Below are 47765 nucleotides of genomic sequence, written 5' to 3' on the forward strand. Positions count from 1 at the left end.
ATTGCGTCTGGTGCTGCTCAACGGCGTGAAGAACGCGGCGGGAGTCGCCCAAGCCAAACTACTTCAGTTGCCCAACGTCTATTGCGACATCGCCCAGTTAGAAACCAGCGAAGGCGTTTCGAAGCTGTTGGCGACGACCACGGCCGAGCATCTGTTGTTTGGGTCGTATTCGCCGATGTTCTATTTTGATTCGGCGCGGCTCAAGCTGACCGAGTCGGTTCTGACGCCGCAGCAAGATCAAGCGATTCGTTTTGGCACGGCCCGCTCGCTGCTTCCCGCCTAGCATCCTCTGCGATTGAGTTTCAACCGATGAAGATTTGGGATATGCATTGCCATCTGCCTTCGCCGCAACTGACCGGCGAGAGCTTGATGGAACAAGCGGAGCAGCTGCTCGAGATCGCCGGGCGAGTTGGGATCAGCAAGCTGTGCCTGTTTTTGGAAGTCGGCAAGCCGCTCGGGCCTTTCTCCGACGACGAAATCGTCCGCGTGCTAGAACGCTACTACGATCGCTTGTATGGGTTTGTCTGGTGCGATTTGCAGCAGACGGCCGAGAGCGTTGATCTGCTGCAAAAATGGGTGGGGGACGGCCCGATGGTCGGACTCAAGCTCGGCGGCTTTAGTGGAGTTTGCAGTCGCCGCGAATACGCACCAGTCTTTGAAAAAGCGATCGATCTGAAAGCGGTCATCTATCAGCACACTTGGCTGAAAGTCTCAGGCAACCTGCCGAACGAGTCGACCCCGCAGGACGTGGTTGATTTGGCGAAACGATATCCCGACTATCCCTTCATCTGCGGACATTCTGGCGGCGACTGGGAAGTCGGCATTCGCGCGGTGACCGCCGCTCCCAATGTGTCGATCGGCATCGGCGGCTTTTATCCGACCTCCGGCATCGTCGAGTCAGGCGTCCGCCAACTCGGGGCCGAGCGAGTCTTATATGGAAGCGATGCGCCGGGACGCAGCTTCTCTTCTCAGCTGGGCAAAGTGCTGGGCGCCGATCTGCCGGATGAACATAAGCAGATGATCCTGTACGACAATTTCGACCGGTTAATGCAGCCGATCTCGCGGAAGAAGGGTTGGATCGCCCCCTGATCCCCAACCTAGACGCACAAAGTGATTCGCCGCGCTACGGCTCGAAAAGCAGGGAGCCTGAGGATTGAGCTGTAAGGGCGACGCGGAGAAGATATTGCAGCTTCAAATCTCCCGTAATCCCGGTCGTTTGCGATGCAAAATATCTCGCTTTAGCCGATAATCTTGGTATGATTACTGGATAGCGTCATCCACCCACCAGGCGCTATCCCACCCCGCCCAATCGCTGCAACCCCAGCCACAGTCCTACCTTACGGCAATCCTACGCCATGGCGCGTTTTAAATTCGTCACAACCGATATGCGCAATTTCGGGCATTCTTTGCCGCGATTTGTGGTGATGTTTGTCGTCTTGCTGACGCTAGCGACCTCGGTATTTGCCGCGACTCCGGCTCCTCCGCAGACGCCGGCGGCGATTCGTCAATTTGTCGCGACCAACTGTTTGGACTGCCATCAGGGGGCGACTTCCGAAGCGGGTCTTGATCTTGAGCAGCTTTCCTTTGATTTGAGCGACGAAGCGGTTCAAGATCGCTGGGTTCGGATCTTTGACCGGGTCGAGTCAGACGAAATGCCGCCGACCGAATTTGGCGAGGCCGACGCCGACGAGAAGCAGAAGTTTCTCAGCGCAACGCGCACGCATCTCCGTCGTCAGCAACTTTCGCAACAGGAAACAGCAGGACGCGTCCAAGCGCGACGCCTGACCCGTCTGCAAGTCGAGCGTTCGCTGCATGATTTGCTGGGCATTGATATTCCGCTGACGGACTATTTGCCGGAAGAGTCTCGACCGAACGGATTTACGACGGTCGCCGACGGCCAGTCGATGTCGCACTTTCAATTGGCGGCCCATTTGCAAGCGGTCGACGCGGCGTTGGATGAAGCGTTTCGCCGTGCTCTCTCGCCCGAAGATGAATACGTACGCGACTTTGACGCCCAAGGAGTTTCACGCACCAATCCGAAGCGACGCTGCCGCGAGCCGGAGATGCGCAACGGCAAAGCGGTGATCTGGTCGTCTGGTTTGATCTACTACGGACGGATCCCGGCGACCACGGCTCGCAGTGACGGTTGGTATCGTTTTCAAGTCACCGTCTCTGGTTTGAAGCCTCCCAAGACCGGCGGCGTCTGGTCGACCGTACGAACGGGACTGTGCGTTTCGACCGCCCCTCTGCTGCAAGACGTGACCACCTTCGAAGCGATGGACGAGCCGAAGACGATCGAGTTTCAGACATGGCTGCCGAAAGGTCACATGCTGGAGATTCGCCCCGGCGACGACACGTTGAAGAAGGGACGCTTTGCCGGCGGTCAGGTCGGTGTGGGAGAAGGGGAGTCGCAAGATCTCGCGGGAATCGCCTTCGATCGGATCACGATGGAGCGGATTCATCTGAACGGCGACGACGATCATGTTCGCAGCTTAGTGCTGGGCGACTTGAAGACGACTCCCAACAAAGACAAGAAAAAGCCGTTCCAAGTGGTCAGCAAGTCGCCGCGAGAGGATGCCGCTCGTTTGCTGTTGGCCTTCGCGCAGCGTGCTTTCCGCCGCCCGATCTCGCCTGGGGAGATCGCTCCTTATGTCGAACGCGTGCAAGCGGCGCTTGATGACGGCGACGACTTTGTCGCGGCGCTGCGTATGGGCTATCGGGCGCTCCTTTGTTCGCCGCGATTCCTTTACTTTTCAGAATCGCCTGGCCCGTTGGATGATCATGCGATCGCGACGCGACTCAGCTATTTGCTGACCGGCAGCACGCCGGATGAACAGCTGCGCCGCTTAGCGGACGCCGGCAAATTGCATGAAAAGAAGAGACTGCAGACCGAAGCGGCTCGCCTGTTGAGCGGCGAGAAAGGTCGCCAGTTTATTCATGACTTTGCGGCCGAATGGCTCGATTTGGATCAGATTAATTTCACGACGCCGGATCGAAAGCTTTATCGTGATTTTGATCCCATCGTTCAGCAGGCGATGCTCAACGAGACCGAGACATTTCTCGAGACGATGCTGCAAGAGAACCTGGGCGTCGACAAATTGATTGACGCCGACTTTACCTTTCTCAACAGTCGCTTGGCTCGCTACTACCAAATTGGTGGAGTCGAAGGGGACGAGTTGCGCCGCGTCGCGCTGTCGCCGGAGAGTCATCGCGGCGGCCTGATCACGCAAGGCGCAATTTTGAAGGTGACCGCCAACGGTTCGAATACTTCTCCAGTCCTGCGAGGCGTTTGGATGTTGGAGCGGATCTTGGGGGATTCGGTTCCTCCCCCGCCCACCAACGTGCCGGCGGTCGAACCTGATATTCGCGGCGCAACGACGATCCGTGAGCAACTGGCCAAGCATCGCTCGCAAGGGGACTGCGCCAGCTGCCATGTGAAGATCGACCCGCCGGGATTCGCGTTAGAAAACTTTGACCCCGCAGGCCGGTGGCGAGATACGTATATCAAGATGTCGGGAACCAAGCGGAAAACGGGCGCCGTGATTGACGCCAGCTACGTGCTGCCCGACGGCGATGAGTTTAAAAATATCGACGGCTTTCAGGCGCTTACCATCCGTAAACCTCAGAAGCTGGCGGCTTGCGTCGCCGAAAAACTGTTGGTCTACGGGACGGGCGCACCGATCGCTTTCGCGGATCGCGACGCGGTGGAAGCGATTGTCGAGGAGACGGCGGCGGAAGATTACGGTTTGCGTTCGATCATCCAAGCGGTGGTCGCCAGCCCGTTGTTCTTAAGCAAATAACGTTCAATTTCAGCTAAGAGAAAGACGGTGACTTATGTCGAGTCAGGTTCACTTCAACTTCGGTAAAAAACTGAACCGTCGAACCGTTCTACGCAGCGCCGGAATCGTCATGTCGATGCCTTGGCTCAGCGCCATGAGTCAGGCCTTCGCCGGCAGCGACAAACCGGCGACGCCCAAGCGATTTGTTGCGATGACGCTAGGTCTGGGTCTGCACTCTGAGAATCTCTTTCCGGAAACGGCCGGGCGCGATTACGAAGCGCCGTTGTACCTGAAACAGTTAGAAGATATCCGCGACCGCTACACGGTCATCTCAGGCGTTTCGCATCCCGGCGTCTCGGGCGGACATCGCGCCGAAGCAAGTTTGCTCAGCGCCACGCCGATGGGGAGCGGCGCTCAGTCGCGGACGACGATTTCAGTTGACCAGTTGCTGGCCAAGCATCTGGGCAATCAGACGCGGTTCCCGTCGCTGGTGCTCAGCTCGTCAGGCAGCAACAGTCCTTCCTACACCGAGAATGGCTCGATGATTCCGGCCGAAAGTTCGCCGGCACGCCTGTTTATGCAATTGTTTGTGACCGATTCGCCAGCCGATCAGAAAAAACAAGTCCATCGTGCTCGACAGGGGCAGAGCATTATGGACCTGGTCGCCGAAGACGCTCGAGCGCTGCAACGCGAACTGGGCGCCGGCGACCGAGATCGGCTAGACGCCTACTTCACCAGCGTGCGTGAATTGGAAAAGCGGATGGTTGAAGCCGAAGAATGGGCCCATCGCCCGAAGCCGAAAGTCGACTTCACCAAGCCGATCGACATCTCGAACCCTAATGACTTCATTGGGCGACAACGCTTGATGAGCGACATGGTTCGTTTGGCCCTCTCGACCGATTCTACCCGCTTCGTCTCGTATCACTTGGGCGGTTCTGGCGGAGTCGTGCCGATCGAAGGAGTCGACGAAGGCTATCACTCGCTCAGCCATCATGGACGCGACGAAGAGAAACTGGCGCAATTGGCGTTGGTCGAAGCGGCGATTGTACGGGCCTGGGGCGACTTCCTGCGCGGCCTCGACAAGACCGAAGAAGATGGCGGCAGCTTGCTCGACAACACGTCGGTCTTGATGACCAGCAATCTGGGCAACGCGTCGAACCACGATAACCGCAACATGCCGGTCCTGTTCGCCGGCGGCGGATTCCGCCACGGTCAGCATCTCGCGTTCGATCGGAAGAACAACTACCCGCTGCCGAATCTCTATCTCTCGATGTTGCAGAAAACTGGGCTGGAAATCGACCAGTTCGCGACCAGCACCAGCACGATGACCGGGCTCGAAGGTTAGAGCCGTTTCCTAACTGGCGCAGCAGCAATAATTTGCTGCGCCCGCTGCGGATCGCCTGATCACTTTTGAGCGCGCGGCTTCTACCCATGCGCTCATTCTCTGGCTGAACGGCCATGCGCATTATCGAAAGAGAATTGCGCGTTTACGCATGTCCTACGCACTTCTTGCATGTTACTGTCAATCAGACGGTGAAAGTTGCGAAGCGGCGCTTCTCTAGTTCGCCGACTAAAAGTTTGCTTATCAGGCGCATTGATTCCATTCTCTTTTCCCAATGCAGCGAGATTTTTATGAATTCGATTCCTCAGCGTTTTCGCGGATTTACTTTGGTCGAGTTGCTAGTGGTGATCGCGATCATCGGCGTGCTGATCGCCTTGTTACTGCCGGCGGTTCAACAGGCGCGGGAAGCGGCGCGGCGGATGTCGTGCAGCAACAATCTAAAACAGGTCGGCCTGGCGGTTCATAACTATCATGACACGCACTTGAAGTTGCCAATCGGCGCCCAATACTACTGGCACTCGAACTTCCTCGTTCACTTGCTTCCCTTTCTCGAACAAGGCAACATTTATGACGGGCTAGTTTTCAACAATGCGTCCGCCATGCTGTTCGACTCGACCTCGATGTCTGGCTATCGGCAAGCGAACTACGAGGTCATGCAAGGCTTCAACGCTCCGGCCTATCAATGCCCGTCGAGTCCGTTGCCCGAATTCGCCGAGAACCCCGGCGGGCCAGTCGAGTGCGGCACGACCTCGTATATCGGCGTCGCGGGCGCACCAACCAGCAGCATTACTTCGACCGATCCGACCGGTCAGAGCCGATGCGTTTCTGCGTCGACCGGTTATTTGTGCAGCAATGGCGCATTGATACCGAATGAATCGCTGCGGTTGGCGCAGATTTCTGACGGCACGACCAACACGGTAATTATTGCCGAACAATCGAATTGGACCGTCAACTCTAGCGGCCAGAAAATTGATCAACGAAACAGCAGTCGCCGCGGCGCCTGGATTGGCGCCAATACAGTCGGCTATCCCGGCGATGCAGCCGGCACTTCTTGGAGTAGCGGCGCCATCTACAACGTTTCGACCATTCGTTACGGCGTCGGCTTTCGTACGCTCTCTTCCGGCACCGGAGGTAATCACCAGACCGGTGGCAATACGCCGATCCACTCCGCCCATCCCGGCGGCGCGATGGTGGTGCGCTGCGATGCAGGCGTCAGCTTTTTGCCTGAAACGATGGACTGGGAGGTCTTGCGCAACATCTGCATACGAGATGACGGCAATGTGTTGGTCCCCAGCCCGTTCTAGGCGTTAGCGTCCGTACCGCATCTTCCTTTCGCGTCTGATTATCCGGAGCATTGTCGAATGTCCGTTTCTCACTTGGCATCGCGTCACTCCCTGGCGATCGCTACCTATATCATAGTTCTTTGCGTCTCCGGCTGTGGTTCGTCCAACGAAGTACCGATCGCCGCAGTCAGCGGGAGAGTGACCCACGGGGACCAGCCGGTCGCCGAAGGAATTGTCTGCTTCATGTCGGCAAAAGGCTTCGGCGCGAGTGCGCCGCTGCAAGCCGACGGCTCGTATCAACTGCAAAGCCAACATGGCGCCGGAATTCCGCTGGGCGCCTATAAGGTGATTGTCCAGCCGCCTGAGATGGAGATTGTCGAGAGTGATCGCAGCGCGCCGCGGAAAAGCGATTCGTCGAATATCCCCCGCAAATATCAAGATTTTGCGACCAGCGGTCTTGAGATGGTCATCGGCGAAGGACGCCAAACATTCGATATTCAACTCACTCCCTAGCGTCACCTTCCTTCAACCGCTGAGAGATCCTGCTCGTGATGTATCGCACGCCGCTGTTCATGTTCGCCTTTCTGTTCGCTCACGCTCCCTGCTTGGTAGGTGCGGAAGAGCCGGCAGCGACGATTGAAGAGAACAACGTCACCCACAGCTTTCAAAAACTTGCTGATACGGTAGAACCCGATCTGGCGTGGGACGCCGAGACTCCGGCCGAGCATGCAGCCTGGCGCAAAAAGATGCACGCGACAATCGTCGATCTGTTAGGCAAGATGCCGCAGCGCGTGCCGCTGGAAGTCGAGTGGGCGGAAGAAGAGAAGTTCGAGAAGTTCACACGCTACAAGATTTACGTGCGCACCGAGCCAACCTACTGGGCGCCGGTTTACTACTTTGTTCCGCACGCGCGAAAAGAGAAAGTCCCGGCGATCATTTGTCTGCATGGGCATAGCGGGATTGATCCTTACATTCGTCTTAACGAAGACGAAAAGCAGAAAAAGAAAACCGACGAGTCCGCGCTCGACTACGCCGTTTATATGGCCGAGCATGGGTATGTCACTGCCGCGATGGTGGTGCGCGGTTGGAATGAGACGTGCGGCCGACGTGATGCTGGATACAAGTCGACGCACCTGCGCAGCTGCCACGAAATGAGCATGAACGCCTTCTTGATGGGGATGACCCCGCAAGGAATCCGTTGCTGGGACGCAATGCGGGTTGTCGACTTTTTGCAGAGTCGCGAAGAGGTCGACCCCGATAAGATCGGCGTCGGCGGTCTCTCGGGCGGCGGAACATTGACGATGTATCTGCCGATCCTGGATGAACGCATCAAACTGGCGATGATCGCCGGCGCTTTTTCGGAGTATCGCACGTCGATCTTCTCGATCCATCATTGCATTTGCAATTGCCTGCCCGGCGTGATGCGGCACGGAGAAATGGCGGACGTCGTCGCGCTATTCGCGCCGCGTCCGGTGCTGCTGATCAATGGGATCGATGATCCAATTTTCCCAATCGACGGAGCGCGCACCGGGCTCGGAAAACTGAAGCAGGTCTACGGCGTGCTCGGCGTCCCGCAAAACGTCGACGCCGACTTCTTCGACGGCGGGCACGCGTGGTCCAACAACAAGACGCTTAGCTTTTTGCATCAGCACTTTGGCGAGTAGCACGCGTGCGACTTTCCACCGCCTGTTAGTTCGTTGACTCTAACTCGAAATCGATCGTTTGCCGACCTGATTGAACATCTGCCGTGAGCGCGCCTGGTCTTCCATATTGCGCTGGAAAGAGATTCGGCCTTTGCTTATTTGGCGGCAAAGATTCGTCGTAAGCGTTGTAATCGATCAGTACGTCATTCGTGCCAAGCATGGCGCCTTCGCGTCGAAACGTGAACATCAGAAGGTAATGCCCGTCGGCGTCGGTACGTCCCGAAGCGGTCGTCCCCTCATTTTCAGTCGGCACAAAAGTGACGATCGCACCTTCGACCGGCTTTCCATCCAGCGTCACCGTTCCTTCCACGTAACCGAGCGGGATGTCATCGCCGCCGCAGCCCAACAGGGCGACAACGATCGTTAGCAAGCCAAGACGACAAATCGATGCGAGTGAGCGGGACATCAGATCGGGTTCCTTTTTCCGAGTAGCGAATGACGCTATCGTTCGCGAAATATTCATCGCGGCAAAGTTTCTGCGTGAACTCCGCCGCTGGTTGAATGAGGTAGTCCGTCGAAAAAAACATCTTCGCTTACCGGCGCGTCGTCTCGTCCTTGAGTTAAGTCACCCAATAGGCGGCCCGTTAGAACTCGTCGACCGGCTCACCATCGTCGATCGATGCGAGTCGTTGATAGATCCCCCAATCCGATGGAGGATCGGCCGCAGCCGATGCGGTGTGCTGGATATTTTCGCTAATAAAATGAGCGGAACCATCGACAAACAGAAAATGAGCTCCGCCAATGTGCAGGCTATGAAATCCGCTGAAAACGCGATCGGTCGGCGGACCATTCAGCTTTACTTTGTGATTGCGCAGATGCCGATGTGGGGGAAAATCGACATTGTCTTTATTGGGCGTATGACAATTGGCGGATCCCCCTTTGCCGACAGAGCCGAATAAGACCTGGTTGTTGGAGACGGCCCAGGTCACTTCGCCGATGCATGCTGTGTTCGACGTGCCATCGAGGACATCACGAAAACGACGACATTCATTGGCGGTAAACAGCCCACGTTGATCCGGGTTGGCGGCGAGCGAGTTGCCGGCGGCGCAGGGATTCTCTTTGGGCCCATTGCTTCCCAAGATGCCTGCATAGCTGCTGGTCGCGATCTGCTGGACATGGCCGTTATTCGACGCCGTGAACAATTCGGCATGCGACGGCTTCGTGTCGGAGGGACAATTAAAAGCGCTGAGCGAATTGCCGACGGCTGAAACGTTCTCTGGAACAGAATCGCCGCCGAAAGGTCCCGCCGTGAAATCAATCTGCTCAAACAGCGCGGACTGCTCCAACTGATGCAGAATCATCGCCTGCCAACTCCATCCCCCATCGCGGGTCGCCGAATTGGCGGAGGCCGAATCGACGTATCCCATCGGAAATTTACGGTGGACGTCATGATAGTTATGCAGCGCCAAGCCAAACTGCTTGAGGTTATTTCGACATTGACTGCGTCGAGCCGCTTCGCGCGCTTGTTGGACCGCAGGCAACAGCAATGCGATCAACACGCCGATGATCGCGATGACTACCAACAGTTCGACCAAGGTAAAGCCGCGTAAGCGATTGCGGAGAACGATCACGATAAATCCTCGCAAAAAAACCAAAGCAGAAATATCGTCAAACGGCTTGCGACGACAGATGGAATTGATAGCCATCAACGCTGGCGAATCAGCTCGTTGTTTTTCACGCTCGACAACAAGACAGAAAGCGTCCTGAATCGCCAACCGAACGACAACCTAAAGCGATTCAAACGGGTAGTCAATTCAGCATCTGGATATTTAATTCGTTCTTCATACTCCCGAGACAGTCGGCATTGCATGAAAAAAAGCCGCACCCAGGGAGTGCGACTTTTTGCGTTGCTTCAATCATGGCGCATATCGCAATCGACTGCGCCGCGCTTATCACGTTATCGGCGAGCCGCCGCGTGCTTCAGCGGCAGCCAGACGCCGTTTTCTTGGCTACTCGCGACGCATTGTTGAATGAAGTACATTCCTTCGACCCCGTCGTAGATGTTCGGATAGATCGTATCCTTCTTCTCGAACGGTTTGCCCAGCGCTCGGGCCGACATCGCGTCATAGGTGGCGCGATAAACGTTGGCGAAGGCTTCGAAGAACGCTTCGGGATGACCGCTCGGTAGGCGACAAGCGGCGGCGCCCATCTCATTCATGTACGGAGCGTTCGGGTCGCGGGTATAGATCTTGTGGGGCTCACCGTTGGCGCGAACCATCATTTCGTTCGGGTTTTCTTGCCGCCACTGCAGGGAGCCTTTCGTGCCGTCGATTTCGATCGCGACGTCGTTTTCGCGGCCATGGCTGATTTGCGAAGCGGTGACCGTTCCCAAGGCGCCATTTTCAAACTTGATGATCGCCGTGCCGTAGTCATCGAGGGCGCGGCCTTCGACAAAAGTCTTCAAATGACAGCTAATCTGCTCTGGCAGCAGACCGGTCATATAGCGTCCCAGGTTGTAAGCGTGCGTCGCGATGTCGCCAAAGCAACCGGCGGCGCCGCTTTTGGCGGGATCGGTTCGCCAGGCGGCCTGCTTCTGATCGCTATCTTCCAGCTTCGAGCGGAGCCAGCCTTGGATGTACTGGACGCGGATCGCATTGATCTCGCCCAGTTCGCCATCTTGAATCATCTGCCGCGCCTGACGAACCAGCGGATAGCCGGTGTAGTTGTGCGTGACCGCGAAGACCGAATTGGAGCCTTCGACCACTTTCAGCAACTCTTCGGCTTGGGCCAGGTCAAACGTCATCGGCTTGTCGCACATGACGTTGAAGCCGGCCTCGACGGCCGCTTTGGCGATTTCAAAATGGGTAAAGTTGGGGGTCGCGACCGAAACGAAGTCGATCCGCTGATCCTCAGGCAGCGCATTCTCTTTTTCGAGCATCTCCGCGACGCTTCCGTAAGCGCGAGCTTCAGGAATGTCGTAGTCAGGCGCTGAGGCTTTCGCTTTGGCTGGATTGGAGCTAAGTGCGCCGGCGACCAGCGCGGCTCGGTTATCAAGAACGGCGGCCGTCGCGTGGACGCGTCCAATGAATGAGCCAGAGCCGCCACCGACCAGGGCCATGCGCAGCTTGCGGTTGAGATCTCCGTTGGTAGCCATGCTCGATTTCCTTCAATTGCAAGTTGGGAGATATGTGGAAAGTAGGCGGCGACAAGCCTCGTAAACTGCGTGTTTTATCAGATCGCAGCGGTCCTGTCATTCCGGCAGCTGGGCAAGATTTCTGGGTGGCGTGAAAACGCGCGGTTTGGTACCGATAGGACAGCAATGATGCAAGCAGACAATTCGTTGCTATCTGGAGGCGCCGAAACCGGTTGGTAAAGATTTGCGTTTTCGCAATATATGACTGGCAATACGATTAACTTTGATTCCAAGCCCCGTCGAGAAGATAAACAAGGAAGAACGAGAAGATCGTGGTCCGCTGTCGCTGCTAGCATTGCTCGGGATCGAATGTCGACGAACAAATCCAACCAACACGATATTGTGTTGCCGATCCATTCCGAGAATTCGGGTTCTTGTGATCCGCAAAACCTCTGCGAGGCGGCCTGGCGAGAACGCTGGATGATCCTCATGCCGCTAGCGATACTCTTGGCGTTTACGATCGTCTGCTTCTGGCTGCCGATCGATATAATCTGCTCGCGTTTCTTCTATTTGAGCGCGTTCGACGGTTGGGCGGGGGATTACTGGTTTTCTGAAGATCTGTGCTATTCGGTCAGCCCGCTTCCCGGCGTCGTATTGGGAATTGGAGCAATCATCGTCTTGGTGATTGGTCGTTGGTCGCCGGAACTTGCCGCCCGCAAGCCGGTTGCTCGGTTCTTGTTATGCGTCGTGCTAGCAGGTCCGTTGCTCTTAGTAAACGCAATGATCAAGCCGGCGATTAGTCGTCCGCGTCCCCATCAATTGGCCGTATTCGGCGGTGAGCGTCCCGAAAACGTCCGCTATGTGGCTCCGTGGCAACTTTCGGCTATTGACGGCAAATCGTTTCCGAGCGGGCATGCGTCGATGGGCTTCCTCTGGATGGCGCCAGCATTTCTCTACTGGCGACGCAAGCGTTGGCCAGTCGCACTTTGGATGACTCTGGGAATTCTCTATGGGACGGCGATTGGATTTTTTCGCATCGCGGTCGGAGCACATTTTCTCAGTGATATTGTCTGGTCGTGCGGAATTGTCTATTTTTCCGGCCTTGCGATGTACCTTCTCCTCGGAGGCTGGCGAACAGGCGCGTTCGAAACCCAGCAGCCAAACAAGGTAAACGAGATCACGGCCGCATCGGAAGCGGCTGCTCAGGGCCTGCAACCGGAAGCACAAGCGGCGTAGCCCGCGCGAATATGAGGACGATTCAAACCTACGTCGTGTGGGAGGTCTTTAAGATCTTCTTTCTCTGCCTACTGGCCACCGTTCTGTTGATGGTGGTCGGGGGCGGCGTGAATGAAGGTCTGAAAAAAGGTCTGCCTCCTAGCATCATCCTGGGGATGATGCCGTACTTCGTACCGGAGATGCTTCGGTTCACGATTCCCGGTTGTTTGTTGTTCTCGATCTGCACCGTGTTTGGCCGGATGTCGGCCTCCAACGAGATCGTCGCGCTGAAGTCGGCCGGCATCAATCCGATCGAAATCATCTGGCCCGTGCTGGTTGCGACTTACGCACTGAGCTTCGTCACCTTTGGGCTGTATGACGTCTGCGCCGGCTGGTCGCGACCGAATATGCATCGGATCATCATTCAATCGCTCGACGATACCGCCTACAGCATGCTCCGCACGCAAAAGTCGTTCAGCATGCAAGGCTTTTCGGTACGCGTTAAAGGAGTCGATGATCGTCGTCTGATCGAACCGTTCATCACCGTGCAAACGCCCAACGGCGGTCCCGAGTTCACGCTGACCGCCGAAGAAGCCGAGCTGGAATCGAACCCCGAGACGGGCGCTCTCCAGGTCGTCTGCCGCAACAGCTTTATGGAGTATGGCGACGGCACCAACTTTTCGCAGGTCGAACCGTTCGTCCACCAAATCACGCAACTCGGGACGCTCGATCAAGATTTGAACAGCGCCTCGCCGGCCGCATTGACCTTGCGGCACATCCCCGCGCAGATCGCGCGTGAGGCGAAGCTGTTAGAAGACACCATCAACGCGCTGCACATCGGGGGCGATCCCGAGGCGATCGCCTATGCCGCCGAAGGTCATCAAAAACGACTCTGGCGATTGCAGGCCGAGCGACAACGGCGATTGTCGAACGGCCTCGGCTGTTTTTGCTTCGCTTGCGTCGGAATTCCGGTGGCGATGTGGCGGCGGACCAGTGACAACGTCACGACGTTCTTTCTCTGCTTTCTACCGATTTTAGGAGTTTACTATCCGCTGTTGGTGACCGGCGAAACGATGGCCCGCGATGGAGTGCTGGCCCCCTATTCCGTTTGGTTAGCCGATGTGGTGCTGCTAGGCATCGGCGGATTGTTACTGTGGAAATTAAACCGCAACTGAGCGATTTACTGATATGACCGCGACGAACATGGATGTTCCGGCGACCGACGAGAAGCCTTTTCCTTGGCGCAATGCGACCTGGATGCTGATCGCCGGACTGTTGGCGTTTCGAATTCTTTACACGGCGTTTGTGCCGCTGGATTTGGTCCACGACGAGGCCTATTACTGGGACTGGTCACGCCAATTAGACTGGGGCTACTACAGCAAGCCGCCGATGATCGCATGGATCATTGCGCTCTCGACCAGCATTTTCGGCAACACCGAATTGGCGGTTCGCTTGCCGGCCGCCGTACTCGGCACGTTGGGACTTGGATTCGTCTTTCTGCTGGCCGAGCGGATGTTCAACGCGAAATGCGGCTTTTTCGCCGTGCTGTTATCGGCGCTGACGCCGGGCAACGCCGCGCTCGGGTTGCTGATGACGATTGACGCTCCCTTCCTCTTCTTCTGGGTCGCGGCGCTCTATTTGTTCTGGCGCGCCTTGGAAGAAGACTCCAACACGTGGCTCTGGTTTCCGCTGACCGCGGTGGCGATCGGTCTCGGACTACTCTCGAAACAAACGACCTTCGGCTTCTTGGCGCTCGGCGGCTTGTTTATCTTGATCAGCCGCAAGGATCGAGGCCAGCTGGTGCGCCCCGGTTTATGGCTCTGCGCCATCACCGCGATCGCCTTTTTAACGCCGGTGATTATTTGGAACGCACAGCACGACTGGATTACCGCCCAGCATACGTCAGAACATTTCCAAACCGAGCCGTTTGGTCCCGTCAAACGAATCTCGCTGGCGCTCGAATTTGTCGGCGGGCTCTTCGGCATCGTGTCGCCGGTGACCTTCTTCCTGTTCGCATCGCTGTCGTTTACCGGTTTACTATCGATCCGTTCGCTCGATCGTCGCGTACAGTATCTGCTTTGCTTCAGCGCCTTGCCGCTGATGCTGATCGTCTTGCTGAGTTTGAAACAACGGATCGAACTGAATTGGCCGGCGCCGGTCTTTCCGGCGGGGATCATCTTGTGCGTCGGTTGGGCGTTGCAAAAAGCGGAGATTCCCTTTCCGCTCGCGGCCGGAGCGTTTCATTTGCGCCGAGCCGTCGTCGCCGGAGCGATCTTTACGATTGCGACGTACGCGTTGCCTTTCGCGCTGGGAGTATTTGGCCTGGTCGGCAGCAAGGTAGACCCGATCGTTCGCCTGCGCGGCTGGGAAGAGCTGGGACAGATCGTGGGCGCAGAAATCCAGAAGGCCGGCGTCGAGGATGACGCGCTGATCATCACGACCGGCGGGCGCGTCTCGACAGCCGAGCTAGCGTTTTACCTGCCGAATCAACCGCACGTCTACAGCTGGAAAGCGGACGATCAGGTTCTATCGCAATACGACGTATGGGGTGGTCCGACGCAAGTGACCGGCCGCACCGCAGTACTGGTGACTCCGGTCTACCAAACGGTTCCGCCAGAGCTAGCAGCCGCATTCTCTAGTGTCGTCAAGATCGGCCGCGTCACGGTCGCGATCAATGAAACTCGCAAGCACGAGTTTGATCTCTACCGAGCCGAAAACTTCGCCTACTGGCCTGGTCCGCAAAGTCCGACGATGGTCGCCAATCGCCCCAACGCTCCCTCGCGATAGCCTGAGTTTCCCAGACTCGTAAGTCGCTCTAGGCGCAACGACCAGCACTTCCTACTATTCGCCGTCGCCCCAACTATTGGGGAAACGATAGCACGTTGCGCTGCACGTGAAACGCAACGAGATGATCCTGTCAGGATTTCGACGCGAATTGGAGAAAAATCGGATGACGCTCTATCAACATCTCCACATGTTGGCTCGCTGCTGGCGCTACCGATTGCGTTCGGAAGCGGCCGATATCGCCCAACTTTCGCGACTCGACCTGAAAGGTTGCACCGCGATCGACATCGGCGCGAATCGCGGCATCTACTGCTACTGGCTCAGCAAGTTCGTCGGTCCCCAAGGGAAGGTGATCGGCTTTGAACTGCAGCCTGAATTGCACGACGCGCTGCAAGGTTTCAAACGACGCAGCTCGATGCGTAACGTGGAGATCGTCATGCAGGGGCTTTCCAATCAAAGCGGGCTCGTCCGCATTCAGCGCGACTATGCTGGATCGACCGGCGCCCGCATCGGCGAAACGACCACTGCCGCCGCTCCTACGGAGATTCCCGCCGGCTTCGGCCAGCTTGCTCGCCTGGACGACTATTGCCGCGAGCACAACGTGCACAACATCGGCGTCATTAAATGCGATGTCGAAGGGCATGAACGTCAGGTTTTTGAAGGCGCCGAAGAAACGCTCCGCAAACAGAAACCGATTCTGCTATTCGAAGCGTTCAATTCCGAAATCGAAAAGGGCGGCCTGTTCGAATACCTAGAGGGGCTCGGCTACTCCGGCTTCTTCTGGAGCCAAGGAATACGCTATGACGCCTGCGACTACGCTCGGGCGCCATTTCGCCGACCGACGTGCGTCCATCGCAATTATTTCTTCACGCCAACAGCCGAAGCGGCTCACCTGCGCCCCGCAGCCGTGCGGCACGCGCAATCCTATCCGGTGTCGGCGTAGAGATCACCACCAAGCGGGAAAACGTAACACTCGTGTCCTGTCATGCGACAAGTTTCGGCATTGGCGCGTGAAGACACTCGCATGACGCAGCGCTTACGAACAAGCGTTGCTCGGCTGCGACGTTATTTCTGGTCGTCTCCGGTTTCCAGCACCGCCATAAACGCCTTTTGCGGGATGTCGACCGAACCGATTGACTTCATCCGCTTCTTGCCTTCTTTTTGCTTCGCCCACAGCTTGCGTTTGCGAGAGATATCGCCGCCGTAGCATTTGGCGGTCACGTTTTTGCTGAGCGCTTTAACCGTTTCGCGAGCGATCACGCGCGTTCCGATCGCTGCCTGAATTGCGATCTCAAACATATGACGATCGATCTCACTTTTCAGCTTCTTCACGACGGCGCGACCACGACGATCAGCATCGGCCCGATTGCAGATGATCGACAAGGCGTCGACTCGCTTCCCGTTGACCAACATATCCAGGCGCACCAAGTCGGCCGGCACATAGTCACGGATTTCATAATCCATCGTGCCGTAGCCGCGTGTGGCGCTTTTCAATTTGTCATGCAGGTCATAGATCACTTCGGCCAGCGGCAGATCGTAAACCAGCATCGCTCGCGTCGGCGACAAGTACTCGGTCCGCACTTGTACGCCGCGACGCTCGGTGCAAAGTTGCATCACGGGGCCGATAAACTCGCTCGGCTGCAACAGGCTGACCCGCACGATCGGCTGCAGAAACTCTTCGATTTCGCCAGCGTCAGGGACATCTTGAGGTTTGTGAATCTCAACCTCTTGTCCCTTCTTGTTTATGATATGGTACGTCACGTTCGGAGCGGTCTGCACCAGATCGACGTCCGATTCTTGCTCAAGACGTTGCTGCACAATTTCCATATGCAACAAGCCGAGAAAGCCGCAGCGGAAACCAAATCCTAGCGCGTCGCTCGTTTCCGGCTCAAACACAAAACTCGGATCGTTAATCCGTAACTTGTTAAGCGCGTCACGCAGTTGCTCGAAGTCTTGTCCATCCGACGGATAGAGTCCGCAGAAAACCATCCGTTTCGGCTCTTGATAGCCCGGCAGCGGTTTCGCGGCGTCGGGTCCCGGGATACTGACCGTATCGCCGATGTTGACCAACTCGAGCGACTTGATATTGCAAATCAAATATCCGACCTGACCGGCGCACAGTTCGTCGGTTGCCCGCGGAGTCGGAATGAACTGGCCGACTTCGGTGACGTCATGGGTCGTTTCGCCGCGGAGAAAGCGAATCTTGTCTCCCTTTTTCACGGTGCCGTTCATCACGCGGACATAGGTGACCGCGCCGCGGAACTTGTCGTAGTGCGAGTCAAACACCATCGCCTGCAACACGTCTTCACGTGAGCCGACTGGCGCGGGAACCGTTTCGATAATCGCGGCCAACAGCTCTTCGACACCGGCGCCGGTCTTGCCGCTGATCGCTTGAACCTCGTCCGGATCGATCGCGAGCGTTTGCTCCATCTCTTCGATCACTGCGGCAGGGCGCGCGTGATTCAGGTCGATCTTGCTTAGGCAAGGGATGATCTTCAGATCGTGCTCCATCGCCAAGAAAGCGTTGGCGACTGTTTGAGCTTCGACGCCTTGGAACGCGTCGGCCAGCAACACGGCGCCTTCGCAACAGCTCAGAGATCGCGACACTTCGTACTGAAAATCGACGTGACCCGGCGTATCGATCAGGTTCAGTTCGTACTCGCGCCCTTTGTACTTGTAACGCATCGCGACCGCTTTGGCTTTGATCGTGATGCCTCGTTCGCGCTCTAGATCCATCCCATCGAGCAGTTGCTCTTTCATCTCGCGCAGCGTCACCGTGCCGGTTTTTTCCATCAGGCGGTCGGCGAGCGTGCTTTTGCCGTGGTCGATGTGGGCGATGATGCAGAAGTTGCGAATGTATTGTTGTTCGATCGAGGCCATGGATGATCCGTACGAAACTGAGTGCCGCAGCAGCCGAAATAGGCGAGCGGCGTCTGTCCTGATTGCGCCCGGCGAGAGCCGGCCGGCGCATAGCGACCCCCAGCGCTGTGGGGAGAACGATTCATTATACACGTCAGGCCGGATTGGCCGATAGGCGGACGTAAAACCCGCGTCAGCGACGCCCCCGACGGCTTAGGAGATTCAAATCCCCCGCAATCCGCCATAGTGGAGCCGCAACTGGAATGATGCGCTGCACCAACGACATGCGCTGGTTGTGACAGTACAGTAGTAGCGTTTCCAGGTCCCCCTTAGCCACATCCAGAGCAGGCGCAATGCTTCCAACCAGACGTCTTCTCGGTTCTCGAAGCATGATTTGCACATTGTCGGCAATCAGCTTCGTCTGTCCTTGCGCCGTGTCGGCGGCGGCAAGCGAGCCATCCGCCCCCCTGACCCCTGTCAGCATTCCCGGCATTCTTGTGCTGGCCGGGGTCGTCGCCATCGGTTTACTGGTGGGGCGGATTTCGCTGTTGGGGCTGACGATTGGCTCAGCGGCGGTCTTGTTTGTCGGGCTGGTCGCAGGGCACTTCCAAATGCAGGTCCCAGCCGGAACCGGTGAGATCGGCCTGGCGGCGTTCGTCTATTGCGTCGGCCTGGGCGCCGGGCCGACCTTCTTCCGATCGTTGGTTCAAGATGGGCGGACTTTGGCGCTGTTAGGCGCGGTGATCGTCACCAGCGGTGCAACCACCGCCTGGGTCGTGGGCAAAGTGCTGGGTTTGCCGGCCGAACTGGCGAGCGGGATCTTCGCTGGCGCGATGACCAGTACGCCAGCGCTGGGCGCACTAACGACCACACTGCCTAACAGTCCCGACGTCGCGGTCGGTTTTGGCGTCGGTTACCCGTTCGGCATTATCGCCGTGGTCGCATTTGTGCAGGTACTGCCGAAACTACTTGGCCGCGACTTGAAGTCAGCCGCCGCTGGTGATCCCGCCGCCGCGGCTTCGCAAATCGTGCGCAAATTGGTCGAAATTCGGAATCCAGCGATCGTGGGTAAACGCCCCGGCAGCGTCGCGATGATCGAAGCGACCAATTGTCAAACGCCGCGTGTGCGGGACGGAGACATCCTGCGTCCCACGCCGCATGACTTTCAATTTGAACTGGGACAGCAAGTCCTGCTGGTCGGTCCCGAGGGACGCCTGACGGTGGTGCTGGACATGCTGGGAGCCGAGGTCGAAGGCGCGGATCAACTGCTGCTCGACGCCGAACGCCAGCGCCGCCAAATTGTCGCGACTTCGCCCGAGGTCATTGGGCGTTCGCTGAAAGAACTGCGATTGCTCTCAAAGTACGGCGTGACGATCACGCGGATTCGTCGCCACGAAGTCGAATTCGTCCCTTCAGCGATGACCAAGATTGAGTTTGGCGATCAGCTGACCGCCGTCGGCACGCCGGAAAACTGGCCCGAAGTCGAACGCTTGGCGGGACATCGCCCAACGGCGCTCGACCAATCAAACATTTTGGCGCTGGCGGTCGGCTTGCTGCTGGGAATTGCTCTGGGCATGCTGCCGATTTCGATCGCCGGTCTCTCGATCCAGCTGGGCCTGGCCGGAGGTCCGCTCATGGTCGGACTGATCTTGGGGCACTTTGGGCGACTCGGCCCCTTGGTCGGCCATTTGCCGCGGTCGGCACGAATGCTGCTAATGGAAACGGGCCTGGTTCTCTTCTTAGCGAGCGCCGGCGTCGCGGCCGGCGGCGACTTTGTCGCCGTGCTGCAACAGCAAGGAGCGTGGCTCTGCGTGGGCGCTGCGACGGTCGCCATCGTTCCGCTGACGGTCGGCTTTCTCTTGGCCGAATACGTGATGAAACTACGACTGCTGAAATCGCTCGGCGCGATCTGCGGCGGCATGACATCGACGCCGGGTCTGGCCGCGATCACTTCGACCACCGACGCCGCGGAACCAGTCGTCGCGTATGTCGCCGCCTATCCGATTGCGCTGGGGCTGGTGACGATTTTGGCGCCGATGTTGGTCGAATTTTTAAGGTAGCGTCGACGCCACGTTGAGGCGAAACGTCAACCTTCCTTCCCCAGGCGAACAGCAAGCGGGGTCAGGTCCCAATTTGTTGCGAATTGACGCTTGGACCCGTTTGCTCTGCCGGCCTCCAATGCGCGCCGGGCGCAACCGCTTCTACAGTGCGAAACCATCGCTGGCGTGTTGACGTTTCTCAACGCGCGATGATTCTGCGAAACATTGTCGATTGGGTTGAGTTGCCTGCGATGCTATCACAAGCTGCAACGATTGCTTTGAAAGTAACGATAAAGCGCTCGGTCGAGAGTGTGAAAAACTTGAAAGAATTTCTAGTCTCGTAAAGCACGACGACGTATGATTTTCCAGCGATTAAGCGACCCGAGCTGCAAAATAATCCGTTTGATAACGGCGCCGAAATCTGGCAATCTCTAGTAACGAGTTGCCTGTACTCAGGCCGCCCGGCGACGGACTTGCCGCGGCTCGTCAAGCGAGAGGGACTTTGCCCAGAGAACCTCTGGTCGTTTTGATGACCCCCGGTTGAGGAACCGAAACCATGAATCACATGCTCTTAAAATTCGTCTTAGCGGCGCCATTGCTGGCGGCCGTCGCGTCGCCGACCTTCGCCCAAAGCTGTGCGCCTTGCGGCGGCCCGTCGTACAAAATCATTCAGCAGACGGTCTACGAAGATCAACCGGTCACGGTACGTCGTCTGCAGTACCAAAAAGTCGAGATCCCGAAAGAGGTCACGACCTATCGCCCTGTCTGGGAAACGGAGATGCGCGAACGACGTTATACCGTCGCCAAGCCGATCACCGAAACCAGCGAGCGTGAAGAACGCTACAAGGTGATGAAGGCGGTCTGGGAAGAAGAGATTCGCGACCAGAGCTACAACCAGGTTCGCTACGTCGAAGAGACCGAGATGCGTGAACGCCGCCAAACGGTGATGCGTCCGGTTTGCGAGACGCAATATTACGAACAACAAATTCGCGTCCAGCGCCCCGTGACCGAAACGGTGATGCAGACGCAGACCACCGTTCAGTACACGCCCAGCACGACGCTGCAAACGCAGTATGTCAACCAAGGTCAGTACGTCAATCAAACGGTCTATGAGCCGGGCCCGACTCGCAATCGTTTGCGATGGACCGGCGGGACCAACTATGTTGATCCCGTTACCGGTCGTGCGATGTACGATCGCCCCGGCTTGCACTGGGTTCCAGAGCAACGCCCCGGCACGTATCAGCAGGTGCAGACTTACGTCCCCAGCGTCGTCGCCCAGCAAGTTCCGGTGACGACCTACTTGCCGCAGCAAGTGACGCAGCAGATTCCAGTGCAGCGAATTCGCTATGACGAAGAGATCCAAGTCCAACGGATTCCGTATCAAACCACCCGTTATGAATCGGTCGAACAGGTTCAACAGTATCCGGTCACCGTTCGTAAGCCGGTCGTCGAGCGAATCGAAAACAAAGTGCCGGTGAAGGTTTGCCGCTGGGTCGAAGAAGAGCAGGTCCGCAAGGTCCCAATCACCACGACGCGGATGGTTTACGAAGAGAAAGTAGAGCAAACGCCGGTTCGCGTCCAGAAATGGGTCGCCGAGACCAGCACCGTTGTCGAGACCAAACTAGAGCCGGTCTGGACCGAGCAACAGATGGTCAAACGGACTCCTCGCGTCGTCACGATGCGAGTGCCGCTTGATTCGTACGGCAACGTGATCGTCGCTGCACCGGCGCCGACCATCACTTCGTACGCTCCGATCTCCCCTTCGACCATCACCCAAAAGGCGCCGACCGAAGCACAGAAACCGGCGACGGATGACGAAGAAGATTCTGAAAGCCCGATGGAAGACGTTGAGCGGGGGGGCCCAATGGCTCCGCTGGATGACGCCCAAAGACCGAGCCTGACGGACGAAGCGCCGAAGGATAGCGACCCGACCGGCACGCCTTCGCTCGACAAACCGCTCTAAACGCGGGGTAATCGCCGAACCCACGAGGCCGACCGCACTAGTTTGCGGTCGGCTTTTTTCATGCGCCGCAGCAGGTTCGCCGCACGACTGGCTTGACAGATATGGTTGTGAGAACAATTATTGTTCGTGCGATCAACTCTCTTCGGAAGCCACCGGCGTGCCCAAATCGATCCTCCAGCAGCAACTGAAAAAGTCAGCGCCGTTCGACTCCTTACCGCAGGAGACGTACCTCAACTTGCTGCGCACGCACAACATGATCGCGGCGGCGCCGAGCCAATTGCTGAAGCAACACGGTTTGTCCAGCGCCCAATACAACGTCCTCCGCATTCTAGAAGCGGCCGATGCGCCGGGGCTCCCTTGCCTGGAAATCGTGAGCCGCATGGTGACGCGCGTGCCGGACATTACGCGGCTGATCGACCGACTCAAAGACGCCGGCCTGGTGTCACGAACGCGGTCGCAAACCGACCGCCGCGTCATCCGGATCAAGCTGACCAAAAAGGGATATGCGCTGATCGAAGAGTTGTCAGAACCGCTGGTCGACATCCACCAACAAAACCTCGGGCACATGACCAAAACCGAGTTGGTCGAGTTGAATCGCTTATTGGTGAAAGCCCGCGAAGCCGCAGAAGCAACCGCGGCCGCGAAATGACCATGAATCATGCACTCTCGACTCGAACAAATCGCTCGTCACGCCATCGCACCGGCGGTGTTGATCGCGTTATTCTTGCTGGTGAGCTGCCTGATCGACCTGCTGACTTTCACCAATACGCATGCGATCTTTTTTTGGTTGCATAATACCGGTGAGTTTGGATCGGCGCCGCATTCGCATCGACTAGCGCTGCCGCTTTGGTGCTTTCCACTGGCGATTTTGGCGATTCTCGCCTTGCTCACATTTGTTAGCTATGGATTGCTTCGCCGTCGAGCGCCGCCGAAAAGTGACGCTTTCACCGAATCTTCTCGCACCGAGGAAAAGGAAGCTTTAAAATAAGGCAGCGCCAAACTCTTGATCTAAAATGACCTTCACGGAAGTAACCTGCGATGAAAACATGGCCGTTTACTTCAGCATTACTGCTGACGCTTCTGTTCAGCAATCTCGCAGCGGCGGAAGGCTGGGGCACGATCAAGGGAAAGTTTGTCGTGAAAGGAAAGATCTTTCCGGCCCAAGCGTTGGATGTTCCGCGCGCCGCGCCGCTTGCCGCCATTCCCAATCAAAAGCTAGTCGTCGGCCCGCAGGGAGAATTGCAGAACGCTTGCTTGTGGCTGACCGTCCCACGCGGCCAGAGCTATCCCCAGCCGCATCCCAGTTACGCCGCGACCGCGAATGACGAAATAGAAATCGAGCTGAAGGACTATCTCTTTCACCCCTATTTGACCTTCATTCGCACTTCGCAAAAAGCGAAATTCAACAACCTGGATCCGGTCGGCCATAACATCAAGATATCCGGGTTCGCCAATTCCCCCGGGCCCGGCATCGTCCCCAAAGGGGGCCAGTGGGTGCAGTCGTTTGTCCAGGAAGAGCGCATTCCGTATCCAGTTCATAGTACGATCTATCCCTGGATGGAAGCTGATCTGCTGATTCGGGAATCTCCCTATGCGGCGGTTTCGGACGAGAACGGCGCCTTCGAGATCGCCAATGTTCCCGCCGGAACTTGGACCTTTCAGTTTTGGCATACGAGCCTCGGATACATCCCAGAGATCAAGCTGCTTGGCCATGTGCAAAATCATCGCCGCGGCGAGTATGAGATCGAAGTCTTCGCGGACGAAGTCAACGATCTTGGACAGATCGAGATTTCTGCGCGACGTTTCAAATAGCGCATCCTGTCGAATTGACGCGCATTCTGATGACAAACCCCTATAATAGAACCGCGCGGCTCTCTTGATCCTTGCCGAAATCTCACGGAGGCTCTCTGCGATGAAAATGTGGTTGCTTACTTCCGCACTGCTGCTAACTCTCCTATTCAGCAATCTCGCGTCAGCCGAAGGTTGGGGCACGATCAAAGGCAAGTTTATCGTCGCCGGAGCGACACCGGCTCCGGCGGTGCTCTCGGTCGAAAAGGACAAAGCGGTTTGCGGCCTAAAGCCGATTCACGAAGAAAGCCTGATCGTAGGGCCAAAAGGAGGACTGAAAAACGCCTGCGTCTGGCTGACCGTCGCGCGAGGGAAACTCTATCCGACCGCTCATCCCATGTACGCCGCAACGGCCAACGACGAAATCGACGTCGACAATATCGCCTGCGTCTATGACCCGCATGTGACCTTCATTCGCACGACGCAAAAAGCGAAATTCAAGAACATGGACCCGATCCCGCACAACGTGAAGGTCGATGGTTTCGCCAACCCGCCCATGAACACGCTGATTCCGGCCAAGGGGCAGTTCGTGCAGGACTTTCCTGAAGAAGAGCGGACGCCGATCCCCGCTTCTTGTTCGATCCATCCCTGGATGTCGGCTTATCTGCTGATTCGTGAATCGCCTTACGCGGTTGTTTCCCAAGCGGACGGCAGCTTTGAACTTGCGAATGTGCCTGAGGGAAAATGGACCTTCCAATTCTGGCACACCGCCGGCGGATATATGTCAGAGATGCAAATGCAAGGCAAGCCTCAAAAAGACCGCCGTGGCCAGTACGAGATCGAAGTCGTCGACGGCCAAGTAACCGATCTGGGTGAGATCGTCGTCGCCGCGAAGAGTTTGAAATAGAGTTGGGCCGCATCACGGTCTCAGAGGAACCGGTCCGGGAAACGAACAAGCGACGACCAGTTCGCTACCGCCCGAAGGAGTCCGCCAACACGAATCGCCTCGCGACGTGCACGATGGCTGCGGTTGGCCTCGTGCGCATCGCATTCGGAAAACCGCTTCACTGACTGGGTAGCGAAGCTGTCTCGATATTGCTTCGCGCATCCCTGATTCTCTCCGCAAGCGACCAATTTGGCTTCTGACTGGTCCGCCGAACGTCGCCGGTTTCAGAGACGGCGAGGGATTCAGAACGCCGCTCCTCGGCTATCCCGCGCCTAGCGATTGCTGGCCTACCGGGGAATGCCGGCAAGACCCGCCACAAGTAGGGGCGTGCATCCCTTGCGTGGGTCGCCAAGAGAGCCATTGGAAGTAAGCACGGCGGGGCCGAGAGAGATTTATCGTCGAATTAGGTAAAACCTACGGAAATTCGGCTAATAACTTCTTGGCAAAACAGTAGAATCGCGGCTTCTCATCTCACAAACATCTAGGGGCCAGTTCACCCCACTAATGGCAAGCAAGGATGCCTACTAATACATACCGGCAAATCGAAATGTGACCGTTTGAGTAATCAGCGGACAACCCACAGGCCGATGCTGGAGATAATCACGACTCCTCTTCCCTTTTCTATTCTCTTCCTTATTCGAGGTATCCCCATGTCGTTTCCTGCTCTTGGGCGACCAGAACGCCGGACCGCATTTACGCTGGTTGAACTGCTCGTTGTCATCGCCATCATCGGGGTTTTGATTGCGCTGTTGCTGCCGGCGGTTCAGCAGGCCCGCGAAGCGGCCCGCCGGATGTCCTGTTCTAACAACCTGAAACAACTTGGACTGGCGCTGCACAACTATCACGACACCCATCGCAGCTTTCCGTACGGATCGCGCGGAGCGAGCAATCCCGTCAGCTGGCACGTCGCGATTTTGCCGTTTATCGAACAGGGCAACCTCTTTGATCAGATGGACATGACCGTCAACTTCGAATCCGGCGTCAATGCGCCGTTCCGCTCGACTCGGATGGACGCTTTTCTTTGCCCCAGCGGCGCCCAAGATAAGGCGGATGATAACTCCGCCCACTACACGACGCATTATTACGGCGTTATGGGCCCCACCGGAACCAATGCGACGACCAGCTCGGCATACCAGGAAAACACCAGCGGCGCTCACGGCGGCTTCTCGAAGGAGGGAATCTGGTCTCACGACGAAGTCCGCAAAATGCGAGATATGCTCGACGGCACGAGCAATACGTTCGCGTTTGGCGAGATCTCGTGGACCGAGCGCAACGGCAAAGCGACCCGCTATCGCCCCTGGTCGCGCGGCGGAAGAACGAACGAGTTCATGGCGCCATGCAAAAACATCGCGCAGCCGATCAACGCCGACTACACGGCGTTGTTCAACGACATGAGCTACGGCAGTAATCACCCCGGCGGTTGCTTGTTCTCGCTGGGCGACGCGTCGGTTCGCTTTGTCGCGGAAACGGTCAACTATGACACGCTGTTGTCGATGGGCAGCTGCGCCGGAGGCGAATCGACGACGCTCGACTAGTCGTCCGCGCATCGCGTTGCGTCCGCCGGCAATTCTCTACTTCCTAGATATCCTCTCTCGCTCGAGACTAATAATGATGACTCGTTTTTGCTTCGTCTGCACGTTGGGTGCGGCCGCGATCATGCTCGCCAGCGGTTGTAGTTCAGAGGAGCGTGAGGGATTCGTCGCCGCCGGAACGGTGACCCATCAAGGCGCCCCCGTTCCGCGCGGTTCGATCTTGTTGAGCCCTGACTCATCCAAGGGGCATCGCGGCCCGGCGATTTCAGCCGATATTGTCGCTGGAGCGTTCGATACGTCGCAAGCGAAACAGCGTCTTACCGAAGGCGCCTATCGCGTTCGTATCGACGGCTTTGATGGCGACGCAAAGCCCGACCAAGAACTTCCTTACGGCAAGCAGATCTTTGCCGAGTTCACGACGTCGATCAAAGTGACGAATGAAAATGCGAGCAGCATTTCGATCGAAGTGAATCGGTAGCCGGCGTCGGACGAAGTCGGCTGGGTCAGAGATTACTGGCGCACAGGGAACGCTCTCGCGGCGTTCCCTTTTTTTGCGTGCGTGTTGCTTCGGCAGGCCGAGAGGACCTGCCGAACCTTGCCGCCGGCTCTACAACAAGCGTGTAATCACTTCGCCGAGTGATTGAATCACCGCTTCCGGCGCGATATCGGCCGGCACGTCTTTCTCGCGGGCCAAAAAGAGCGCCTGGTATCCAGCGGCCACGGCGCCGTGGTAATCATTGCGGGGATCATCGCCGACCAACAAGATCTGGTGCGGCTGCAGCTGTAACACATTGGCGATCGAACCAAAATAGTGGGGGCTCGGCTTGGCCCAGCCCACTTCGGCGGAGACAAATAGCATCGCGTCCGACAGACAGGGCCAATGCCCTGCGATGGCGCGTAGTCGTCCGTCAAAGTTCGACGCCAATCCTACCTGATAGCGATCGCTCAGTTTCTCCAGCGTCGGCAACGCATCTTGGTAGACGCTCCAACTGCTCGCCTGGGCGAAGTGTTTCCAGAGGCGATCCAAGATCGCTTTGGTCTCGTTGGCTTCGGCGAAGACGTGTGCGACGATCTGTCGCCACCGTTCGCGCTCGAGCGTTTCGTCCGTACGCAAATCAGGCGAGACCGAGTAGAGGATCAGCGCCTCGCGAAATCGAGCGCGGATCGTCTCGATCGGTAAATCACAACCGTTCGCGACGCCGGCCGCTTGATAGACGGCGGCGACGCTGGGCTGTGGATAAATCAACGTTCCAACCACGTCAAACAAGACGCAGCGGATCAGATTTGGAGAACGAAGCACTTCAACCTTACCCCGTGATCAACGGCAAAAAGCGATTGATATCGAGGCCGATGACGCAGATCATCAGCAGCAACACGAAGGCGAAACCCGCGAAAGTGAGTCGCATCATCCACTTTTCATCGAGCGGTTTGCCCCGGATTCCTTCGTACAGCAGGAAGACCATGTGCCCGCCGTCGAGCACCGGAATCGGCATGAAGTTGATCACCGCCAGGTTGGCGCTGATCAGCGTCAAAAAGAGGAGCAGTCGTCCGATACCCTGCGACGATTCGCTGGTCGCGACCGCCAGGATGGTGCCGGGTCCGCCGAAGCCGGCCAACGGCACTTTGCCGGTCACCAACTTGCGGAGCATCATAAAGACCTGGCCCATGCCGCTGCCGGTCTCTTGAAAGCCAAGTCCCACCGCTTCGCCGATCGATTTGGCGACGTAGATCGGACTGGGGGTGACAAAGACGATGTAGCGATGTTCGACAAACTGATCCTGGGAGTCGACCGGGGTGATCAGCGCTGTTTGCGTATTGTTGGTCCCTTCGCGATTGAAGATCACTTCGACCGGCACGCCGGCAGGCAGGTATTGGAACGCAGCGTTAAACGCGTCCTGCCAATCGATTTCGTCTTCGATGATCTTCAGCGGCTTGTCATCTTTCGGCCAAGCGTAAGCCATTTCTCGTTGCGAGTCGGTCGGCTTCAACTTCAGGGTCCGAATTTCGTCACCGGCTTTGATTCCGGCGGCGGCGGCCGGGCTTTCAGGCAAGACTTCTGCAACGCGATTGGTTAGCGAGTACGAAACGCCCAGCATATCGATCGCCAGTTCGGTTCCGAATCCGCTCTGCGTGTTGTATTGCTCCGGCTGACGCATCGCCACCGAGAGGGTCTTCTCTTCGCCGTCGCGCAGGACCACCACGTCGACGGTTTGCCCGGCGTATTGGGCCGAGCGAGCCGCTAGCGTATAGCCATTGGCGGCCGGCACGTCGCCGATCGAGACCAGCTTGTCGCCGACCTTCAGGCCTTGCGCATCGGCCGGCGATCCGGTCTGCACATGCTGGATCGGCGTCATCTCCATCACCAGGCCGGTTTCGCGATACGGAGTCGGCGGCAGCTCGATTTCGTACGTCGATTTCTTTTCCGCATCACCAGCGCCTTCGGTCCGCTCAAAGTTCAGCTTTAACGTGTCGGCGGCGTGCGTCGCGAGAATGTTTTCCCACTGGATATAGTTCTCGATCGGCTTGCCATCGACGTCGACCAATAAATCGCCTGTCGCCAGCTTCGTCATCCACTCGGGATTTCCGGCCAACAACGCATAACCTTCCGGCGGCTTGGCGACCTTCAGCGAGTTCTCGGGCGAAATGCCGAGCAGCGGAAAGTCGGCGTCGGGGAACGGCTTTTTCGGGGTGACATCGAAGACGAGCGTCTCATCGCCGCGGCGAATCTCGATCGGCATCGGCTTCTCGTCGCCGTTCATGACAACGGCCAGCGTCAAGTCTTTGCGGAAACGCAGCGTGTCGCTCGGCTCAGCGCCAGGCGTCACCGCAACGATTTTGTCGCCAGGACGAATCCCTGCGATCCACGCCGGTCCGCCTGGCTGAGCGTAGGCGACATCGCACGGCGTATAGCTGACGCCGACCATGTAAGCGATCGCGGCGAAGATCACCGCCGAGATGACGTTAAACGTCACGCCAGCCGAAATGATCATCATTCGCTGCGGCACTGACTTGGCCAGATAGCTGCGGGGGTCGTGCTGATCGGCCTCGCCCCCTTCTTTCGAACGCGCGATTTCCTCTTCGGCGGCCGCCGGATTGTCATCCTGGCCGAGCATCTTGACATATCCGCCCAGCGGAATGGTGCCGATGCCGTATTCAGTTTCGCCCCACTGCTTTTTCCAAAGAGCGCTGAACTTCCAAGGTCCGATGCTGATCGGAGCGTCAAAACCGACGTAGAACTTTTCACACTTCACGCCGCACGCTTTGGCGGCCAAAAAGTGCCCCAGCTCGTGAATGAAAATCACGACTCCCAGACCGGCGACGCCCATGGCGAAAAAGCCAATGTTGGTCAAAATGCCCAGAAAATTAGTCTCGGCTAACAACACGTAATCCACGCGGAAACCTCCCTACGCGCCCATGCGTCGAGCGCGAGTAGTTGATCAATCGTTGGGGTAGGGTCAAAGTCGTGACTATCTAACGCTGCACGACATGCCCTGGATATATCGGTGAACGAGATCTCGCCGTCGAGAAAGCTCTGTACGGCCGCTTCGTTGGCGGCGTTCAAGACCGCTCCGGTCGTCCCCCCGCGCTCGGCCGCTTCTTTCCCTAATCGTAGGGCAGGAAAACGGTCCAAGTCGGGCGGTTCAAACTCCCAGCTGGACGCGACGGTGAAGTCTAGCCTTCGAGCCGGGCCAGGGAAGCGTTCCGGGAACGACATTGCATATTGTATCGGTAATTTCATGTCGGGGGGGCTCAATTGCGCCATGACCGACCCGTCAACATACTCGACCAGCGAATGGACCACCGATTGGGGGTGGACCACCACGTCTATCTTGTCTGCCGGCATATCAAACAACCAGCGGGCCTCAATGACCTCGAGCGCCTTATTCATCATGGTCGCTGAATCGACCGTAATCTTAGGGCCCATCTTCCAAGTTGGATGATTTAAAGCCTCGGCGGTGGTCACTTGTTCCAATTGCGCCTGACTGTGATGTCGAAACGGCCCCCCAGAAGCGGTCAAAATGATCCGGGCCACTTCGCTTTGCTGTCCAGCCTGCAACGCCTGAAAGATGGCGCTATGCTCGCTGTCGACCGGTAAGATTTGGGCGTTTCGCTCGGCGGCCAGCCGCATCGCCAATCCGCCAGCCAAAACCAGGGTCTCTTTGTTCGCTAATGCGACTCGTTTGCCCGCTTCGAGTGCGGCCCAGGTCCCTTCGAGACCGGCGCGTCCGACAATTGCGGCGACCACGATATCGACGTCGGCGTGCGAAACCAGCTCGGCGATCGCGTCAGGGCCGATTCGCAGTTCGGTCTCTTCCGGCAAATCAGACCAATCGCGGGCCGCCGCAGCCGTTGGATCGGTCGCGACGATATAGCGTGGGACAAACTGTCGCGCGGCGGCGGCCAATTCATCCAGTTTTTGATGCGCCGTTAAAAGATGACAGACGTATCGTCCCTCGGACGCCGCAATCACGTCGAGCGTGCTGCGTCCAATGCTGCCGGTGGCGCCCAGCAGAGCAACAGATTGAGGGGAGGCCGTCATGTCGACGATTCGATCGGAGGAATAGGGATATTTGGACGGATACCGGCAACAAAGACCGAGGCGCAATCGGCACTAGCCGTCCAAGTGGACCGACGCTGAAAATGCTTTTTGCATTCTACGACAACCCGAGGACCGCGCCATGGGCGACTAGCGACGCACTCATCTCTTGATGGGGCAAGTACTTGCGAATCACGCGAATTCTAGGAAGAATCGCCCATCGCAGCAAGCCGAGCCGATTTCGACCCGCGGGACAATTCATTGGCCTGGAACTTGGCGCTGTATAATAGCGGCTGAACCCAAAATCTTGACATTCGCCGGCCCCTCGGCGCTACTCTCACTTGGTTGCTCATGGATAATCACGACGAACCCCCTCGCCGTTCGGGCGATTCTCGCACTAACAATTTGACTCTGTACATCGTGGTGGCGATCGTCGTCACGTTTTTCATCGCGATCTACTTTATTCGCCCGTCGCGCGACGTGATCACGCCGGCCCAATTGGTCGATTTGATCGATGCGCACAAGTTGGACGCTTCGGGCAAGCCGGTGGGCAGTCTGGCGATCGAAAACTCGAAGGGGAAGAAGATCCTCTACTCGAATTTTCGGAACGCGACCGTCAGCAAGTCGACGGTCAGCGCCACCGTCGATCGCGAAGACCTGGACGCTGACAACAAAGACATTGCCGCCAGCAAGCAAAAAGGGGTGCCGATCGTCACCTATCTGCCTGGCGACGAACAAAGCCTGAACGAAATCACCGACGCGCTCAAGTCGCACGGCTTCAAAGATTATAGCGGCGACCAAGGGGACGGCTTCCTCGAGATCTATGGCGGCCTGCTGTTTATGACGGCGCTGATTGTGATTCTCTTCTACTTGATGATGCGTCGTCTCGGCGGCGCCGGCAGCGCCATCGCGTTTGGTCGCAGCCGCGGCAAAATGCATATGCAGGATGACTTGAACATCTCGTTTGAGGATGTCGCCGGCATCGAAGAAGCGGTCGAAGAAGTCAAAGAAATCGTCGACTTCCTCCGTTCGCCCGAAAAATACCAAGAGCTTGGCGGGCGCATTCCCAAAGGCGTGCTGCTGGTCGGACCTCCCGGAACCGGTAAAACGTTGCTCGCCAAAGCGATCGCCGGCGAAGCAGGCGTGACATTCTTCAGCTTGTCAGCTCTGACTTTGTCGAGATGTTTGTCGGCGTCGGCGCCGCGCGGGTTCGCGACATGTTCCAGCAAGCGGCAGCCAAAAATCCCTGCATTATCTTTATCGACGAACTCGACGCGCTCGGCAAAACCCGTGGCTCCGGCATGGTCGGCGGCCATGACGAACGGGAACAAACGCTCAATGCGCTGCTGGTCGAGATGGACGGGTTCGACTCCAACAGCGGCATCATCATCATCGCGGCGACCAATCGCCCTGAGATGTTAGACCCGGCGTTGCTTCGCCCAGGCCGCTTTGATCGTCAGGTATTGGTCGATCGGCCCGACGCCGCTGGCCGCGCGGATATCCTGAAGGTTCACGTCAAATCGGTGAAACTAGACGATTCGGTCGATGTGAAAAGAGTGGCTTCGATCACCGCTGGATTCGCCGGCGCCGACTTGGCTAATCTAGTCAACGAAGCGGCCCTGCTGGCGGCTCGCAAGGGAAAAGTCGCGGTCACGATGGACGAGTTTGACGAAGGGGTCGAACGCGTCACGGCCGGACTGGAAAAGAAGCAACGCGTGATGCAGGAAGAAGAGAAAAACCGTGTCGCCTATCACGAAAGTGGACACGCGCTGGTCGCCTATTGCCTGCCAAATACCGACCCGGTTCATAAGGTGTCGATTATTCCCCGCGGCTTGGCGGCCCTGGGTTACACGATGCAGCGTCCGACCGAAGACCGGTTCCTAATGACGCAAGGTGAACTCGAAAGCCGCATTCAAGTATTGCTAGCCGGCACCGTGGCCGAGGAAATGATCTACGACGAGATCTCCACCGGAGCCCAAAACGACCTCGAACGAGCGACCGAACTGGCGCGCGGCATGGTCACCGACTTCGGCATGAGCCGGCTTGGTCGGGTGAACTTCCGCCAGAGCGGACGTTCGGCCTTTATTCCGGAAGCTCCCGATGAGCGCAGCCGGACGCATAGCGAAGAGACGACCCGCGAGATCGATATCGAAATCAAGCGGATCCTGGACGAGATGCTGCAAAAGACGAGAACGATGCTGTCAGATCGACGAGATTCGTTGATCGCGGTGGCCGAGCGGCTGATCGAAGTCGAATCGGTCGACGGCGACGAACTGCGCCGCGTGATCGAAGAGCATTCGCACGGCCCGCGAATCGTGCCTGGCACGGACTCGCCTAAACGTGCTCGTCCGACCGGTGACGCGGAAAAGCAGGAAAAGCCGGACGACGGCGAAGGGCCGGCGGCCGAAGGCGCTCGCTAACTTTCGACGCGTTCAAAATTCGTTACACTAAACCAAGTCGCCGGTATTTATGCCGGCGGCTTTTTTTATCGCGTGGGAGGCGAAGATGCTACGAATTGTGATGATGGGAACCGGTCCATTCGCGGCGCCTACCTTTCGCCGACTCCTTGCTTCGCCGCACAACGTGCTCGCTCTGCTGACGCAGCCGCCGCGCGCGATGCGCGGCAATCGCCAGGCGCCGCTCAGTCCCATGCGGGCCGTCGCCGAAGAATTCGACTTGCCGATCCATTGGCCCGAAAGCGTCAACACGCCGGAATCGCACGAGATCTTACGCGCCTACGCCGCCGATCTGTTTGTCGTTTGCGACTACGGGCAAATCCTCTCGGCCGACACGCTGATGCTCGCCAAGCTAGGCGGGATCAACCTGCATGGATCGCTATTGCCCAAATATCGCGGCGCCGCGCCCGTCAATTGGGCGATGTACAACGGCGATGCGGAGACCGGCGTGACCGTTATCCACATGACGCCCAAATTGGACGGCGGACCAATTTTGGCGATCGCCAAAACGCCGATTGACGCCGATGAAGACGCGGTTGAGTTGGAAGAACGACTCTCGCTCATCGGCATCGAACCGGTCATCGATTCGATCGCGCTGCTCGAAAAACATGGGAACAATCCGCCGGGCCAGCTGCAAGATCCGGCGCTGGTCACCAAGGCCCGCCGCTTGCGCAAAGAAGATGGCGACCTGCCGTGGGCGCGCACTGCGGCCGAAATCTACAACCAGCATCGCGCATTTCAGCCCTGGCCAGGGACCTATACGCATTGGCTGCGCGACGGCGCCGAGCCGCTGCGGTTGATCGTCAAACGCATGACGCCGTTGGCCAGCGACGCGCGCGTCGCCCCCGGGCAAGTCGCGTCGACGGACGAAGGACGACTGGTCGTTGCAACCGCCGGTGGTCAAATCGCCCTGGACGAAATTCAACCGGCCGGCAAGCGCGTCATGCAGGCGGCCGAGTTTTTGAACGGCTATGGGCTTCGCGCGGGTGACCGGTTTGGCTCGTTTGAGCCGCTTCCGGGAACCGACAACATTCCCCCGGCTAGTCCCGGCAGTCGAGCGTAATCTTGCCGAACTGCGTCGAGCGCCGCATCTTCTCGATCGCTTCGTTGACCGCCGCCAGCGGCAGCGTCTCGTCGATAATCGGTTTGATTTTGTGCTCGTTGACAAACTGCAGCATCGCCGCAAAATCGTCCGGCGAACCCATCGTCGAGCCGATCAAATGCAGCTGCTTCCAAAAGACCTTGAACAGGTCCAGCTTGGGGGGCGGCCCGGCCGTCGCGCCATAGTTCACGATCCGCCCACCTGGCGCCGCCAGATCCAAGAGCCCGCGATAACCGGCTCCACCGGCGCTGTCGATGATTAGGTTGACCGGGCCGAACTGCGTGTTCGCTTCGCCCACCCAATCGGTTGCGTTGTAGTCATAGCCGTGCTTCGCACCATAGCGAATCGCCTTCTCGATCTTCTCGCTGGAAGAGGAAGTGACGATCACCTCGGCGCCAGCCGCGCAGGCGAATTGCAGCGCAAACGTCGCGACTCCGCCGCCGATGCCGCTGATCAACACCTTCTCGCCTGGCTGAAGTCTGCCTTGCGTGAACAACGCGCGATAGGCGGTCATGCCTGCCAGCGGGAGCGCCGCCGCTTCTACAAAACTAAGGTGACTCGGCTTTTCGTGCAGGTACTTTGCTGGAACCTGCACATGCGTGGCGAACGTGCCGTTGACCGGCATCCCTAATATTTTGAACGCTTCGGACTGGGCCGCTGGGTTATCTCCCCAATTCCACCCCGGATTGATAATCACCTCGCGACCGAGCCAGCTTGCCGACGGCGAATCGTTGGTCTTACTAACAACGCCGGCGCCATCGGATCCTAAAATCGACGGCAATTGAATGCCGGGATACATTCCTTGGCTGATCCAAAAGTCCCGCCGGTTCAGCGCGGCGGCGTTGAGTTGAACGACGACTTCGTGATCGCTAGCAATCAAATCGTCGCCGGACTCTAGCACCAGGGGGGAATCCAATTGTTTGAGTATCGCGGCCTTCACGGAGCGGCTCCTAAGTAGATATCAACAAATAGTGCGGTCTTGATACCAACACCGAATACTCCACAGCGGATGAAATTCTCCATCGAAAATCATCATCGCTATATTTCTATTCTCACAGCGGAAAAGCGTAAGGAAATGCGTACGCCCGCAACAGGCGTTAAGGATTTTTTCTGGCGATTTTCACGGCGTGCAAACTCTCTTGCGGCGCCCCCTTTGGCGCCAAGCAAGGAAAGCGAATGACGCCGGAGTGAATTTTGGAAGCTTTTTTTCGTCTTTGCGGAATAACGAGCGGTCGACGTCACGAATGGTTTCGATAGTAGAACACTCGGCGACACCCAATTTGCAGTGACGCCGGTCATTCATAAGCCAACGAAGCGCGACGGTCGAAAATGCCATCTCTAGGGATGCTTTTCGACCGTCTCTTTTTCTTGTCGCTTCCGCTAGGGGCCCTCCTGAACCCCTCTGCTGCATGGCTGTCTGTCTGGTGGATGGACGGCGGATCGTGTTCTGGGCGCCGCCAGCGACATCTCGCCGATTTCGCTCGGCTGCGGTACAATCCTCGGTTCGACTTGCCCTAACTCTTGGCAGGAAAACGACTTCAACGGTTCTTCTATGACTTCGCGACGAATTCTTGTAACTTCTGCTTTGCCCTACGCGAATGGCCCGATCCACATCGGCCACTTAGTCGAGTACATCCAGACCGACATCTGGGTCCGCTTTCAGCGGCTGCGCGGCGCCGATTGTCGCTACTTCTGCGCCGACGATACGCACGGCACGGCGATCACGATCAGCGCCAAACGCAATGAAGTTTCGGAAGAAGAGTTCATCGCGAAAATGAGCGCGGAACATCAGACCGACTTCGCTGGCTTCGCTATCGAGTTCGACAATTACGGCTCAACCAACAGCGAAGAGAATCGGGAGCTCTGCGCCCAATTTTGGAAGTCGCTCCGCGATGCCGATCTGGTCATCGAGAAAGAAATTGAACAACTTTACGATCCCGAGGCCCAGCAGTTTCTCGCCGATCGCTTTGTCCGCGGCACTTGCCCCAAGTGTGGCCGGACCAATCAACCCGGCGACAACTGCGAGTGCGGGCACACCTACACGCCGGCCGACCTGATCGATCCGGTGAGCGTCCTCTCGGGCGCGACGCCAGAGCTGCGCAAAGCGACGCATTTGTTCGTCGCCCTTGAGAAGCTGCATCCCTTCTTGGAAAAATGGTCGCAAAGCGGCGAGCATTTGCAGACGGAAGTCGCCAACTATTTGAAAGGACACTTCCTGCACGAAGAGCTGCGTGATTGGGACATCTCGCGACCGGGCCCCTATTTCGGCTTTGAGATCCCCGACAGTCCCGGCAACTATTGGTACGTCTGGTTCGACGCGCCGATCGGCTACATCGCTTCGACCTGGGAGTGGTGCAAACGCAACGGCGAATCGCTCGACAAATGGTGGAAAGATCCGGAAACCGAAGTCCATCACTTCATCGGCAAAGACATCACCTACTTCCACACGCTCTTCTGGCCCGGCATGTTGCAGACGGCCGGCTTTACGCTGCCGACCAAGGTGCACATTCACGGCTTTTTGACCGTCGGCGGCGAGAAGATGTCGAAGAGCAAAGGGACCTTCGTTAAAGCGGCGAAGTACCTGGAGCATCTCGATCCGGCTTACCTTCGCTATTACTACGCGACCAAGCTCGGCCCGCGTCTGGACGATCTTGACCTGAACGTCGCAGAGTTCGCTGAGAAGATCGACAGCGATCTGGTCGGCAAAGTGGTCAACATCGCGAGCCGCTGCGCCAAGTTCGTGCAAACTACCGGGCTCTCGGCCGCCTATCCCGATGACGACGGACGGTTTGAGTATGCCGCCCAAGCCGGCGAAGAGATCGCCGCCGCCTACGAAGCGTGCGACTACAATCGCGCGATGCGGTTGATCTTGGAACTGGCCGATCGGGCCAATCCCTTTATCGAAGCGAACAAACCGTGGGAGCTGCGGAAAGATCCGGCCAACGCCCAAGCGTTGCAAGACGTCTGCACGGTGGGGATCAACCTGTTCCGCCAGATCATCATTTACTTGTCGCCGGTGCTGCCCAAGCTGGCGACCGAAGTCGGCGCACTGCTGAATGATCCGATCACGTCGTGGGACCAGTCGCAAACGCCGCTGGCAGGGACGCAGATCAACAAATTCGAACACTTGATGAAACGAGTCGACACAAAGCGAGTTCAAGCCATGATTGACGAAAGCAAAGAAGAAACCGCCGACGCTGACGCCGCCAACCCAGCCGACGAAATCGCCGCCAAGTTCAACGACAGCGCCGACGTGCTGGCCGCCGAACCGTTGGCCGAAGAATGCACGATTGACGACTTCATGAAGGTCGACCTGCGTGTCGCCCGCGTGCTGCACGCCGAAGAAGTCACCGATGCCCGCAAGCTGCTGAAGCTGACGCTCAGTCTCGGCGGCGACGAGCGTCGCCAGGTCTTCGCCGGCATCAAAGCGGCCTACAAACCAGAAGATCTGATTGGCCGCCTGGTCGTGATGGTCGCCAACCTGAAGCCGCGGCAGATGAAGTTCGGCCTGTCCGAAGGCATGGTCGCCGCCGCCGGAGAAGGGGGCGCCGAAGTCTTTGTGCTCACCGCCGATGAAGGCGCCAAGCCGGGACATCGCGTCCACTAAACCGAACTTCGATGTTCGACAAGCTCAACGAGCGACGCCCACAGTTCCCTGGGCGTCGCTTTTTTCGCAGTAGGCAGTTCCAGGGCATTTCGCCATTTCAACCGGTGCAGCGACCAACGCAGGAATTCCAACCGCGGCCCGATGCTTTCTACCGACTTCGTCGGCCCTGATAGCGGAGCTATCGCGGCCAACCATGATGTGGACTTCCGCCTACAGCACGCCCAGCTCGCCGTAGAGACCTTCGATCGTCTCGGCGTCGATCTGCGGCAGATGTTGCGCGGCGCCGGTGGTGAGGCTCAGATTCAGCAATTGAGCGACGCGGCGCGGCGAACCTTCGGACAATGCATGAATCCGTGCGATCGCCGCTTCGTCCACTTCCGGAAAGTCGTCCTGCTCCAGCAAGGTCGACTCGACAAAGTCTTGCGTCTCTTCCACGGTCCACGGCTCGAGATCGACCCGCAGTTCGCACAGTTCTAGAATGCGCCGATCGATCTGCCGCAGCGAACCTTCGAGCGCCGCTAGCACCACCGTCAGCTTGGCGCCATCCTGCGCCGGAGCACGCAGCAATTGCAACACGACGTTGGCGGCGTCCATCGTCATCTCGTCAGCATTGTCCAGAAACAAGACCGCCGCTTGGCGTTCGGCCGCCAGCACCGCCAACTGATCGGCCAAAGCGATCGTCGGGTATTGGCCCGGTTTCAGACGCCCTCCCCAAGCTTCGACTAGCAGCGACGCCATGTCGTAGGAAGCCAATCCGGTCGCCGCGATCTGGGCGACGGAAACATGGGCCGCAGCGAGTTGCGCGGCGTAACGTGACATCAGCGTCGATTTGCCGACGCCGGCCGGACCGATCACCACGGCGCAGCGACGGTTTGACTGCCAGACGTAGTCAAGCCGCGCCCAGGCTTCGGCAAACGGCGCGCTGCGCAGCAATTGCTCGTCGCTCAGTTGATTCAAGGAATGTTCGTTCTGGGGCATCGGCGCAACAGTACGTATCAGAGGGTATTCGTCTATCTTGTTTGTTCGGTAAAATCGTTAGGCGCCCTGTAGGCATTCTGTTAAACCATCTTTGAGCTAGCACGCTGCAAATGTCGCATCGATTCTTTTTAGAAGCGCCGATTACGGGAGATACCGTTGAAATCGACGGCCCCGAAGCCCATCATCTTTTGCACGTAATGCGGGCAAAAATTGGCGCCCAAGTCACGCTGTTCGATGATAGCGGCGCTCAATTCGCCGCCGAAATCATCGCTGTCGGCCGCAAATCAGCGACTGCACGGGTTGTCGCTCGCCAAGAGGTGAGCCGCGAACTGCCGATCTCGCTGACGATCGCCGCCGCTCTACCGAAGGGGGATCGCCAACGCTGGCTCGTCGAAAAATGCGTCGAGTTAGGCGTGACTGATCTAACGCCGCTAGATACCGAGCGGAGCGTTTCGCTGAAAAAGGAAAAGTCGCTCGACAAGTTGCGGGGCTACGTGATCGACGCTAGCAAGCAATGCGAGCGTAACCGCTTGATGCGAATCGCCGATTCGGCCGCGCTGCCAGCCTTTTGGAATCATGCGTCTCTGAGTGCGGTGCGCCTGATCGCCGATCCCGACGCCTGCGAGTCGGTCGCCGACTTGTTGCCGGCCGAGCCGACCGATGTCATCGTCGCCATCGGACCCGAAGGAGGTTTCTCGCCTGACGAGTATCAAGCCGCTCTGTCAGCCGGTTGGCGCGGGTTCCGACTAGGAAAGCGAATCTTGCGAATCGAGACCGCAGCGTTGGCGACAGCCGCCGTGATCGCCGCCCAATACGATCGCTCCGACGTCTAGCGTAGGTTCGATCCGATTCCGAGTCGTCCAATCGCCAGATGCAAAAAGTGTCGCGATGCCTGTTTGACCAGCGGCTCGGGAGAAAGAGGAGCGGAGGCAGCTGGCGCCGATTGCTTTGTCGGCTGCTGGCGCAGCGCCGCTACATACTGTCGCGTGGTTTCTTCGCCGCACGACAGTCCCAGACGTTGCTTCAGCTGATAGAGATCGATTACGTGGCGATCCAAGCTTGGCCCCCAAGGAATCGCTAGCGTCTGTAACCATTAACAGACGCGGCAATCACTAAGTATCGACTCGGCACGGCGGATCGAATGAGCCAAACGGCAGCGCCCGATGCGACGCCCTTATCGCTACTCAGCGGGAGCCAGATACGGTAGCGACTGTCGCGGTCCGCAGTTGGCGACCCGCTTTTGGTAAGTCGCCTGGTCGAACTTGTCGGCCGTCAGCACGATATTGTCCGTCTGCTGCACCGTCTCGGCCTTGGTGCTGTTGTAACGCAGCGGCGGAATCGCCGCGTCGCGACAAACCAACACATTCTTCCGCACAAACATCTCTTCGGCCTTATGAAACCGGAGCGGCGATTTGTCGATGTTGTAGATCAAATTGTTTTCGATTGTGATCTGGTCGCTTCCTTCGTCCAGGAACATGCCGTTCGATTCGGCGCGGCCGGCGTTGAGCGGAATATCGTGAATGTGATTCTCGGTCAGACGCGTTCCCGGCTGACGTCCCAGCGTGTAGATGCCGCCGCCGTCACTCAGACGCTGCATCACATGATGGATGTGGTTCGCGGCGACTATGTTCTTTTCAACCGGCGTCGGAGTCGGATTCCAGAGCCAACCGACCGATACCCCGGAGTAGGGCAAGTCGGTGATCTCATTATGCGTGACTTGGGTCTCGGCCGCAAAGGCGACCCAAATGCCGATCGAACCGTAAAACTGGCGTCCGCAGCGCCGCACGACGCAATCAGTCACGGCGTTACCCTTGGCGATTTGTTCCGGCGCCGCTTCGCTCCACGGCTTGCCGGCGACGCGACGCGTACGGTCTTCCCCAATATTGACCCCATTGCCGCTGACATCTTCCACCACGCAGCGTTCGATACGGCAGTTGTTGGTGCGTGAGCCGAGCCACACGCCGGAGCAACCGATGTTGGCGATCCGTCCGTCGACGATAGCGCAGTCTTGGGCCAACTCCAACAGAATCGCGGCCGGCATGATGCCGCGCGATTTGGACCGGGGAGAGGAGTCACGCGCTTCGTGCATGGTCGCTTGCGACGACGCGTATCCTTCTGGCGGCAACGCCCAGGCGGCGTGCTGAAATTCGATTCCCTCAAAACGAACGCCGCGAACCGGCGACTCTTCCGTTCCACGAACGATTAACAATTGTTCGGCCAGCGGAGCAAAGACGCGCGTATTCTCTGGAGTCTCGCCGTCGCGTGGCAAATAGGTCAACGTGCCGGTGGTATCGTTCAGAAACCATTCGCCTGGCGTGTCGAGCAGCGCCGGGTGATTCTCAAGGTAGAAGCGGGGATGCGCTTCAAAGTGGTCGATCGCGTAGTGAGCCGCATTCGGACCAATCGGAAACTTCGTCTGCAGCGTGTTCGTCGCCGCGTCAATGGACGCGATATCGATCCGCGACATCGACCAATCGTGCAAAAACACCAACTCGGCGCCGACTGCTGCGGCCGGTACTTCGCCTGCGCTGAAAGTAAAACCGCTGCGACGATCAGGCAACGACTTTTCGATCCGCAGATAACCTTCGTTGGGATGACGTGCTCGGGTGGCGGGCGCACTGCTGACAAAGAGCTCGCGAAAGCGCCAATCGCCGCTTTTTACTTCCGCGATCTCCGTCGTCCAGGCGCCGTTATCGCCGATTTTCCAACCGGTGATTTCACGACCGCCGCTGATACTAGGCTTGGCGCCTTTCGCGGCGCGGAAAGTGAGCGTCCCATTCGTTGGCACATGCTGCGGTCCAATTTCAATCGGCTGTTCAACCGCATAAACGCCGTCATGCAGGATCACGTGCGTGTCGCCGGCGTCACGCTTTTGCTCTAGCTTGACCAATACGGCCGTGAACGTTTTAAGCGGCGCGGCGGCTGTGCCTGCGGCGGTATCGTCGCCGTTGGGGGACAGATGGATTTCGGCGGCGGAGAGCGTCGCGGTGAGCGCAAACGCTGCAAGCAACGAAAAAAGCACTTTCATGAGGGGAAATCCACGCGGTGTGCAAGGAAGGCAGAAAACGGGGACCTGTATTCTAACATCCCTGTTCAAAGACGCCAAAAACCGAAAACACGAGACAAAAATGAATCTCTGTTTTGGCCGCCAGCGAGCTTAAAATGAAGTTGCGAATGGAACCAACAATGAACCGGAAATGCCCAGCTTCAACTTGAACCAAGACGATCCAAACGACGCTCCGCTATGGGTGAAGTCCCTGGTGCTGATTGTGGGTGGCGCGCTATTCGGCGCGCTGATTATGCTGATGCAACAGCGGCTACTTCCCGGCTTAGCGATCATGGTGATCAGCATGCTAATCGGCGCGGTGTTGGCTTTACCCAGCGTGTCGGCGAGTCGGACAGGACGCCTGCTATTTGGGATGCTTGTCGCGAAAAATATTCCCAACGCCGGCAGCAAAGCTTTTGACTGGGTTGACGACGCCGATTCAGAAGTCGTCGCCGATCCGATCGGAAAGCGTTTTGGCAAATGGGTCTTTCCTCCGTGTGACAGACCCCGTCATTGGCTAATGCTCCTCGGATTGCTAGCTGGCGCTGTGACCGGCGTCTGGCTTGTCGTGCATGATGTACTCGCGATTTGCGACGGCAAACCCGGCACGTTCATCGGCGCTCGCCAGGTGGGCGAAAAGCTCTATTTTCAAGCCGGCGCCTGGGCAATCGGGAGTCCCATCTGGGGAGGCATGCTCGCCGGATTGATTGCCTCGCGTCGTTATCGTCGACCACAAATCGCAACTTGCCTGCTGCTTCTGATCCTGGCCGCGCCGATTGCGGCTTCGATGGCAGTCAGCGGTGTAGAAATCGAAGAGCTGATCGGTCTATTTCTGGCGGTCGCGGCAGTCCCGCTGGGCGGTTTGCTGCTAGTGATCTACTTGGGGGACCATGCGCTGCGAGCAGATAAACCGCCGGAGAAGCGTCCCAAGCGTTTGTTCGAAGATCGTCCACCGCGTTAGATATAAAACATATCTTCGACCGTGCTGCCGGCCTTCTCGGCCATGTCGGCCAACGTCGCGGCCGAGAGAATTTCGCGCTGGGCGGTCGCCGCTTCACAGCAAAGCGCCTTCAGCGCCGCCGCGGCCGGAGTTGGCTTTTGCAGCGCTCCGCAAGGTTGATCGCTGTCCCCTTCGATCACGCGGTGGATGTCGTAGATCGAGATCTCGCTCGGATCCCGGGCCAGACGATAACCGCCGGTTGCGCCGCGGGTGCTTTGCACCATGCCGGCGCCTTTGAGCTGCAGCAAGATCTGCGTCAGAAAATGAGCCGGAATGCTGTGCGTCGCCGCTAACTCGCGCACGCGGACTGGGTCGCCCGAGTCATAGAGCGCGGCCAATTCGATCATGGCGACGCAAGCGTATTCGGTTTTGGCGGAGATATTCAAAACGATTCCGACGGCGTTTACGCCGCGTGTCCAGGGGCGCGAGGCGCTCGTTACTTGTTGGTGTCGTCGTCCAGCGTATGGAGGCCGCATTCGGTCTTTTCGGTCCCGCTCCAGCGGCCGGCGCGTTCATCTTCACCGGCGGCGACGGCCCGCGTGCAGGGCCAGCAACCGATGCTGGTGTAGCCTTGGTCATGCAGCGGGTTGTAGGGGATGTCGTGTTCGGTGATCATTCGCCAGACCCACGCTTTATCGACATTGGCCAGCGGGTTCACTTTGACTAGGCCAAATTTTTTGTCCCAGCCGATGATCGGCGCTCTCGCGCGGTCGGGGCTTTGATCGCGGCGGATCGCGCTGATCCAGGCATGCTTCCCCTCGGCGCCGCGCTTCAACACGGTGATCTTGCGATCAAAGCAGCACTGGGTGGGGTTCGTCTTGTAGAGCGGCAAGCCGCCGGTTTGCGCTTCGTACTCTTCGACGCTCAGCTCGGGCTTCAGTAGTTCGACTTCGATCCCCAGTTGCTCGGCGATGCGATCGCGCAAATCGAGCGTCTCTTGGAACTGATATCCGGTGTCGAGATTAAAAACCGGCGTCTCCGGTGCGATCTGCGAGAGCATGTAGAGAATCGTGCAGCCTTCAGGGCCGAAGGCGGTTCCCATGGTCAGCTTCGAGCCAAATCGCTCGGTCGCCCAGGCTATAATTTCTTCCGGTGAGGCCGATTCCAACGCTTCACTTTTGGCGGCTAATTCGGCCAAAAGCTCTTCGGTCGGCTCTAATTTTCCGGTTTCGGTCAGCACTTGCGTCTTCATGGCCGGCTTCAAAATATCGGAAAGTCGTTTTCTAACAATGGTTTGCGATGATTTGACGACTGCTTTCGTCACGATGAGGACTCCACTTCCGTGCTGAGTTCATTCCAATCTAAACCATGTTGACCAACTTAGTCAACAATCCATCCGATGCCAGAACATTTCATCGGTTACAGCAGGGGTCGAACTTCAGATTGGGACGATTTTGTCGATATTGGGCCCAAAACCGCCCTAGTGAGGGGACAGGTCCAGCGAGTCAACCATCGACAGCAAGGCGCTGGCGACGTGCGACTCTTCGTCGATCGCCAGATCGGCGCCCGAAGAGAGCAGCCGCGCCCGCGTCTCCAGATAGCGGCACCGGGCCATGATCGTCGCTTTCTTGTTCAACCTGCGGATCGTGCGGACGATCGCGACCGCCGCTTCGTCACTGGGAACCGAAACCAGCACTAGCTGCGCGCGATCGACTTCGGCCTGCTGCAGCGTTTTCAACTTCGTCGCATCGCCGGTGACGGTGCGAAACCCCATTTGCTCTAGCGGATAGGTGTTCACCGCGTTCATATCGACAAAGCAAACCAAGATGCCCATCATCTCAAACCGCGACGCGACCTGTTTGGCGATCGGACCGACGCCGATCACCACCGCTTCTTTGACGTCCGACGGAGGGCGCTTCAGCTTCTTCACATGGCGGACGACTTCGGCCAGATGATCGCCGACCGCCCGAATTCCGTAACTGATCATCGCCGGCGTCAGCAACAGAGTCGCGATCGCAAGCACCAGCATTTGGTTGTACTGGGCGGCGTTAATCAGGTCGAGCCGCATCCCTTCGGACAGCAGTAAGAAGCTCAATTCCCCGACTTGAGCCAGTCCCAGACCAAAGCAGAACGCGACTGGCCAACGCACGCCGACGGCGCGTAGCGCGACGGCGCCGCCGAGCGTCTTGAGCGCCAGGATCACCGGCAGACCGATCAAGATCAACCACGGATCTTGCATCGCCTCTTGGAAGTGAAGCAAACCGCCCAGCGAGATAAAGAAAATCGCCGCAAACGTTTCGCGAAACGGCAAAATCAACGCGTCGACCTGCTGCGTCAGGCGATTGCCTGACAAGATCAATCCGGCGGCAAACGCCCCCAATGCGGCCGGCAAACCAAGCTCATGCGCGAGATAACACATCCCCCCCAACACGGCCAGCGCGAACAGCACCAACAGTTCACGACTGCGGAGACGCTGCAAAACAGGGACCCCGATCCGCCGGACGATCGCGCCCGAGATCGGAATGATCGCCAGAAACATCAGCGAATAGAGCCCCAGCTTCAGCAGATCCATCGAAGACTTGTCGCTGGCCCCGGCCAACAGCGGCGCCATCAGCATCAGCGGCACGATCGCCATGTCTTGAAAGATGAGGACGCTGATCGACGAGACGCCGGCCGCGGTCGATTGCACGCCCCCCTCTTTCAGCGCGCGAAACACGAGCACGGTCGAACTGAGCGCAATCGCCGAGCCCAACAAAATCGCCGCCGGCCAGTCCAAACCAAGAGCGCGGATCAACAGCGCCGAGGGGATCGAAACCAACAGCAACTGCGTCGGCCCGCCCACAAGCAAGCGAAACGCGAACTCCTGAACCTCGTCGAGCGAGATTTCCATTCCGATCGAAAAGAGCAGAAACAGCGCCCCGATTTCGGCCAAATGGGCCAGAACTTCGCTTTCGCTCGTAAAAAAACCGAGTCCGCCGCTGCCGCAGATCGCGCCGATCATCAGATAGCCGACCAACGACGAAATCTGAAAACGGCGACACACGGCGCCAGAAATGGCGCCGGCCGTCAGAATCACGATCAGGTCGAGAACGACTTGTTCAACGGTCGTCGGTTGCATGCAAACTCCCAGAGGTCTATCCGTCGCTAATGTAGCATCCACGCCGAAAAAAAAAGGGGGGCGTCGTACAGGCGCAAAGTCGGCGCGCTCGAACGACAGGCAAGTTGTGATCGCGCCGAATAGGCTTTAAACTGAGCCGCCGGAATACTTAGCGACTTTCTCCCCATGCAAAGCAAAGATTCTGATGGCGACGAAAACCTATTTGGCGATTGATATCGGCGCGTCGAGCGGCCGCGTGCTCGGAGGAATTTTCGACGGCGAACGGCTCCGCCTTGAAGAGCTTCACCGGTTTGATAACGGGCCTACGCACGCAGCCGGCGGCATGTATTGGGACTTGCTGCTGCTCTGGAAAAACGTCCAAGAAGGGCTCAAAGCGGCCAAAGCCAAGTATGGCGACGACATCGTCAGCATGGGGGTCGACACGTGGGGAGTCGATTTCGCTTTTCTGGGAGACGACGGCGAACTGCTCGGAAACCCGCGTCATTATCGGGATCCGCGGACCAAAGGAATTTTTACCGACGCGTTTGAAATCGCGTCGCGCGAAGAAATTTTCACCGAGACCGGGCTCCAATTTCTCGAGTTCAACTCGCTGTACCAGCTATATGCAATGCGTCGCAACGATAGCTCGATCCTCGAAGCGGCCGAAGATTTCCTGATGATGCCCGATATTTTTCATTGGTTGCTGACCGGTGAGAAAGGGAACGAAGTGACCAACGCGACCACAACGCAGCTTTACAATCCGGTCACGAAAGATTGGTCGAAAAAGCTGATCGAGAAGTTCGGTCTCCCCAGCGTCTTTCACGAGATCCTGCCGACGGGGACCAACCTCGGCAAGCTCCGCGGCGAAGTGATCGCCGCCACCGGGATCCGCTCGGCCGAGGTGATCTTGCCCGGCACGCACGATACGGCCAGCGCCGTCGCCGCCGTGCCGGCGACCCAGTCGACCGGCAAATCGCCCAACTGGTGCTATATCTCTAGCGGCACTTGGAGCCTGATGGGGGTCGAGACGACCCATCCCGTGATCAACGCCAAATGCGCCGAGTACAACTTCACCAACGAAGGGGGAATCGGCGGCACCACGCGGCTGCTAAAAAACATCGGCGGGCTCTGGCTCGTGCAAGAGTGTCGCCGCATCTGGAAAGAAGCAGGCCGCGAGTTCAGCTGGTCCGAGCTCGTTCGCATGTCGGAAGCGGCGACGCCGCTCGCTTCGCTCATCGATCCCGATCACCCCAGCTTCTCGGCGCCGGCCAATATGCCGCAGGCAATCCGCGACTTCTGCACACGTACCGGACAACAAGCGCCGCAAAGCGAAGGGGAAGTGATCCGCTGCGCTCTGGAAAGCCTGGCGATGCGCTACCGCATGGTCCATGGTTGGCTGCAAGAGCTGACCGGCGGACAGATCGACACCATCCATATCGTCGGCGGCGGAGCGCAAAATACGCTCCTCAGTCAGTTCGCGGCCGACTCTTGCAAATGCCAAGTGATCGCCGGTCCGACCGAAGCGACCGCCGTCGGCAATTTAATGACCCAGGCCGTTTCGCTGGGCGATATCGGCAGCCTATGGGAAAGCCGCGAAGTGGTCCGCAATAGTTTCGCCGTGACCGAGTATCAACCGCGCAACACCACCGCGTGGGACGAAGCGTTCGGGCGATTCATGAACCTCATTAACAAGGTT

At 57.9% G+C, this 47765-nt stretch carries 39 protein-coding genes and 1 pseudogene (1 of these 40 cut by a window edge); 26 read left to right on the forward strand and 14 right to left on the reverse strand.

Annotation, left to right across the window (positions count from 1 at the left end):
• The 7 genes from DSM3645_RS26225 to DSM3645_RS26255 form a co-directional block, all read left to right on the forward strand.
• Positions 1 to 283 carry the 3' portion of an amidohydrolase family protein gene (locus DSM3645_RS26225; RefSeq protein WP_002655684.1) on the forward strand. The gene continues 614 nt to the left of window position 1, outside the view, so only the last 283 of its 897 coding nucleotides appear in the window; the start codon falls outside the window, past its left edge; the stop codon is at positions 281 to 283.
• 26 nt (positions 284 to 309) lie between these two features.
• Positions 310 to 1089, forward strand: coding sequence for an amidohydrolase family protein (locus DSM3645_RS26230; RefSeq protein WP_002655685.1), 780 nt, complete (start codon positions 310 to 312; stop codon positions 1087 to 1089).
• A gap of 266 nt (positions 1090 to 1355) precedes the next feature.
• Positions 1356 to 3800: a DUF1592 domain-containing protein gene (locus tag DSM3645_RS26235; protein ID WP_002655686.1), complete on the forward strand. Its 2445-nt coding sequence runs from the start codon at positions 1356 to 1358 to the stop codon at positions 3798 to 3800.
• Between the two features lie 34 nt (positions 3801 to 3834).
• Positions 3835 to 5124, forward strand: coding sequence for a DUF1552 domain-containing protein (locus tag DSM3645_RS26240; protein ID WP_002655688.1), 1290 nt, complete (start codon positions 3835 to 3837; stop codon positions 5122 to 5124).
• A 287-nt stretch (positions 5125 to 5411) separates the two neighbouring features.
• Positions 5412 to 6425, forward strand: coding sequence for a DUF1559 domain-containing protein (locus tag DSM3645_RS26245; RefSeq protein WP_002655689.1), 1014 nt, complete (start codon positions 5412 to 5414; stop codon positions 6423 to 6425).
• Between the two features lie 57 nt (positions 6426 to 6482).
• The gene (locus DSM3645_RS30335; RefSeq protein ID WP_002655690.1) at positions 6483 to 6917 is read left to right on the forward strand and encodes a hypothetical protein; all 435 of its coding nucleotides are present in this window, start codon (positions 6483 to 6485) and stop codon (positions 6915 to 6917) included.
• A 38-nt stretch (positions 6918 to 6955) separates the two neighbouring features.
• Entirely contained in the window at positions 6956 to 8068 is a 1113-nt protein-coding gene (locus tag DSM3645_RS26255) for an alpha/beta hydrolase family protein (protein ID WP_002655691.1), read from the forward strand.
• Between the two features lie 25 nt (positions 8069 to 8093).
• On the opposite strand, the gene DSM3645_RS26260 is transcribed toward DSM3645_RS26255, so the two are convergent.
• From DSM3645_RS26260 to DSM3645_RS26270, 3 genes are all read right to left on the reverse strand, one after another.
• Entirely contained in the window at positions 8094 to 8513 is a 420-nt protein-coding gene (locus DSM3645_RS26260; protein ID WP_002655692.1) for a carboxypeptidase-like regulatory domain-containing protein, read from the reverse strand.
• Positions 8514 to 8691: 178 nt separating this feature from the next.
• Complete coding sequence (locus DSM3645_RS26265) at positions 8692 to 9753, reverse strand: DUF1559 domain-containing protein (RefSeq protein ID WP_131282846.1); 1062 nt, start codon at positions 9751 to 9753, stop codon at positions 8692 to 8694.
• A gap of 251 nt (positions 9754 to 10004) precedes the next feature.
• On the reverse strand, positions 10005 to 11201 hold the full coding sequence (locus tag DSM3645_RS26270) for a Gfo/Idh/MocA family protein (RefSeq protein WP_002655695.1): 1197 nt from the start codon (positions 11199 to 11201) through the stop codon (positions 10005 to 10007).
• Positions 11202 to 11669: 468 nt separating this feature from the next.
• Here DSM3645_RS26270 and DSM3645_RS26275 point away from each other — a divergent pair, with 468 nt between their 5' ends.
• The 4 genes from DSM3645_RS26275 to DSM3645_RS29055 all read left to right on the forward strand — a co-directional run bounded on the left by DSM3645_RS26275 (position 11670) and on the right by DSM3645_RS29055 (position 16122).
• Positions 11670 to 12416 (forward strand): phosphatase PAP2 family protein, encoded by a 747-nt coding sequence (locus tag DSM3645_RS26275; RefSeq protein ID WP_237564940.1) that lies wholly within the window; start codon positions 11670 to 11672, stop codon positions 12414 to 12416.
• Between the two features lie 11 nt (positions 12417 to 12427).
• Positions 12428 to 13570, forward strand: a complete 1143-nt coding sequence (locus tag DSM3645_RS26280; RefSeq protein ID WP_002655697.1) for an LptF/LptG family permease — start codon at positions 12428 to 12430, stop codon at positions 13568 to 13570.
• A gap of 13 nt (positions 13571 to 13583) precedes the next feature.
• Positions 13584 to 15182: an ArnT family glycosyltransferase gene (locus DSM3645_RS29050; RefSeq protein WP_002655698.1), complete on the forward strand. Its 1599-nt coding sequence runs from the start codon at positions 13584 to 13586 to the stop codon at positions 15180 to 15182.
• A gap of 106 nt (positions 15183 to 15288) precedes the next feature.
• Entirely contained in the window at positions 15289 to 16122 is an 834-nt protein-coding gene (locus DSM3645_RS29055; protein ID WP_002655699.1) for an FkbM family methyltransferase, read from the forward strand.
• Between the two features lie 122 nt (positions 16123 to 16244).
• Here the strand turns inward: DSM3645_RS29055 and lepA are convergent, their stop codons facing one another.
• Positions 16245 to 18059 (reverse strand): translation elongation factor 4, encoded by a 1815-nt coding sequence (gene lepA / locus DSM3645_RS26295; protein WP_002655700.1) that lies wholly within the window; start codon positions 18057 to 18059, stop codon positions 16245 to 16247.
• Positions 18060 to 18427: 368 nt separating this feature from the next.
• Between lepA and DSM3645_RS26300 the strand changes: the two genes are divergently transcribed.
• The 8 genes from DSM3645_RS26300 to DSM3645_RS26335 all read left to right on the forward strand — a co-directional run bounded on the left by DSM3645_RS26300 (position 18428) and on the right by DSM3645_RS26335 (position 26784).
• Positions 18428 to 20098: an aspartate:alanine exchanger family transporter gene (locus DSM3645_RS26300; protein ID WP_081445019.1), complete on the forward strand. Its 1671-nt coding sequence runs from the start codon at positions 18428 to 18430 to the stop codon at positions 20096 to 20098.
• 535 nt (positions 20099 to 20633) lie between these two features.
• The gene (locus DSM3645_RS29060) at positions 20634 to 22040 is read left to right on the forward strand and encodes a hypothetical protein (RefSeq protein ID WP_002655705.1); all 1407 of its coding nucleotides are present in this window, start codon (positions 20634 to 20636) and stop codon (positions 22038 to 22040) included.
• Positions 22041 to 22197: 157 nt separating this feature from the next.
• A complete protein-coding gene (locus DSM3645_RS26310) occupies positions 22198 to 22689 on the forward strand; it encodes a MarR family winged helix-turn-helix transcriptional regulator (protein ID WP_002655707.1) in 492 nt (163 codons plus the stop codon).
• A 9-nt stretch (positions 22690 to 22698) separates the two neighbouring features.
• The gene (locus DSM3645_RS26315; RefSeq protein ID WP_002655708.1) at positions 22699 to 23028 is read left to right on the forward strand and encodes a hypothetical protein; all 330 of its coding nucleotides are present in this window, start codon (positions 22699 to 22701) and stop codon (positions 23026 to 23028) included.
• Between the two features lie 50 nt (positions 23029 to 23078).
• On the forward strand, positions 23079 to 23852 hold the full coding sequence (locus DSM3645_RS26320; RefSeq protein WP_002655709.1) for a hypothetical protein: 774 nt from the start codon (positions 23079 to 23081) through the stop codon (positions 23850 to 23852).
• A gap of 100 nt (positions 23853 to 23952) precedes the next feature.
• Entirely contained in the window at positions 23953 to 24735 is a 783-nt protein-coding gene (locus DSM3645_RS26325; protein ID WP_002655710.1) for a hypothetical protein, read from the forward strand.
• 689 nt (positions 24736 to 25424) lie between these two features.
• Positions 25425 to 26309, forward strand: a complete 885-nt coding sequence (locus tag DSM3645_RS26330) for a DUF1559 domain-containing protein (RefSeq protein WP_002655711.1) — start codon at positions 25425 to 25427, stop codon at positions 26307 to 26309.
• Positions 26310 to 26385: 76 nt separating this feature from the next.
• Positions 26386 to 26784, forward strand: a complete 399-nt coding sequence (locus DSM3645_RS26335; RefSeq protein ID WP_237564941.1) for a hypothetical protein — start codon at positions 26386 to 26388, stop codon at positions 26782 to 26784.
• Between the two features lie 129 nt (positions 26785 to 26913).
• Here DSM3645_RS26335 and DSM3645_RS26340 read toward each other — a convergent pair whose 3' ends face one another.
• From DSM3645_RS26340 to dxr, 3 genes are read right to left on the reverse strand one after another with little or no spacing between them, the layout of a single operon-like run.
• Entirely contained in the window at positions 26914 to 27606 is a 693-nt protein-coding gene (locus DSM3645_RS26340; protein ID WP_002655713.1) for an HAD-IA family hydrolase, read from the reverse strand.
• Between the two features lie 7 nt (positions 27607 to 27613).
• Positions 27614 to 29698, reverse strand: coding sequence for a site-2 protease family protein (locus tag DSM3645_RS26345; RefSeq protein ID WP_002655714.1), 2085 nt, complete (start codon positions 29696 to 29698; stop codon positions 27614 to 27616).
• Positions 29680 to 30846, reverse strand: a complete 1167-nt coding sequence (dxr, locus tag DSM3645_RS26350; protein ID WP_002655715.1) for a 1-deoxy-D-xylulose-5-phosphate reductoisomerase — start codon at positions 30844 to 30846, stop codon at positions 29680 to 29682. The genes DSM3645_RS26345 and dxr overlap by 19 nt, the downstream gene beginning before the upstream one ends.
• A 936-nt stretch (positions 30847 to 31782) precedes the next feature.
• Between dxr and DSM3645_RS31895 the strand changes: the two are divergent.
• The 3 genes and pseudogenes from DSM3645_RS31895 to fmt all read left to right on the forward strand — a co-directional run.
• A pseudogene (locus DSM3645_RS31895) lies at positions 31783 to 32456 on the forward strand (AAA family ATPase); the annotation flags it as partial.
• 105 nt (positions 32457 to 32561) lie between these two features.
• Positions 32562 to 33263 (forward strand): hypothetical protein, encoded by a 702-nt coding sequence (locus DSM3645_RS31565; protein ID WP_237564959.1) that lies wholly within the window; start codon positions 32562 to 32564, stop codon positions 33261 to 33263.
• An 85-nt stretch (positions 33264 to 33348) separates the two neighbouring features.
• A complete protein-coding gene (gene fmt / locus DSM3645_RS26360; RefSeq protein WP_116344617.1) occupies positions 33349 to 34362 on the forward strand; it encodes a methionyl-tRNA formyltransferase in 1014 nt (337 codons plus the stop codon).
• Here the strand turns inward: fmt and DSM3645_RS26365 are convergent.
• A complete protein-coding gene (locus DSM3645_RS26365) occupies positions 34340 to 35341 on the reverse strand; it encodes a zinc-binding dehydrogenase (protein WP_002655719.1) in 1002 nt (333 codons plus the stop codon). The two genes, fmt and DSM3645_RS26365, sit on opposite strands and share 23 nt — an antisense overlap.
• A 612-nt stretch (positions 35342 to 35953) precedes the next feature.
• On the opposite strand from DSM3645_RS26365, the gene metG reads away from it, so the two are divergent.
• Positions 35954 to 38008 carry a methionine--tRNA ligase gene (gene metG, locus DSM3645_RS26370; RefSeq protein WP_040353038.1) on the forward strand — a complete coding sequence of 685 codons (2055 nt, stop codon included), beginning with the start codon at positions 35954 to 35956 and terminating at the stop codon, positions 38006 to 38008.
• A 210-nt stretch (positions 38009 to 38218) separates the two neighbouring features.
• Here the strand turns inward: metG and DSM3645_RS26375 are convergent, their stop codons facing one another.
• Positions 38219 to 38986, reverse strand: a complete 768-nt coding sequence (locus tag DSM3645_RS26375) for an ATP-binding protein (RefSeq protein ID WP_002655721.1) — start codon at positions 38984 to 38986, stop codon at positions 38219 to 38221.
• Positions 38987 to 39096: 110 nt separating this feature from the next.
• Here DSM3645_RS26375 and DSM3645_RS26380 point away from each other — a divergent pair, with 110 nt between their 5' ends.
• Positions 39097 to 39819 (forward strand): 16S rRNA (uracil(1498)-N(3))-methyltransferase, encoded by a 723-nt coding sequence (locus DSM3645_RS26380; protein WP_002655722.1) that lies wholly within the window; start codon positions 39097 to 39099, stop codon positions 39817 to 39819.
• Here the strand turns inward: DSM3645_RS26380 and DSM3645_RS26385 are convergent.
• Positions 39816 to 40043, reverse strand: a complete 228-nt coding sequence (locus DSM3645_RS26385; protein WP_002655723.1) for a hypothetical protein — start codon at positions 40041 to 40043, stop codon at positions 39816 to 39818. The two genes, DSM3645_RS26380 and DSM3645_RS26385, sit on opposite strands and share 4 nt — an antisense overlap.
• A 123-nt stretch (positions 40044 to 40166) precedes the next feature.
• Positions 40167 to 42014 (reverse strand): right-handed parallel beta-helix repeat-containing protein, encoded by a 1848-nt coding sequence (locus tag DSM3645_RS26390; RefSeq protein ID WP_002655724.1) that lies wholly within the window; start codon positions 42012 to 42014, stop codon positions 40167 to 40169.
• Positions 42015 to 42183: 169 nt separating this feature from the next.
• Here DSM3645_RS26390 and DSM3645_RS26395 point away from each other — a divergent pair, with 169 nt between their 5' ends.
• Positions 42184 to 42993, forward strand: coding sequence for a hypothetical protein (locus DSM3645_RS26395; protein WP_002655725.1), 810 nt, complete (start codon positions 42184 to 42186; stop codon positions 42991 to 42993).
• Here the strand turns inward: DSM3645_RS26395 and DSM3645_RS26400 are convergent.
• The 3 genes from DSM3645_RS26400 to DSM3645_RS26410 all read right to left on the reverse strand — a co-directional run bounded on the left by DSM3645_RS26400 (position 42990) and on the right by DSM3645_RS26410 (position 46090).
• Positions 42990 to 43418 carry an RrF2 family transcriptional regulator gene (locus tag DSM3645_RS26400; RefSeq protein WP_002655726.1) on the reverse strand — a complete coding sequence of 143 codons (429 nt, stop codon included), beginning with the start codon at positions 43416 to 43418 and terminating at the stop codon, positions 42990 to 42992. The genes DSM3645_RS26395 and DSM3645_RS26400 overlap by 4 nt on opposite strands.
• A 50-nt stretch (positions 43419 to 43468) precedes the next feature.
• Entirely contained in the window at positions 43469 to 44224 is a 756-nt protein-coding gene (locus DSM3645_RS26405; protein WP_002655727.1) for a phosphoadenylyl-sulfate reductase, read from the reverse strand.
• A 228-nt stretch (positions 44225 to 44452) separates the two neighbouring features.
• Positions 44453 to 46090, reverse strand: coding sequence for a cation:proton antiporter (locus DSM3645_RS26410; protein WP_002655728.1), 1638 nt, complete (start codon positions 46088 to 46090; stop codon positions 44453 to 44455).
• A gap of 184 nt (positions 46091 to 46274) precedes the next feature.
• Between DSM3645_RS26410 and DSM3645_RS26415 the strand changes: the two genes are divergently transcribed.
• Positions 46275 to 47765, forward strand: a 1491-nt coding sequence (locus DSM3645_RS26415; protein WP_002655729.1) for a rhamnulokinase, incomplete at its 3' end; no start/stop codon positions are given.

The sequence above is a fragment of the Blastopirellula marina DSM 3645 genome (genome assembly GCF_000153105.1).
GTDB lineage: Bacteria > Planctomycetota > Planctomycetia > Pirellulales > Pirellulaceae > Blastopirellula > Blastopirellula marina.

What these genes read in the sequence shown, in the direction of transcription:
- DSM3645_RS26230 (WP_002655685.1), top strand. Translation starts at nt 310, where the DNA reads ATGAAGATTTGGGATATGCATTGCCATCTGCCTTCGCCGCAACTGACC.
- DSM3645_RS26235 (WP_002655686.1), top strand. Translation starts at nt 1,356, where the DNA reads ATGGCGCGTTTTAAATTCGTCACAACCGATATGCGCAATTTCGGGCAT.
- DSM3645_RS26240 (WP_002655688.1), top strand. Translation starts at nt 3,835, where the DNA reads ATGTCGAGTCAGGTTCACTTCAACTTCGGTAAAAAACTGAACCGTCGA.
- DSM3645_RS26245 (WP_002655689.1), top strand. Translation starts at nt 5,412, where the DNA reads ATGAATTCGATTCCTCAGCGTTTTCGCGGATTTACTTTGGTCGAGTTG.
- DSM3645_RS30335 (WP_002655690.1), top strand. Translation starts at nt 6,483, where the DNA reads ATGTCCGTTTCTCACTTGGCATCGCGTCACTCCCTGGCGATCGCTACC.
- DSM3645_RS26255 (WP_002655691.1), top strand. Translation starts at nt 6,956, where the DNA reads ATGTATCGCACGCCGCTGTTCATGTTCGCCTTTCTGTTCGCTCACGCT.
- DSM3645_RS26260 (WP_002655692.1), bottom strand. Translation starts at nt 8,513, where the DNA reads ATGTCCCGCTCACTCGCATCGATTTGTCGTCTTGGCTTGCTAACGATC.
- DSM3645_RS26265 (WP_131282846.1), bottom strand. Translation starts at nt 9,753, where the DNA reads ATGGCTATCAATTCCATCTGTCGTCGCAAGCCGTTTGACGATATTTCT.
- DSM3645_RS26270 (WP_002655695.1), bottom strand. Translation starts at nt 11,201, where the DNA reads ATGGCTACCAACGGAGATCTCAACCGCAAGCTGCGCATGGCCCTGGTC.
- DSM3645_RS26275 (WP_237564940.1), top strand. Translation starts at nt 11,670, where the DNA reads ATGCCGCTAGCGATACTCTTGGCGTTTACGATCGTCTGCTTCTGGCTG.
- DSM3645_RS26280 (WP_002655697.1), top strand. Translation starts at nt 12,428, where the DNA reads ATGAGGACGATTCAAACCTACGTCGTGTGGGAGGTCTTTAAGATCTTC.
- DSM3645_RS29050 (WP_002655698.1), top strand. Translation starts at nt 13,584, where the DNA reads ATGACCGCGACGAACATGGATGTTCCGGCGACCGACGAGAAGCCTTTT.
- lepA (WP_002655700.1), bottom strand. Translation starts at nt 18,059, where the DNA reads ATGGCCTCGATCGAACAACAATACATTCGCAACTTCTGCATCATCGCC.
- DSM3645_RS26300 (WP_081445019.1), top strand. Translation starts at nt 18,428, where the DNA reads ATGATTTGCACATTGTCGGCAATCAGCTTCGTCTGTCCTTGCGCCGTG.
- DSM3645_RS29060 (WP_002655705.1), top strand. Translation starts at nt 20,634, where the DNA reads ATGAATCACATGCTCTTAAAATTCGTCTTAGCGGCGCCATTGCTGGCG.
- DSM3645_RS26315 (WP_002655708.1), top strand. Translation starts at nt 22,699, where the DNA reads ATGCACTCTCGACTCGAACAAATCGCTCGTCACGCCATCGCACCGGCG.
- DSM3645_RS26320 (WP_002655709.1), top strand. Translation starts at nt 23,079, where the DNA reads ATGAAAACATGGCCGTTTACTTCAGCATTACTGCTGACGCTTCTGTTC.
- DSM3645_RS26325 (WP_002655710.1), top strand. Translation starts at nt 23,953, where the DNA reads ATGAAAATGTGGTTGCTTACTTCCGCACTGCTGCTAACTCTCCTATTC.
- DSM3645_RS26330 (WP_002655711.1), top strand. Translation starts at nt 25,425, where the DNA reads ATGTCGTTTCCTGCTCTTGGGCGACCAGAACGCCGGACCGCATTTACG.
- DSM3645_RS26335 (WP_237564941.1), top strand. Translation starts at nt 26,386, where the DNA reads ATGACTCGTTTTTGCTTCGTCTGCACGTTGGGTGCGGCCGCGATCATG.
- dxr (WP_002655715.1), bottom strand. Translation starts at nt 30,846, where the DNA reads ATGACGGCCTCCCCTCAATCTGTTGCTCTGCTGGGCGCCACCGGCAGC.
- DSM3645_RS31565 (WP_237564959.1), top strand. Translation starts at nt 32,562, where the DNA reads ATGCAGGAAGAAGAGAAAAACCGTGTCGCCTATCACGAAAGTGGACAC.
- fmt (WP_116344617.1), top strand. Translation starts at nt 33,349, where the DNA reads ATGCTACGAATTGTGATGATGGGAACCGGTCCATTCGCGGCGCCTACC.
- metG (WP_040353038.1), top strand. Translation starts at nt 35,954, where the DNA reads ATGACTTCGCGACGAATTCTTGTAACTTCTGCTTTGCCCTACGCGAAT.
- DSM3645_RS26375 (WP_002655721.1), bottom strand. Translation starts at nt 38,986, where the DNA reads ATGCCCCAGAACGAACATTCCTTGAATCAACTGAGCGACGAGCAATTG.
- DSM3645_RS26380 (WP_002655722.1), top strand. Translation starts at nt 39,097, where the DNA reads ATGTCGCATCGATTCTTTTTAGAAGCGCCGATTACGGGAGATACCGTT.
- DSM3645_RS26390 (WP_002655724.1), bottom strand. Translation starts at nt 42,014, where the DNA reads ATGAAAGTGCTTTTTTCGTTGCTTGCAGCGTTTGCGCTCACCGCGACG.
- DSM3645_RS26395 (WP_002655725.1), top strand. Translation starts at nt 42,184, where the DNA reads ATGCCCAGCTTCAACTTGAACCAAGACGATCCAAACGACGCTCCGCTA.
- DSM3645_RS26405 (WP_002655727.1), bottom strand. Translation starts at nt 44,224, where the DNA reads ATGAAGACGCAAGTGCTGACCGAAACCGGAAAATTAGAGCCGACCGAA.
- DSM3645_RS26410 (WP_002655728.1), bottom strand. Translation starts at nt 46,090, where the DNA reads ATGCAACCGACGACCGTTGAACAAGTCGTTCTCGACCTGATCGTGATT.